62 protein-coding genes (1 of these 62 running past the window's edge) are annotated in these 47,776 nt (G+C 35.4%); 5 read left to right on the plus strand and 57 right to left on the minus strand.

Annotated elements, in window-relative coordinates; translation table 11 throughout:
- Window positions 1-203: the 5' end (the start) of an NAD(P)/FAD-dependent oxidoreductase gene (locus B1C82_RS01710; protein ID WP_086445880.1), read on the minus strand. 1,351 nt of this gene lie to the left of the window's left edge; the window shows 203 of its 1,554 coding nt (coding positions 1-203); it begins with the start codon at window positions 201-203; the stop codon falls past the left edge of the window.
- 187 nt (window positions 204-390) lie between these two features.
- Here B1C82_RS01710 and B1C82_RS01715 point away from each other — a divergent pair, with 187 nt between their 5' ends.
- Complete coding sequence (locus tag B1C82_RS01715) at window positions 391-621, plus strand: helix-turn-helix transcriptional regulator (RefSeq protein ID WP_086445881.1); 231 nt, start codon at window positions 391-393, stop codon at window positions 619-621.
- A 3-nt stretch (window positions 622-624) separates the two neighbouring features.
- Here B1C82_RS01715 and B1C82_RS01720 read toward each other — a convergent pair whose 3' ends face one another.
- The 6 genes from B1C82_RS01720 to B1C82_RS01745 form a co-directional block, all read right to left on the minus strand.
- Window positions 625-1,263, minus strand: a complete 639-nt coding sequence (locus tag B1C82_RS01720) for a hypothetical protein (RefSeq protein ID WP_234008475.1) — start codon at window positions 1,261-1,263, stop codon at window positions 625-627.
- A 47-nt stretch (window positions 1,264-1,310) separates the two neighbouring features.
- A complete protein-coding gene (locus tag B1C82_RS01725) occupies window positions 1,311-1,715 on the minus strand; it encodes a DoxX family protein (protein WP_086445883.1) in 405 nt (134 codons plus the stop codon).
- A gap of 144 nt (window positions 1,716-1,859) precedes the next feature.
- Window positions 1,860-2,246 (minus strand): iron chaperone, encoded by a 387-nt coding sequence (locus B1C82_RS01730; RefSeq protein WP_086445884.1) that lies wholly within the window; start codon window positions 2,244-2,246, stop codon window positions 1,860-1,862.
- Between the two features lie 86 nt (window positions 2,247-2,332).
- On the minus strand, window positions 2,333-2,722 hold the full coding sequence (locus tag B1C82_RS01735; RefSeq protein WP_086445885.1) for a DUF1801 domain-containing protein: 390 nt from the start codon (window positions 2,720-2,722) through the stop codon (window positions 2,333-2,335).
- A complete protein-coding gene (locus B1C82_RS01740) occupies window positions 2,719-3,168 on the minus strand; it encodes a GNAT family N-acetyltransferase (RefSeq protein WP_086445886.1) in 450 nt (149 codons plus the stop codon). The genes B1C82_RS01735 and B1C82_RS01740 overlap by 4 nt, the downstream gene beginning before the upstream one ends.
- Before the next feature lie 23 nt (window positions 3,169-3,191).
- Window positions 3,192-3,551 (minus strand): MmcQ/YjbR family DNA-binding protein, encoded by a 360-nt coding sequence (locus B1C82_RS01745; RefSeq protein ID WP_086445887.1) that lies wholly within the window; start codon window positions 3,549-3,551, stop codon window positions 3,192-3,194.
- A gap of 117 nt (window positions 3,552-3,668) precedes the next feature.
- Here B1C82_RS01745 and B1C82_RS01750 point away from each other — a divergent pair, with 117 nt between their 5' ends.
- Window positions 3,669-4,085, plus strand: a complete 417-nt coding sequence (locus tag B1C82_RS01750; protein WP_086445888.1) for an SRPBCC family protein — start codon at window positions 3,669-3,671, stop codon at window positions 4,083-4,085.
- 91 nt (window positions 4,086-4,176) lie between these two features.
- On the opposite strand, the gene B1C82_RS01755 is transcribed toward B1C82_RS01750, so the two are convergent.
- Window positions 4,177-4,557, minus strand: coding sequence for a VOC family protein (locus tag B1C82_RS01755; RefSeq protein ID WP_086445889.1), 381 nt, complete (start codon window positions 4,555-4,557; stop codon window positions 4,177-4,179).
- A gap of 135 nt (window positions 4,558-4,692) precedes the next feature.
- Here B1C82_RS01755 and B1C82_RS01760 point away from each other — a divergent pair, with 135 nt between their 5' ends.
- Window positions 4,693-5,295, plus strand: a complete 603-nt coding sequence (locus B1C82_RS01760; protein ID WP_086445890.1) for a dihydrofolate reductase family protein — start codon at window positions 4,693-4,695, stop codon at window positions 5,293-5,295.
- Window positions 5,296-5,299: 4 nt separating this feature from the next.
- On the opposite strand, the gene B1C82_RS01765 is transcribed toward B1C82_RS01760, so the two are convergent.
- The gene (locus B1C82_RS01765; protein ID WP_086445959.1) at window positions 5,300-5,716 is read right to left on the minus strand and encodes a MarR family winged helix-turn-helix transcriptional regulator; all 417 of its coding nucleotides are present in this window, start codon (window positions 5,714-5,716) and stop codon (window positions 5,300-5,302) included.
- Between the two features lie 185 nt (window positions 5,717-5,901).
- Between B1C82_RS01765 and B1C82_RS01770 the strand changes: the two genes are divergently transcribed.
- Both B1C82_RS01770 and B1C82_RS01775 read left to right on the plus strand, forming a co-directional pair.
- On the plus strand, window positions 5,902-6,678 hold the full coding sequence (locus tag B1C82_RS01770; RefSeq protein WP_234008486.1) for a methyltransferase family protein: 777 nt from the start codon (window positions 5,902-5,904) through the stop codon (window positions 6,676-6,678).
- Window positions 6,679-6,692: 14 nt separating this feature from the next.
- On the plus strand, window positions 6,693-7,457 hold the full coding sequence (locus B1C82_RS01775; protein WP_086445892.1) for a hypothetical protein: 765 nt from the start codon (window positions 6,693-6,695) through the stop codon (window positions 7,455-7,457).
- Window positions 7,458-7,624: 167 nt separating this feature from the next.
- Here the strand turns inward: B1C82_RS01775 and B1C82_RS01780 are convergent, their stop codons facing one another.
- The 48 genes from B1C82_RS01780 to B1C82_RS02020 form a co-directional block, all read right to left on the minus strand.
- Window positions 7,625-8,005, minus strand: a complete 381-nt coding sequence (locus B1C82_RS01780; RefSeq protein WP_199775832.1) for a hypothetical protein — start codon at window positions 8,003-8,005, stop codon at window positions 7,625-7,627.
- Between the two features lie 51 nt (window positions 8,006-8,056).
- A complete protein-coding gene (locus B1C82_RS01785) occupies window positions 8,057-8,623 on the minus strand; it encodes a dihydrofolate reductase family protein (RefSeq protein WP_086445893.1) in 567 nt (188 codons plus the stop codon).
- Window positions 8,624-8,873: 250 nt separating this feature from the next.
- The gene (locus tag B1C82_RS01790; protein ID WP_234008474.1) at window positions 8,874-9,359 is read right to left on the minus strand and encodes a VOC family protein; all 486 of its coding nucleotides are present in this window, start codon (window positions 9,357-9,359) and stop codon (window positions 8,874-8,876) included.
- Between the two features lie 355 nt (window positions 9,360-9,714).
- Window positions 9,715-10,557, minus strand: coding sequence for a rhomboid family protein (locus tag B1C82_RS01795; RefSeq protein WP_086445895.1), 843 nt, complete (start codon window positions 10,555-10,557; stop codon window positions 9,715-9,717).
- Between the two features lie 436 nt (window positions 10,558-10,993).
- On the minus strand, window positions 10,994-11,539 hold the full coding sequence (locus tag B1C82_RS01800; RefSeq protein ID WP_086445896.1) for a hypothetical protein: 546 nt from the start codon (window positions 11,537-11,539) through the stop codon (window positions 10,994-10,996).
- A gap of 179 nt (window positions 11,540-11,718) precedes the next feature.
- Window positions 11,719-12,516 (minus strand): hypothetical protein, encoded by a 798-nt coding sequence (locus B1C82_RS01805; protein WP_086445897.1) that lies wholly within the window; start codon window positions 12,514-12,516, stop codon window positions 11,719-11,721.
- Window positions 12,517-12,676: 160 nt separating this feature from the next.
- The gene (locus B1C82_RS01810; protein WP_086445898.1) at window positions 12,677-13,099 is read right to left on the minus strand and encodes a hypothetical protein; all 423 of its coding nucleotides are present in this window, start codon (window positions 13,097-13,099) and stop codon (window positions 12,677-12,679) included.
- A 100-nt stretch (window positions 13,100-13,199) separates the two neighbouring features.
- On the minus strand, window positions 13,200-13,961 hold the full coding sequence (locus B1C82_RS01815; RefSeq protein WP_086445899.1) for a hypothetical protein: 762 nt from the start codon (window positions 13,959-13,961) through the stop codon (window positions 13,200-13,202).
- A gap of 86 nt (window positions 13,962-14,047) precedes the next feature.
- On the minus strand, window positions 14,048-14,974 hold the full coding sequence (locus B1C82_RS01820; RefSeq protein ID WP_086445900.1) for a hypothetical protein: 927 nt from the start codon (window positions 14,972-14,974) through the stop codon (window positions 14,048-14,050).
- Window positions 14,975-15,017: 43 nt separating this feature from the next.
- The gene (locus B1C82_RS01825; protein ID WP_234008473.1) at window positions 15,018-15,863 is read right to left on the minus strand and encodes an SH3 domain-containing protein; all 846 of its coding nucleotides are present in this window, start codon (window positions 15,861-15,863) and stop codon (window positions 15,018-15,020) included.
- A 225-nt stretch (window positions 15,864-16,088) separates the two neighbouring features.
- Window positions 16,089-16,376, minus strand: a complete 288-nt coding sequence (locus B1C82_RS01830; RefSeq protein ID WP_086445901.1) for a hypothetical protein — start codon at window positions 16,374-16,376, stop codon at window positions 16,089-16,091.
- A 65-nt stretch (window positions 16,377-16,441) separates the two neighbouring features.
- Window positions 16,442-17,020 (minus strand): hypothetical protein, encoded by a 579-nt coding sequence (locus B1C82_RS01835; RefSeq protein ID WP_086445902.1) that lies wholly within the window; start codon window positions 17,018-17,020, stop codon window positions 16,442-16,444.
- 103 nt (window positions 17,021-17,123) lie between these two features.
- Window positions 17,124-17,939 (minus strand): CPBP family intramembrane glutamic endopeptidase, encoded by an 816-nt coding sequence (locus tag B1C82_RS01840; RefSeq protein WP_086445961.1) that lies wholly within the window; start codon window positions 17,937-17,939, stop codon window positions 17,124-17,126.
- Window positions 17,940-18,103: 164 nt separating this feature from the next.
- Window positions 18,104-18,826: a hypothetical protein gene (locus B1C82_RS01845; protein WP_086445903.1), complete on the minus strand. Its 723-nt coding sequence runs from the start codon at window positions 18,824-18,826 to the stop codon at window positions 18,104-18,106.
- 74 nt (window positions 18,827-18,900) lie between these two features.
- A complete protein-coding gene (locus tag B1C82_RS01850) occupies window positions 18,901-19,608 on the minus strand; it encodes a hypothetical protein (protein WP_086445904.1) in 708 nt (235 codons plus the stop codon).
- Between the two features lie 138 nt (window positions 19,609-19,746).
- Entirely contained in the window at window positions 19,747-20,322 is a 576-nt protein-coding gene (locus tag B1C82_RS01855) for a hypothetical protein (RefSeq protein ID WP_086445905.1), read from the minus strand.
- Between the two features lie 59 nt (window positions 20,323-20,381).
- A complete protein-coding gene (locus B1C82_RS01860; RefSeq protein WP_157894082.1) occupies window positions 20,382-21,146 on the minus strand; it encodes a hypothetical protein in 765 nt (254 codons plus the stop codon).
- A gap of 88 nt (window positions 21,147-21,234) precedes the next feature.
- Complete coding sequence (locus tag B1C82_RS01865; RefSeq protein WP_086445907.1) at window positions 21,235-21,978, minus strand: M90 family metallopeptidase; 744 nt, start codon at window positions 21,976-21,978, stop codon at window positions 21,235-21,237.
- Window positions 21,979-22,103: 125 nt separating this feature from the next.
- Window positions 22,104-22,823 (minus strand): hypothetical protein, encoded by a 720-nt coding sequence (locus B1C82_RS01870; RefSeq protein ID WP_086445908.1) that lies wholly within the window; start codon window positions 22,821-22,823, stop codon window positions 22,104-22,106.
- Between the two features lie 121 nt (window positions 22,824-22,944).
- Window positions 22,945-23,613 carry a YiiX family permuted papain-like enzyme gene (locus tag B1C82_RS01875; protein ID WP_411550351.1) on the minus strand — a complete coding sequence of 223 codons (669 nt, stop codon included), beginning with the start codon at window positions 23,611-23,613 and terminating at the stop codon, window positions 22,945-22,947.
- Window positions 23,614-23,694: 81 nt separating this feature from the next.
- On the minus strand, window positions 23,695-24,078 hold the full coding sequence (locus B1C82_RS01880; RefSeq protein WP_086445910.1) for a hypothetical protein: 384 nt from the start codon (window positions 24,076-24,078) through the stop codon (window positions 23,695-23,697).
- Window positions 24,079-24,480: 402 nt separating this feature from the next.
- On the minus strand, window positions 24,481-25,158 hold the full coding sequence (locus B1C82_RS01885) for a hypothetical protein (RefSeq protein WP_086445911.1): 678 nt from the start codon (window positions 25,156-25,158) through the stop codon (window positions 24,481-24,483).
- 99 nt (window positions 25,159-25,257) lie between these two features.
- Complete coding sequence (locus B1C82_RS01890) at window positions 25,258-25,596, minus strand: hypothetical protein (RefSeq protein ID WP_086445912.1); 339 nt, start codon at window positions 25,594-25,596, stop codon at window positions 25,258-25,260.
- 1,416 nt (window positions 25,597-27,012) lie between these two features.
- Window positions 27,013-27,315: an RNA recognition motif domain-containing protein gene (locus tag B1C82_RS01900; RefSeq protein ID WP_086445914.1), complete on the minus strand. Its 303-nt coding sequence runs from the start codon at window positions 27,313-27,315 to the stop codon at window positions 27,013-27,015.
- 238 nt (window positions 27,316-27,553) lie between these two features.
- Window positions 27,554-28,582, minus strand: a complete 1,029-nt coding sequence (locus tag B1C82_RS01905) for an SH3 domain-containing protein (RefSeq protein WP_157894083.1) — start codon at window positions 28,580-28,582, stop codon at window positions 27,554-27,556.
- A gap of 175 nt (window positions 28,583-28,757) precedes the next feature.
- Window positions 28,758-29,576 (minus strand): transposase, encoded by an 819-nt coding sequence (locus tag B1C82_RS01910; RefSeq protein WP_086445916.1) that lies wholly within the window; start codon window positions 29,574-29,576, stop codon window positions 28,758-28,760.
- A gap of 70 nt (window positions 29,577-29,646) precedes the next feature.
- Entirely contained in the window at window positions 29,647-30,126 is a 480-nt protein-coding gene (locus B1C82_RS01915; protein ID WP_086445917.1) for a L,D-transpeptidase family protein, read from the minus strand.
- Window positions 30,127-30,324: 198 nt separating this feature from the next.
- Window positions 30,325-31,014, minus strand: coding sequence for a hypothetical protein (locus B1C82_RS01920; RefSeq protein WP_086445918.1), 690 nt, complete (start codon window positions 31,012-31,014; stop codon window positions 30,325-30,327).
- A 390-nt stretch (window positions 31,015-31,404) separates the two neighbouring features.
- Window positions 31,405-31,917, minus strand: coding sequence for a hypothetical protein (locus B1C82_RS01925; protein ID WP_086445919.1), 513 nt, complete (start codon window positions 31,915-31,917; stop codon window positions 31,405-31,407).
- Between the two features lie 276 nt (window positions 31,918-32,193).
- Window positions 32,194-32,904, minus strand: coding sequence for a hypothetical protein (locus tag B1C82_RS01930; RefSeq protein ID WP_086445920.1), 711 nt, complete (start codon window positions 32,902-32,904; stop codon window positions 32,194-32,196).
- Window positions 32,905-33,068: 164 nt separating this feature from the next.
- Window positions 33,069-33,629 carry a class I SAM-dependent methyltransferase gene (locus B1C82_RS01935; protein ID WP_157894084.1) on the minus strand — a complete coding sequence of 187 codons (561 nt, stop codon included), beginning with the start codon at window positions 33,627-33,629 and terminating at the stop codon, window positions 33,069-33,071.
- Window positions 33,630-33,889: 260 nt separating this feature from the next.
- Window positions 33,890-34,309, minus strand: a complete 420-nt coding sequence (locus B1C82_RS01940; RefSeq protein ID WP_157894085.1) for a hypothetical protein — start codon at window positions 34,307-34,309, stop codon at window positions 33,890-33,892.
- A gap of 368 nt (window positions 34,310-34,677) precedes the next feature.
- Window positions 34,678-35,238, minus strand: a complete 561-nt coding sequence (locus B1C82_RS01945) for a hypothetical protein (RefSeq protein ID WP_157894086.1) — start codon at window positions 35,236-35,238, stop codon at window positions 34,678-34,680.
- Window positions 35,239-35,445: 207 nt separating this feature from the next.
- Window positions 35,446-36,018 (minus strand): hypothetical protein, encoded by a 573-nt coding sequence (locus B1C82_RS01950; RefSeq protein ID WP_086445924.1) that lies wholly within the window; start codon window positions 36,016-36,018, stop codon window positions 35,446-35,448.
- 174 nt (window positions 36,019-36,192) lie between these two features.
- The gene (locus B1C82_RS01955; protein ID WP_086445925.1) at window positions 36,193-36,756 is read right to left on the minus strand and encodes a hypothetical protein; all 564 of its coding nucleotides are present in this window, start codon (window positions 36,754-36,756) and stop codon (window positions 36,193-36,195) included.
- A 240-nt stretch (window positions 36,757-36,996) separates the two neighbouring features.
- A complete protein-coding gene (locus B1C82_RS01960; RefSeq protein ID WP_157894087.1) occupies window positions 36,997-37,671 on the minus strand; it encodes a hypothetical protein in 675 nt (224 codons plus the stop codon).
- A 196-nt stretch (window positions 37,672-37,867) separates the two neighbouring features.
- The gene (locus B1C82_RS01965) at window positions 37,868-38,359 is read right to left on the minus strand and encodes a hypothetical protein (protein ID WP_158666937.1); all 492 of its coding nucleotides are present in this window, start codon (window positions 38,357-38,359) and stop codon (window positions 37,868-37,870) included.
- A gap of 229 nt (window positions 38,360-38,588) precedes the next feature.
- Window positions 38,589-39,068, minus strand: coding sequence for a DUF4145 domain-containing protein (locus B1C82_RS01970; RefSeq protein ID WP_335900641.1), 480 nt, complete (start codon window positions 39,066-39,068; stop codon window positions 38,589-38,591).
- Between the two features lie 397 nt (window positions 39,069-39,465).
- Window positions 39,466-39,882: a type II toxin-antitoxin system VapC family toxin gene (locus B1C82_RS01975; protein ID WP_086445929.1), complete on the minus strand. Its 417-nt coding sequence runs from the start codon at window positions 39,880-39,882 to the stop codon at window positions 39,466-39,468.
- Entirely contained in the window at window positions 39,860-40,120 is a 261-nt protein-coding gene (locus B1C82_RS01980) for a ribbon-helix-helix protein, CopG family (RefSeq protein WP_086445930.1), read from the minus strand. The genes B1C82_RS01975 and B1C82_RS01980 overlap by 23 nt, the downstream gene beginning before the upstream one ends.
- 296 nt (window positions 40,121-40,416) lie before the next feature.
- On the minus strand, window positions 40,417-40,779 hold the full coding sequence (locus B1C82_RS01985; RefSeq protein WP_086445931.1) for a hypothetical protein: 363 nt from the start codon (window positions 40,777-40,779) through the stop codon (window positions 40,417-40,419).
- A gap of 305 nt (window positions 40,780-41,084) precedes the next feature.
- Window positions 41,085-41,471, minus strand: a complete 387-nt coding sequence (locus B1C82_RS20540; protein ID WP_157894088.1) for a hypothetical protein — start codon at window positions 41,469-41,471, stop codon at window positions 41,085-41,087.
- Between the two features lie 287 nt (window positions 41,472-41,758).
- Window positions 41,759-42,484, minus strand: coding sequence for a hypothetical protein (locus tag B1C82_RS01990; protein WP_086445932.1), 726 nt, complete (start codon window positions 42,482-42,484; stop codon window positions 41,759-41,761).
- Between the two features lie 841 nt (window positions 42,485-43,325).
- Complete coding sequence (locus B1C82_RS02000; RefSeq protein WP_106407690.1) at window positions 43,326-43,874, minus strand: SH3 domain-containing protein; 549 nt, start codon at window positions 43,872-43,874, stop codon at window positions 43,326-43,328.
- A 456-nt stretch (window positions 43,875-44,330) separates the two neighbouring features.
- On the minus strand, window positions 44,331-44,612 hold the full coding sequence (locus tag B1C82_RS02010; RefSeq protein ID WP_086445936.1) for a BrnT family toxin: 282 nt from the start codon (window positions 44,610-44,612) through the stop codon (window positions 44,331-44,333).
- A gap of 294 nt (window positions 44,613-44,906) precedes the next feature.
- Window positions 44,907-45,701 carry a hypothetical protein gene (locus tag B1C82_RS20495; RefSeq protein WP_106407688.1) on the minus strand — a complete coding sequence of 265 codons (795 nt, stop codon included), beginning with the start codon at window positions 45,699-45,701 and terminating at the stop codon, window positions 44,907-44,909.
- A gap of 190 nt (window positions 45,702-45,891) precedes the next feature.
- Window positions 45,892-46,341, minus strand: coding sequence for a hypothetical protein (locus B1C82_RS02015; protein WP_157894089.1), 450 nt, complete (start codon window positions 46,339-46,341; stop codon window positions 45,892-45,894).
- 527 nt (window positions 46,342-46,868) lie between these two features.
- Window positions 46,869-47,495 carry a hypothetical protein gene (locus B1C82_RS02020; protein ID WP_086445938.1) on the minus strand — a complete coding sequence of 209 codons (627 nt, stop codon included), beginning with the start codon at window positions 47,493-47,495 and terminating at the stop codon, window positions 46,869-46,871.
- Window positions 47,496-47,776: the final 281 nt, after the last annotated feature.

Genomic DNA, 47,776 nt, shown 5'->3' on the forward strand with positions numbered 1-47,776 from the left:
GCCACAAATTCTTCGTTGATATAAACTCTGATTTTGAGATTGACAAAAACAGTTTTTTGTCTGGCGTCAATTGAATGATTTAAGACCTCGATATGTTTAATATCCGATAGAGAGATCTTCTTGGATTTGGAAATATATTCTGTGAGCCGATCCGATTGTTCGGCGATCTCAGGCAAAAGCCTAAGTTCAAATTCTTGGGTCATAGTTCAGGACCAAAAGTTTTATATGTAATGGAGTTAAAAAAGAAAGGAAGATTGAGGCAAGAAATTTTAGTGAAGTTTAAGAATAAATGGGAAGAGAATAAGCGAAAATGAAGATTCCGCGGAAAGGTTAAAATTAGAATCGCAAAATTACTAGATTTATTACTAAGTTGGTAAACCAGGCAGATCCTTGAAACTAACGGACCGACAAAAGAAAAAATTCTTAAAGTCACTGAAACAAGCAAGGATCGAAGCAGGGTTCACTCAAGCAGAAGTCGCCCAACAGATCGGGGTCAGTCAAAGTCTCATTTCGAAATTAGAATCAGGAAGAATATCTTTAGAAGTAGAAATATTCTTAAAATTGTATCAATTGTATGAAAAACCTGCGGCGTATTTTTTCTCCGCATTCTCTCAAAAATAAAAACTATTTTTGGACTTCTCCTCTATTCTTTATAAACTTCTGGATAATCTCCAACTGAGAGTCGGAAACAAATAGATCAATTGCATCATTCGCGCTATACAATCTATATTGAATAGATTTTGCGGAAAGAATATCATTCTCCATTTCTTTTGTAAAAGTCAATTTACCAGAAAGAATATTAGAAGTTAAGGTAGAAGTCCTGGTGCTAGTCATAGGAACTCCGCCATACCCATATCCAAAACCGATCCCAGGTCCCATAGTATTCCCAGTGACCTGAGTACGAACAGTTACTTGATTGGCAGAATAATTCGAATCAGCAAGAAGCAATTTTGTAGATTTACGATCGATTTTTATATACGCCTCTGGCCCAAGAGCCGCAAGAGTTTCAGTACCTTGTAGTCTGATAATCAAAGTGATCTGGGAAATCACTCCATTCTTAATTTCTTTTGCGTATTGACCTCCATAAGAATAAACACTTTTGTTCGGGTTATCTACCTTTGCGTCATGGTCCATGTCCATTTTGACTACAATGATATCTCTAAAAGGGTCCTGAACAACTTGTATTGTGGTGCCGCAGCCCATGCAAAGGAATAAGAAATAGAATATTAAGGATTTATACTTCAAAATCGAAAGAACAGTCACAATGTAAACTTTCCAAAGAATGATTATCTACATTATGACTTACTATTTTATTTCTGCCAAGGAGTAACTTCTCTAAGTTTAGGAAATCTGAGATAGAGTCCTGCCCATAAGATGATTCCTAGATAGGTAGGGAATAAAATATGAGAACCAAGAGGGTTTAATACACGAACATGAGTAGCAACAGCTCCACCTAAATAGCCCGTGAGCAAGGTTGCTCCCAACACTGCAGTTCTAGGGAAAGCATATAACAAAGTACTGACGATTAAGACTGTTCCCAAGTAAGGCATTACTTCAGGTGGATAGCCAAGTTTTGCTCCTTCTGCCTGAGCTTCAGGGGGCATCTTATCTAAGAAAAATTTTAGTACTCCATCGAAAAGCAGAAAAAGTGTAACTAATCCACTGAGTACTCGACCGGTCCAAAGTTGGCCTTTCGAAACATTTTCAGATCCCATTCTATATTTCCTCCAAATGAGAGTGCAATTTTGAGACCCTCAGTGGAAAAGTTCAAGAACTATTACAGGAATTTTTAATGCAATCTTGTAACAATCAAACGTATGTCGCAAAGACGACCACTTGATACCGAAGGTTCTGGGAAATTATTTCTTTTTTATTTTTTTAGGGGTCTTCTTCTTATTTTCCCCCACTCTGAATTTTACGATCTTACGGACCAAATCGAAAGGTAAAGGTTGATCGATTGGAAATTGAACGGAACCTTTTGCATTTTTGTATTTATCAATTTCTTTTTTAAATTTGGCGATGCCACTCGCTCCGGGATAAAGACCGATATGGTTTTTATATGCTGCAAAATGTACCAGATTCCCATTCAAATAGAAAGTAGGCATTTGATAGCTGATCTTCTCGGTTGCTTCAGGAGTTTCTTCTTGGATCACTTTTCTGAGTTCTTGAAGAATGGATTGAACCTCCTTCGGAAAAGTTTTGATGTATTCGTCAATTGACTGAAATGTATTTTTTGCCGTATCCATATATGAACCTGAAAAATTTGATTAGTAGAAGGTCCGTTTAACGAAATTTAGTTTTTCTTAATCATCAATACTATGCAAGTGCAAAATTACTTTAATCTTTCTAAGACTCCCTTTCGTTTGACAATATTTTTGTAATCCCACTGAATTTTCTTAGATTTATTCATCCAACGTTTTAAGTCTTTTTTGCTTATTTGATCAGGGCTTGTATAACGGATTTCGGCCGCTTTAAAGGTTCCTTCCGGTTCTAAACCTTCTTCATCAAAGGATTGTCCACTCCAAAAGAGTAATCGGATACAATTTTTAAGTTTACTATATCCTACAATTGGATTCCCATCTAAGAACCAAACCGGGTGAGCGTGCCAAATTTTATTTTCCGCTTTAGGAAGATGAAGATCAATTTCTTGGGAAAGAATATTACAGATTTCTTTTTCAATTTTTGTTTGTGAATTATTGTATTTTTGAACTTCTTTATTCATGCAATTATACTATAAGTAAAAAATTCCCAGCTACTTTGTTTCGCCCCTACTCTATTATATAAGGCTTGGGCATTTAGATTATCCGGAGCAGTTACCCATTGAAGTCTTGCAGCTCCCCGAGATTTCGCATATTTCGCACAATGATCAATAAGTGATTCTCCAATTCCCTGCTTTCTAAATTCATTTAAAGTAAAAAGATCATTCATGATTGCAACTTTACTAATTATACTAGACGCAAAAGAAAAATAGACTGTAGCAAAACCTACTATTTGGTTATTTTTTCTATATCCGAATAAACATCCTAAGTCATTATCCTCTCCAAATTGAGAAAAAAATTTTCGATTCTTCTCATCATTGATAGATTCTATCTTATAGAACTCTTGATATTTCCGGATCAAAGGGAGAACTTCCTCTAGATTTTTTTGAGAGATAGTTTCAATGTTCATTTAATTCTTATAGATTGAATTTATTATTTTCTTTGAGATTTTTGATTTTGTCGGACCGCTTCTACAAGTCTTTTTGGAGCAACGCCACAATAAGAAACGACTAACATATCTTTGAATAAAGCTAAATCGGTTGATTTCATTTCCACGCAGGTCCACCCCTGTTGTCCCCATTTATTTTCTATAGGATAAACAGAACCCTTAGATGCTGCCGAAAAGAAGTCCTGGTCATTCAAATCGAATTTAAGAACAATCTTTTTATTATCCTGGTCCACAGTGGCAAAAATTTTCTTACTCACTCTGAATGAAATTTTTTCAAAATGAGGTTCCTCTTTTGCTTCAGGAAGAGCTAATGCAAGTTTTCGTACTTTGTCTAAGGATATCATGAGATAGTTTTTACATATTTGGTGAATTTTGGATTCTTATTCAATTTTTCTTTAAAACGACATTAAATGATTTCGAAAATGCTTTCCTACATAGAATAGTCTGTTAGATTCCCTAAAATGGACTCAAAACAAATTACGATTCAATCTACTGTTGCTGCAGATATCAAGAAAGCCTGGGACTACTACACCAATCCACAACATATTATCAAATGGAATTTTGCCACCGACGATTGGCAATGTCCTTGGGCAAAGAATGATATGAGACCTGGTGGTAAGTACAGCGCTAGAATGGAAGCCAAGGATGGAAGTTTCGGATTCGAGTTTGAAGCAATTTATGATACAGTTGTTGATCAGAAAAATTTTGCGTATACAATGGGAGATGGTAGAAAGGCCGCAGTTAACTTTGAGAATAAAGATAACAAAACTATTGTAACAGTAAGTTTTGATCCTGAATCTGAAAACCCAATTGAAATGCAAAGAGGCGGTTGGCAGGCGATACTTGATAATTTCAAGAAGTATACGGAGGCCAATTAATTACAGATTCGTTATCGAAAGATAAGAATATTCTCATTTCTCAAGGCAGCACGTATTAGATTGAATGCTTGCTGCCCCCTATGCGATTTAGCTATTGGCCCGCTGGTGGCTGCCAGAGTTCAACTTTGTTTCCTTCCGGATCCATGACCCAGCCAAATATCCCATACTCTGACTCTTCTACTTTCTCTAAAACATGACACCCTTCTTCTCGAAGTGCTTTTAATAGCCCGTGAAGATCATCCACTCGGTAATTAACCATGAAAGTAGAATTGCTCGGAGCAAAATAAGATCCGTCTCCGATTGACCAAGCAGTTGTACCATTTGCAGGATTGCCAGCTGCATCAACCCAACGAAAGGCTGCGCCACCCCAGGACTGGACATCTATTCCAAGATGAGTTTTATACCAGGAACCTAATTTAGCAGGATCCTTAGCACTGAAGAATATCCCACCGATACCTGTAACTCGTTTCATAGATGTCCTCCAAAACTATTGAGTTTTTCCGATGCTATACACGATGGTCTGAAATGGCAAATTAAATGCTATTGACGTGTATGAAATTTTTGCTCCAATAATTGTGTCGAAATATATCTTATAAGGATTTATCCCATGAGAAGAATTATCGTACTCGAATTTCTCACTCTGGATGGAGTAATACAAGGACCTGGTGGCCCAGAAGAAGATACTAGTGGCGGCTTTAAATACGGGGGATGGCAAGCTCCAATGTTTGATGACCTTACTGGAACGGTAATGCAAAAACAGATGAACCTTCCATTTGATCTACTGTTAGGTCGTAAGACCTTTGATATTTGGGAACCCTATTGGCCGAAACATTCTGACTTTTGGCCTCCTGTCATGTCAGCAACTAAGTATGGTGCCTCAAATACGAGGACATCTAGCGAATGGCAGCCTTCCATATTCATAAACGGAGATATTGTACAAAAAATTAATATGCTCAAAAAAGAAGAAGGGCCCGATTTGCATGTTTACGGAAGCGCAAATTTAGTCCAAACTCTTATGAAGAATGATTTGATAGATGAGTTTTGGCTAAAAATTTATCCGTTAACATTAGGCGAAGGGAAACGATTGTTTGTAGCAGGCACAATACCTGCTATGTTTGAGGTAACCGAGAGCCAAGTTTCTTCAAAAGGGGTCATTATCGCAAATTATAAACGTGCAGGAGACGTTAAGACAGGAAGTTTTGAAATTTGATTTCTTACTTCTTTAGTTGAGCTAATAACGAAATCAAATTTTTTCTGTCAGCTGCTGACATACCTCGATATAGGCGAGCATTCATCTTTCTTCCGGCGCGAATTATTTTTAAACGTGTATTTTTTCCGGACATCGTTAATCGCACCTGAGATTCTCTCGCATCAAGGGATGAGCGTTCCTGAATCGCGAGATTTAAATCGACTAATTTTTGTACCAGCGGAGTAACACTCGATTGATCTCTAAAAATCTGTTTTGCTATTTCTTTCATAGATTGTGGGCGATCATTTTTAAGGGTACAAAGAACAGCACCCATCGCAGGAGTTATACTCGTTAACCCAAAACGCAAATAATCTTTTTTCACTTCATCTAAAATTTGGTCTCGTAATGCAGTAACTAGAACTAACAGTCTATCTTGTTTCATACTACCCCCGTTCTCCCCTGCCTTCATAATATACTTCCCATAGATACTAAATATTACTTTGAATCCCAAGCAATATTATCAATACACAAAAGAATTTCTACAATTTATTATTTACAACAGCGATTCCAACTCTTCTACCTTAACTAAGAATTTTTAAAAAGCTTTGAATGCCAAGCATTTTGGGGGTGAACTTGTCTAAAGAAAATACATTCAGGCGAATTACTTATTTAATATTCGCGCTGATTTCATATGTAATCTATCTTTTTAGCATAGTAGTTTTTGTATTACGATTACTGGATGCTACTCAATTAATGGGACCTTTCGCATTTGAATTTCAAATAGGATCTTCAGAGTCGATTTGTTTAAACATTGGTTTAATAGCGATATTCGGGGTTCCTCATAGCGTAATGGCCAGGGCGGGTTTCAAAAAATATTGCCAGCGAATAATACCGTTACCAATTGAGAGAAGTTTTTACGTTTTTATAGCAAGTATTACTTTGATCGCGCTTTCATGCCTATGGCAGCCGATCTATTCTGAAATTTGGAATATTCAAAATAGTTTCTGGAAGTACGCAGTCCATTCTATTTTCATAATAGGATCTCTCTTGGCTGTCGTCTCCACTTTTTTAATAGATCATTTTGAACTTTTTGGATTACGACAGGCCTGGAATTTTTTTGCGAGAACCCAATCACGCGCTTCAGAATTTTATATACCATCGCTCTATAAACTAGTCCGACATCCGATGATGCTCGGAATGATCTTAGTACTATGGAGCACTCCATCTATGAATTTAGGTCATTTAATTCTCTCCCTTGGGATGACAATTTATATTATTATAGGAACATTCTTTGAAGAACGAGATCTGATCCGCAATTTTAGTGATAAGTATCTGCAGTATAAGCAAGCAGTCCCAATGCTTATACCTTTCTTTATGCTTAAACAAAAGATTACAAAAAATTAAATCGTAGGAAAAATATGAAAGTTGATAATATTATAATGTCCCAAAGATTTTGTGGCCCACCAAAGACGGGTAACGGCGGTTTTACTGCAGGCATTTTGGTTGAAGCTGCAAAAACAAACAGGGCAGAAATTCGTTTACTAAACCCAACTCCCGTCGAAAAATCTATTATTCTCGAATCCGAAAATGGACAACGAGCTGCGATCTACGATGACTCAAAAAAAATACTCGCGACTCTTCAATCAATCTCAGTAGAAGATTTTCCGAAATATAAATTGCCAGTAGTTCCCGATCTGGAGGAAGCAAAAAGAATCTCAGCCTTTTATCCGGGATTTACGACTCATCCATTCCCAACCTGCTTTGTGTGCGGTCCTAAGCGAGAGGTAAAGGATGGAATGCGAATCTTTGTCGGACCTGCTCCTGAGCAAATCGGGTTTGAGAATCTTATGGTAGGATATTGGATGCCAGATGATACAGTCGAGTCGGAGAATGGAATTGTTAGAGATGCAGCGGTTTGGGGGGCTTTGGATTGTCCAGGTGGTTTTGCAGCTGTATTAGGTGAGCCTCAATTAATTGTACTAAGCAAAATACGCGGCCAGATTTTAGAGCATCCAAAAATTGGAGAAGACTATATAGTAATCAGCTGGCGTTTACAAAAGATGTCAAGAGCCTTCAAGGTTATGACAGCTATATTCAAATCTGATTCTAAAAAATTGGCCGCAATCGCGGAGGCATTGTGGTTGGCACCGCGAAATTGGGACAGCACGAATCAGCAGTGGTAGTTAGGAAAGGTTTAATTCAAATGGATCTAATCTAAGATTATATTAATTTTTTGATTAGATCCATTTCTTGAAATTGACAAGGCAACGGTGCCGATCGTTAGCATTGATCTTGCAAAAAAATCTGTTGCCGAAGGCTTTATTTACTATTTTAAAACTTAATTTAGGATTTAGTCATTATTGCTTTTAAGTGGCAGCATACTTAGATACGTACATGGAATTAATCCGCCAAAGCCCCCAATAAATACAGCCAATAGGCCAGAGATAAGTCCAATTAATATATAACCTATATGAGTATGCAGACTTTTCTTTTTAAGAATTGTAAATGATAGCAATAAACAGCCTATCACAGCAATAAAATTTCCAATCTTGGCACCTAACTGAAAACTCTCTTCGGGTTGGAATATAAAGCCCAGAAAACCGAGGATCCCGATAGTTAATCCGGAGACTAATCCAGAAGTTATTACGATTACTAATAACCATACAACATAAAATAATAGGGCTTCTTTCCAGTTACGTTGATAAGCGAAATCACTTAAATTTTTAAACATTAATTTTTCCTATTGATATATTTTTGAGCAGAAAGTTCTGTCAATCGCCAGTTAGTGGAGCGTTGTTGTTTCGCTAGTCGGCTCATAATAAAGAATGACTGCACCGCAGCTAAACATTTTGGTCCTTATGAGTTTCAGCGTAATTTTTTCGCTAATGTTTTTAAATAATGGCAAACCACTTCCCGCGATAACAGGGTGAACACAAAGTTGATATTCGTCTATTAAATTAAGTTTCGTCAAAGCCACAATCAAGCTAGGGCTGCATACAAAAGCATCTTTACCCGAATGTTGTTTAAGACCCAAAACTTCTTTTTCTAGGTCTTGGCTTGCTAATTTTGCACTTTTCCAATCTACATTCTTTAGTGTACGAGAAAAAACAATCTTCAGAGTATTGTCAATTGCGGCTGCAAAGTCATCCATTGCTTTATCTCCAGTTGGATTTTCCAGCACAGTTCGCCAAAATTCCATAAGCTGGTAGGTAATCCTACCATATAAAGCGACATCAGCACTTCTTAATAAATCCGCGTAATGTTTATGTATTTCTTCATCAGCAATACCTGAGGTATGGTCACAAAACCCATCAATCGTCATATTGATTGCCGCAATTAATTTTCTCATACGATTCCTTTTATTTTCGTTTTTGGATTACTGATTGTTCTCTTACAGTCTTTACAAATCATCGGACAAGCAATCACAAACTTGCAAGGGCAATACGGTGATCAAACTGCAGTTGTTCGCCGCTTTGCGGAAATACCAACAATGAGCGACGTGCAATTGAATTTCATAAGATAGATATTGTTGCTTCTATTTCAATCATAGAAAATTCCAATAACTAACAGGAATTTGGCAGGAACATTGCTGAGTATTTTTACTTTAACTCTGAGAGTATTAGCTTCTTCTGCTTGAAAGTGTTCATTATTGCTTTTCTGCTTATTGCAGGGTCGCTATTATGAATAAGGTCAAAATACTCAGTCGGAACCACTTGCCAAGATAACCCATACTTGTCTTTACACCAACCACAAGGTCCCTCCTCACCGCCGTTAGCTGTTAAGGCATCCCAATAGTAGTCGACTTCTGCTTGGTCTTTGCAATTAATAACAAGAGATATTGCTTCATTAAATTTAAATAATGGCCCAGCGGCTAATATACTAAACTCAACACCTGCTAATTCCATTACAGCCGTGTCGAATTCTCCAGATAAATCATCTGAGTCGGGGTTGCCGTCTTTAGGTATTTCGGTAAATAAGCGATAGTCTTTCAGTTTACCATCTTTAAATATCGACAGATAGTATTCAGCCACAGCTTTTGCGTCTTTTTCTACCCACAAACAAGGAGTGATTTTTTGTTGTATCATATTTCTTCCAGGTTCTATTTCATTCGGTCTTTGATTTAATGCCTAACCATAAAAAATAGAAACAATTTTTCATTCTTTCTTGTTTGCAATGTTCTAATTCCGGACGGGGGAAATTGTACTTAACAATCTCCTATTAAACAACTTAATCCATGCTGATTTTTTGAATTTGCTTCCCCATCTAATCGAATGTATTGAAGAACTACCTCTTCAGTTGGGGAAAAAGCATAAGACACCTTTAGGTTCCACAAATTTGAGGCGGCTAGTCGCCATAAAACAAATAAGAATGATCAACGATTTCATGAGGCTATGTGAAATTATCGACAATAAGGCTCGGCTTATATTTTATAATTAAGGATTAAATATTTTTTGAAATTTCTTCTAAACGACGCTTGTCCCTTTCTGATAAACTTTCCTGGCCATTTTTGTGTACCTTATCTAGTATTTCATCCAGATCCAATACAATGGCTTCTTTCTTTTCTGCAATCCTACGTTCTTTAATATTTTTTACCATCCGAACAATATCAAAGCCATTAAAACCTTTTTTATATAAATAATGCCCAATTAATAAAATATTAAATGAAATTAATCCTAAAGCTAGTAAGTATCTTTGTTTCACAGTTGCATAACTAATAAAAGTGATCAGTATAATACCGACTATCGCGCCGCCCAAATGAGCATCATGACCGATATTCCCTTTTTTTATTTGCATACCGATATAGGATATAGCAAGGAAGAGATAGGCATATATCCAGTCCGGTATTTCAATTGGTAGTGGTATATGAAAAACAAGTGAGAAAGGTGAAGAGGACAAAATGCATGCAAAAATTAATCCTGAAATCCCTCCAGAAGCCCCCACTGCTCGGTAATCCGGATTTCTCTGATTATTCAACAATCCGAATATTGATCCGCCAAATACTGAGCCGAAATAAATCAGGAGAAGTTTTACAAACCCTTGTTCTTTTTCAAAATCGAATGCGAAAAGTGCAAAAGAAGCCATATTAAAAATTAAATGAGGCCAATCTGCGTGAATAAAAGCCGAGCTTATAACTCTATAATACTGCTTACGAAAAAATACCCCTTCAGTACTGAGAAGATATTTATCTAAGAAACTGCTTGCTGCAATACCCTTGTAAGACCAATAGAGAGTGGTTACAAAAATCAAAATAGAGAAAACTGGTATTTTTTCGTGCATATTCATCTTATATCTTAAATAAACTCTTATTAGGTATTCTATTTCTTATATCCAATTAAAGGAAATAACAGACAATTTATAAAATGTCGGGCGACCAGCACTGCTTAAGAGTTTTTCAAGAATTGCGTTACTGCCGTTAGCTGATATTTGACAATTCAATAGTTAATCAATTATATTCAAGCTTTCTGTCTCTACTAAATATCTGCCACTGTTTACAGGTAAATGAAATGTCACCAAATAATATTTTAGTATTTTCAAGTCCTGAAAAAACGGTGATTAAGCTCAATAAACTGAAGTCAGATATTCATCATATAAAGTTATCTTAATATGTATGATATTTTTCTCCATAAGGCGTTTCAGTTTTTTAAATGAATTTATCGTTTTTATCTTTTCTTGCTAAATGTTCACACTATGTCCAACTCTTGGTGCGATCTTTAGTCTATTAAAATAATATCTCACCATCAAGAGAAAATCGATATAGACGATCATCCCAGCACTTAGCGTAAATTATATTATCTTCTATTTTAAAAACATCAGTCCCATCGCAGGTTGTAAATATATCACTACCCGAATGCTGCCAAATAATTTTCCCAGTAATATCGATCCGAGTAATTTCCAATTCTCCATGAACAATAAATCCATCTGAAATTTCGTAAATCCCAAAGCAGCTTGCACCATCCACTTGCGACCGCCATTGTAATTCAAGGTTTGGGATTGTTAAAGAGAAGACTGAGTCCCCCAGACACAAATACAATAGATCATTTTTGACCAAATAACATTTCTCATGCAATCCGGAGATCCCTGAATTTGCTAAGAGTGTACTATAACTAGAGGAAAATATTCCGAATTTAGTCGAAGCAATGTCATGATTCACGTCAATAATTCGATTGTATGAATACAAATTATCGACTGAAGCGATTCCAAAAGTAGAATCATTAATGATTTTTATCTTCCCTCGCTTAGTTTGTATTTCGAGTTCTTCTATCATACATTTCGATCAAATATTTTATTCTTAAATAATTCAGTATATCTTGTTAGTAAGAAATTTGGCTTTTTTAATTTATTGATGAATGGATTACTACGTTTTAACGTAAAATTCACGATATCAAGAGTTAGTCAACACTCGTGCAAACAATCTTAGCGATAAAGAAGCATGAACGTTTTACTCTAATTTGTATTTTTCTTATCCAACAAAAAGAGCTGTTCGATTTCTTTTTTATCTATTATCTCTACACCGATTGATGGACGACGAATATCTACTCTTAGTACAGCCTCCCGATCTAAAGCTTCACTAAACTGTCCGTCTTTATTGCTATCATATAAGACAGTTATGAAAAGAGTGTTTGATTCAAGAGAATATTCAAAGCTTGTAAAACTTGAATCCAGCGGTATTAACCTAATGTATTTTTTATTAAGGTCAGTTAAGAATAAATCGTCGCGATTCTCAAACTTCTTATCTTTAGACGACTCAATCTGAATCAAAGAAAAATTCACTTTCTCTGGATTATCATTCTCGTATTTGGTTTTTAACTGGTGGTTAGATAAATAAACCGCTTTAACAAACTCTCCCCCATTTTCAAGAAATCTACAGCTATTCGTCTTGAGTTTGCAGACCTTTATATATTTTGAGTCAATTTCGACTTTGGTAAAGTAATTATCATATGCGTATGTAGGTATTTCAAGTAGCGAGTTACTGGGATTTCGATCAGAACTACTACCAAACCCGCTATCATATGATGGCGATTTGATCCCAAAAACTATAAGATATTCCCCTGAATGCTCAAGTACTAAAGGTTTACTATAAGTGAATACACTCTGGGTCGAGTGATTAGATACTTCATGAATGATTTTAATATCCGACTCGTTTCGCAAAAATCGACCTTTGTTTTGTGTAAACACCATACAGTTAATATTTACCAAGATTCCAAAAATCGAGAAAATTCTATAAGCCATAAAGTGATTCATTATTGGCAAACCCTCCATTCTATATCTCAAAGAATAAACTTAAAAGTATCGTCTACCATCTAAGGTGGACCAAAATTGCGATGGAACGAGTTTGCCTAAGCGAGTGTTGTGACAGAAGCGAATATGTTAAGCACGCTTCGATACCACAGTATATTCCCAATCAATAATAGCTACGATTATAAACAATCACCGCATGAGATATATGAAATCCGCTGAACAATATACTTGGCACTAATAAATGCCACTTGGAATAGAGAATATTGAAATAATATTTATTCGCAATAAAAGAAATTCCTATCAACCAAATTATCGGAGTATAAGCAGGTGCAATGAATCCAATTAAGCTCAAACTCCAGTTACCACTTGGAAGAAAAATAAGGATAACCCAGGATAAGTAATACAAACAGCTGCCAATTCCATATGTTATTAAGCCGATTTTGACTTTATCAAATGCCAAATCGTATTTCAAAAAAAGTGGTAAGATAAAAATTATGGTGCGAAAAATATTCTCTCCAAACAACACATATACTGGAATATTATTATTGAATTCGGAAGGTTGATATGCTGCTGGTAATTTCTCCATAAGTAGCACATTCCATATCAAAATAGGAATTAACAGTATATAGCAGTTGGTTAGGATTAAACGCATAAGAACATTCAGTCAGTATAAGTTTTGAATTTCATTATTTTCGGTTATGAGCGGCTGTCTGCAAATCATCAATAAGGAAGTAATTGTTTACTTCTTTAACTTCACTGCCCATATCAGTATCCTGGGTCGGAGTTCCGGTAAAAAACATAACGGGAACTAACTTTGATTTTAAAACTTTGTGCGGAATTTCATCTGTATTTTCTTCAATAATATGATGCTTTATAGTTGCATTTATTAGAATTTCATTACCTTTCCTCGAAATTATTATATCACTAATATCCCACGGGTAACCCCAATAAAGATTTTTTTTCTTTTTAATGACGGGATTAACATTAAATAGAATTTTATGCTTCATGGTTTTGGTATTTAAACAAGCGAGTTTATAATCGCTATAGTCTTCATCCCCATCGAATTCGAATATGTAGATTAGGTTCTCTTTCTGAAGATCCAAATACCAGAAATAATGAAATCCGTCTAACAATTCCGGATCAATAAAGCAGAAATCTAACCTATTCTCCAAATTATAATAGCATACACTTTTATTATCCTTATTCAAAGCCTTCCTAACTAGAAAGATATTTCGAAATCTTTCAAGATTGAAAGAATAGACTACGACCTTTCGTCCATATCTCTTATAAATTTCTTCAGGTATTTTCTCAACTAAAACAGCCGATTGCAAATTAGAAAACTTTCTATCCCCGGATCCAAATATTTTACTCTCTCCTGCATATAAATAGATACTTAGCAGGAGGTAAATGGTCACACTTAAAAAGACGAGATGGTTTAGTTTACCCATAATTAGAATATCCTCGGAGTTTCGCCAAATGGACAAAGCCTAACAATGTATGCAAGCTGCGCGAAGTAGCGACAGTTAGCCGACGTTTACTTAAAATATTGTCTTAATCCTGCTTTATATATTTCTGCGCTCCCGAAGTGACCTTTGCGAACTTCATCTATTTTCACTGAATGAACACTTCTATTACTATAGTCAAATACGACAGGGATCTTCATTTCTTCAAAAGTTTCAGTATCCTCAATCGTTATAAAATAAGAATCGTTGTTAATTTGATCTATTCTCAATATTCTTCCGAATAGATCTTCATACTTCCTTCCAATTATTATTGCTAAAAAATCGTAGTATACTATCGAAATTTCATCTCTTTCTTTCCAAGAGTCATGCCCATCGTCTAAATGCACTATATTTTCGGATAAACAAGTATATCTTGGTGATATCTTCCCATAATTATAATACTTTGGACACATACCTTTAAATTTATTCAGAAACTCGTCATTATATATAAATTTTATATTGTTCGGGGTATTAACAAAGAAAGAAGTAAGCAATGCTATTTGATTATTATAGCTTATAGTTAATAAAGTGCCCATCTTCAAATATTGAACTCTAGTAATCTTAACCTCTCCATTATATGGAATGTGAAACGTTGACTCCTTTGTACAATTTAGATTCTTATCATATTCGTAACAGGGTTTTAAGCCATTCACTTTTGAAACGACAACTGATTCACCAATTTGATATTTTCTTCTATTCTTAAATTTTTCAATGGTATTAGGTAATTTGATTCTACCAACCGTACGATTAAAAATTGCTGAAACTTGGCCCGAAAAAGTGGGGAGATGTTTTTCGACCAACAGAATATTTCCTTTTTCAATTTTCTCAGTCTTATCTGAAAAAATCTTAGGAATTATGAAGTTTATCGTTTCATAAGTATAATATTCTTCATATTCGCTGCTGAATAAGGATTGATGGGGTAAAATCAGAAATATTGTGAATAATAAGGTTTTCTTCATTTTTTAATATTTCACCTAACTACCAAGAAGGTATTCCTATTTTTTAACACCCAGTAGTTTCATGGACTGAAACGGGAACTACAAAGAAATCATTTTCCTTTTCTGAAGAAAGATATAAATGTTGCTCAGATACATTATAATGATTCTTTAAATCAAATATGAAATCTAATTCTCCGTCTCCATCTATATCACCTACTAAAATGAGCGTCGGTATTTCAAATCGTTCTTCCTGAGTATCGATGATCATTTCATCATCATTTTTTCTTAGCACCAATTTATAATTTCTTATCTTGTCTGAATCGACACGAAGCCCACTCGATTTGAGAACATAGTTGTCCTTTCCAAAAGAAAATTTGTATTGTTTTCCTAATTCAATAGAAGAAGGAATGCTCTTCTTATTTACTGCAAAATTTCCATCTTTAAATGGAATTCCTTTAACAAGGACAATCGGGGTGCCTTTTGCGGATACTTGATACCCAGTTTTTACATTCTCATTCTCATCTATGATGGCATCGTAAGCTCTTTTCACATTGATTTGTATAAGTTCGCGAGAATAAAAAATATTTCGATTGTAAATCGCAATCCAATCTTTTTGATCATTCGGATCAAATGGCAATTCGCCACCATGATATAAAAATGGAGATGAAAACACAACTCTGGGTATACATTTTACTAGTCCAGAAAATATCCAACCATCTGATATTTTTAGCCAATTCCCTTCGATTAATTTACTTCTTATCTCTATCTTCGATATTTCTGAAGTGTCATTTTCTTCTATGTGAATCAAAGAAGACTCTACTATCTTACGAACTATTTTCCCTTTTTGACTTGGGACAGACCGAACTAAAACATCAGGATAGATTGTAAAACATGAATCCTTTGGTTCCAAACTTTTAAGGTCTTGCGTAAAGAAATAGTAAGAAATAGATTTTTTACTTTTCGAGTTTTCATAGTTATCGATCGTTCTTTCTGTTAATGCAAAATATTATTACAATAATCTTTTCAGCGACTTATTCAATTTATCGAATGAAAAGTAAAAACAGACAACTTTTTAAACCCGGTTACCAACAGTTAAGGCGTTCCGACGCTTGGACACTATAACTAAAATTCTTTCTTAATAATATCGATATGGAAGTGTGACTGAAGTATTATCTGCGTACGTGAACGCAATTGATCCAAATTTAAGAATAGCTCCTGTAGGACAGCCCTTACTTTTATCTATAGAAATATCGTTTTCCGTTCGAAAAAAGAATAATGACTTGTGTACGCGATAATTGATTTCTTTCGATTTCAGATTACATTCCGCGACAATTTCAACGTCCTCTTTGTCAATCTTAACTACAGTGAAAAATAGAGTAACTAATAATGAAATTGTTAATATGATGATCTTTCTTTTATTCATTTTTTCCTCAAATAATTTTTCAGTTATAGAGTCTAACGAACAAGGCTTGATTCATATTGTTGCAATCAGTCTTTTTCGTTCAATAGTGAGTGAATCTTATTTAGCAAAGAAATTCCAAGTTTTGTTCTCCTCTCGCCTTCCCTAAAGCGAATAAAATTGAAAAAGGCACTTTTTAATTCAAATCTTTTCAATTCTTCATCCAATATTTTCTGAATCTTTGCTTTGTTAGAATGATAGCAAGAAATCTTAGATTGAGTATCACGAAAATAAGATTCATACAGATCAAATGACCTTTGTAATAATATTCTGAGATCTACCATTGTTAATTCTTCAAAAGCACAATAGAATCTGCGAAAGGGAATTTGAATTGAAAAATCATCCTCCCAATCGGATAGCTCAATTGCATTTGGTACAATATCCGAATTCAATTTAATATTTACTTCAGAGTATAAAAGAAGATCTATTAGCTGTTGATACTTTCCTGCAAAAGCATCTAACAGCTCTATTGTAATTGAATAGCATGCTTTTATATTAAGATCAAAAATTCTCTCTCTAGGACCGGCTAAAAATCGCAAGAATAGATTGTTGTCCGATAGATTTACCGAAAAAAATTCCCCATTTTCTATTTCTATTCTATTATTCATATAAAATATTTTAGTCAAACTTTCGGCTAAGACGTAAGACATTCCTATAATAGCAACAACGCAGAAGTACCGACAGTAGTGGAAAGATTCTTTTTGAGTCTACTTAGATCGTTTGCCGATCTAGTTGAGACAAATTTTTCCAATTATTGAGCAGAAGAACGCCAATGGCAAATAAAACTATTAAGAAACCAGTAATATTCATTATGCTTGTATCGACAAAGTCCGATGTAAACACAATGTCTATTGTGCCATGAAATATAGCGACGATGAGTATACTTCCTCGTGTAGAATTAAAAAGCCAAGTCAAAAGTATTGCACCAGTCAATAAGGACATTAACCAGCCAATAATGCCGAAGATCCCCATTTCAACATAACCGGGTCGATAGAAAAAAAGAGGAATATGCCAAACAGCCCAACCTATGGTTAAAATCATCGTTGAAGTAAGTGCTTGAAAACGCTTTTGTAATTTCGGTAAAGCATAACCCCTCCAACCGATTTCTTCTCCGAAACCGAAGGTAAAAATATTATAAAGAGAGAATAAAACGAAATTGAAATTTGGAAACTCTCTACTTATTCCGATTCCTACCAAGTTCACCTCGGATGAGATGATATACTTTGCAAGAACGGCCAGTGCGAGAAGAATAAACGGGCTGAGGATAGCAACAATATACCAGATAAAATTAAATTTCCATATGAACATTTTCGAGAATAAGCTTTTTACACCAGCAAATCCTTGATCAACCATACTAACAATGAATGCGGCAGAGACTGGTCCAATTGCACCAAACGCATGGTGAAAAGGAAATATTGGCAAAAAATTGATTCCAAATTTTGGCAAATATAAAGGGAGCCAAATCGTCCATGAGATAAAATAGCTTAAGAAGAAGAACAAAAATATTGATTTAATATAATCTTTCATACATAGATTTAGATAAATACTATAAAGAATAAAGTCGAACAAAATTTCGGCTAACGACCAAGCGGTTTCGACGTTTGTTATGTATCACATCTCATTTCAGGCAAAGGGAAGCTCAATTTAGATATTTTGTAACGTCTACACTTAATTCTTCTAACGCAAAGTGCTTATACAGATAATCTAAATAATCTAATTGTAAATAGTATCATCCATAACATTAATAATAAACCTCCCGGTACTGCGAGCAATGTTGCTATACTCTCAACACCGAAATTTAAGTTTATCAGTAGAATATAGACTAACATAACGATACTTCCAACTATTCCTATCCATGCATTTAATTTTCCAAATATTCCACTTTTCAGCATCGCTATTGACATTAATACGTTTGCTATTGTTGGAATGGAAAACCCTAAAAATACTGCCGGGCTCCCATGTCTCCCCTGCGCAAGCAGTGCTTCGCCAGCTACCGAATATAATAGTCTTTGTGACTCATTCGTAGTATCAAAATATTTCTCACTTAATTCTAACATAGATAACGCGACATTAGCTGATACCAAAATACTACTTCCAAATGTAAAAAGAATAAAAGCAAATAAACTCAATGCATACTCTTTCTCTCTTTGTACAACAAATAAGGTGAAGTACGATGGAAGTAATAAAATTTGAACAATCACATTCAATAAATCGAGATTGTATAAACCTAAAAATACATTTGAATGCAATTCATGAAATCTTTCTATCGCCGTTTGAGGGAATTTTAATAAACTCCCTCCGATAGTTATTCCGGCAACAACATCTATTGATATTCCAAGCAATGCAATTATTGTAAAAATAGCCCCAAATAAGAATACACTATTGGAATGATGCCTAACTAATTCTTTTTCCATATAACCCAATAGATCTTCATTCTTTATGATACAATTGCGCCTTGTCTTGCGCAGGAAGGCTAAAATTCTGCTTTTTATTTACCTACTTCATCAAGAAAGCTGAACACTTTAGATAACTTACAAAAAGGTAAACTTGCAAAAAAGAGAAATTTATTTTCGTTATTCGCCGTTCCATATAAACACACCATACCAAACGGAGCACCAACTGAATGAATTGTTCCGGCTATTAAATCATACGAAAAAGCAAATGGATACCATACCATATTAACATTTTTACGATTACTAAAATATATACTACTAATACTAATATGCGAATTTATATCATCCACTGTGATATCCTGTAGTCTGTAATATTTGAACTTAATTTCTTTATCCACAAGTGTCGGAATTTCTATATTTATATGAGCATATTCATATCTATTTTTATTCCAAATATTTTGATTTATCTCTTTAAATACTGCCATTCTACTTTTGATTAAAGGATCACATTCTGAAAAAATAATACCTGTCGGCCAAGGATAATCTCCCAATTCAACTTTTCCTGGAGGAACTCTAATAACTCCGCAAACATTGTTAATTAGTTTCAAATCCTTTTCAATATCTGCTTCAACGATTAACGTATTCTTCGCAGATTGCTTTAACGAAATCAAATTGATAATTCGGTAATTGATTTCAGGTTGAATGATCGACTTTTTGACGGTACGCGTCATACCAAAATTATAGCAAGAAACTAAGGAAACAGCGACAAACATGATTAATATAAGTTGTGTTGAAAATCTCATAATTAGGTCATTTATCTACTGTGTATAACGTCCAAGACTTGGCAATGTTTGCGATAAAACGAATTAGCAAATGCGAAACAAAAGTTGTGAAATGATCTCGAAACGACGCGGACGTGCAAGCAATTAGGCGACGTTGGTTTATTTAAAAGAGTTAAAATGCCATTGAGCACATGAATTATCTTTAGCATTAAGATCGTAAGTGGGTTCACAAACTGGTGATCCGGAAATTGCTTTTTCAATTAATTCCTTATTTTCCTTTATATATGCATTTTTCGATCTATACGCTTTGAATATTAATTTACCGTTCAGAAAATAGATTATCGCATAATTTTCCATCAGGTTCTTATATAATGCTATCTTATTAGATTTCGAATAAATAGTTGGATGCCCATGAATCATATAATACCTATTTGTATACGATTCTAAAATATTCTTATCGACTTCATTTTCATTGATACCATAAGAAAGCAATAATGGCTTATTTAATTCCAATTCTAATTTTACAACCTTGTCATCCAAATCAAGTGTATACTGAAGAACTCTCGATCCTTTAGTACATGTTAATACATCTTTCATGTCTTCAGAACAATTCTCATACTTTATTAAATATGTTCTTGGAGCATTAAGTCCCGCGGAGTTCAGCGGTCCAAAATCCGGATGAACCTGGGAGAAAATCGCAATGGGGAAACAAAATAAAAATATAAATAACTTCATCTGCCTATCCTTTTATGGAAAATGTAATCAATCAAAGCTGTACGCTGCAAAGTGGATATTTATTTTATATAACCACCAAAAATCCAGACTCTGCTAGTATATTTATCTGAGACGGAGCAAGAAGCATACCAATCGAGATCTTGTTGAGCGAAATACCAATAATCTTCTATGTTATTAATTCTCTCTTTCTCCATAGACCTAGCATATAAGAGCAATTCTTGACCTTTAGGAAAATAAGGGATTTCGCGATAGCCATCGTCAGGACCTTGAGAACAATTGTAACTTTTAGATTTTATCGAAGGCTTTTCTCTTATCATTATATTAGTTGTAGCAACCACTTTACGAGGTTCAATAATCATCGATTCAGTATCTTTAATCTTGATAATTGTTCCGACTGGTTTTGGGTTTCCATAATAAGTAGATTGTCCACATCTTAACGATTCTGAATAGAAAGGATCTGGAGATTCTGGAATTAATTTACATAATTTCTTTTCAACAAACTTCTCAACAGGACATGAAGGATTTCTCTTTGCATTTAAAGTCAAAATTCCATTTACTAAAGTATACTTTCCCGAATTAATTATTCCGCATCCTTCACCTACAAATTCTTCGGTATAGCTCCCATCTTCCTTAAATACCATAAGATTTCCGTATGTGAAAAGCCTGCCGTAATTGGACCAATCATTCTTAATTAGCTTATCTTTCGTCAAAATACTGAACGCAATATTTGGCTCTTCCTTTGGTATACTTTTATTCCTAAGACTAATTTCGTCTTTTGCACAATTACATAAGCACAAAATGATAATTAGCATAAGTTTTCTCATGCGTTTTTAATTCCTCATCTTTGAGAATATCAACCAAGATGTTCTGATGTCCTCAACGGCTCAAGCTCGAGCATGCAAGCACCGACAGTTATGCGTTGGTCAAAAGTTTCTCAGGGTATTCTTTATAAAAGTTGTTTAATACACCGAATACTTGGGGTTTCTTAGTTAATAAATCATCTGGCTTTTCAAAATATAGTTCTGAAAGGTAAGCGAAAAGTTCAGTCTCATCCCCAATATAGCCCAATGAATCAAAGACTTCCCTCTTTATTTCTGGGAAATTATTAATTAATAATTTTATCCAACTTTGATAGAAACTTTCACTTTCTAATCGAGGAATTCCATTAAAATTCCCGGAAGATAAATCAATAACATGTGTAAATTCATGAGTAACTACACAATCACCATCTTCCGGATTTTTGAACCCTCTTTCAACTGCCCGCCAGGATAATCCAACCATACCTTGATCTCCGGTAACACCATCGACAAAGCTTGAAAATTCTTCTGTTTTAAAGGCTGAAGGAAATACGACAATCGTATGTATTGAATCGAAATGATGCAAACCGATATTTTTTATCAATCTTACGGCTAAACAGGAAATGGTATATTCATGCGACTTACTAATTTGAAAACCATTAGCACCAATAAATTTTTTGGATATTACGAAATGCTGAATAAGAGCGTTAATTCTCTTTCTTTCAACATTATTTAACCTATTATAATAATCTATTTCCTTATCTAGAAAAGTTACCCAAATTTTTGGAAGATTAATAAAATAGACGTAAGGACGAAGCAATACTCTTCTAATGAATCCGAGAAAATAATTTGATTTCATATAGTATTTTACAAGTTGCGTCTAACAATCAATCCTTGGCGTCATTCGCAACAACATAAATTTGCTCATGCAAGTGCAGTCACAGACTCAGAAACACCGACAGTTAAATAAAGTGCTCAAATCGATCAGTTTGGTTCCGATCGAAAATAAAGTTTCTGCCACTCGCGAATAAGAAGTAGAACAAAAATTAAATATCCAATTACTAAGAACAAATTAAGAAACGAATATAGAGAAGAATTTGAATATTCCGGGTAAACTAATAACCTAATTAATTCAATCAAAACACTCAAAGCAGCTACGATAGCAATAATTTTAATCACAGATTTATTAAAGAAGAGAATCCTCAATTTATCAAAAAAAGCATCAAAGCTCCGCGACCCAATCACAACAACTAATCCTATGATGTAAAGAAATTCTGCTGTATTTCGAAAGATAACCAAAATAGGATCTCTTAAAATAGAGTACATTGCATCTACATTCTTTACGGACTCCATTCTACCAATAACAGAAGAATTAAGAATATATACTGATGGAAGAAAAATAAATAATCCAAAGATAAATTGATATTTCATATTGAGCCAAAAGAAATTTGAGAGCGAAATATCACCTTTATATTGACCGACTGAAGTCAAATCATAAAATATTCTAAACAATAAATATATATTATATATTATTAATGCTGCAAACGCCATAAAAATGATCGCAAAGAGAAATTTATAAATAGCGCTATCTTTTGTTAGTTCAAGAAGAGGCACTATAGACAATAGGACCGTTAAGGAAATACACAATTTCCATACTAATATATTCCGTATAATTTGATTAAGTAAATCAACAAATAACTTCATTAAATTTCCTTTGATTAATAAATATCATTTTGCCAAAATTAAAGTTGAGAGCATTTCGTCCAGTGGCCAACGCTTGGCAACGCTCCGTAATTTCATAGGACTTGCTGCAAAATTGCCAACCCTATTTGTGATTAATCACCGTTACTAATTCCGGCGACTCGAACATATCAATAGGTGAAATAACAGGTTCAGAGTATGGAATGCTATTTCCATACCTCTTTTTCATTAATTGCTGTACAACTGGATACGAAAGATCGAAATCTTTTAAAGTTTTTAATTCTCCTAATTTTATCCCGGCATATTTGTCATATAACTTCCAGATAAGTTCAGTACAATATATTAAGTTATCATCCCAGCCAAAGTAGATGTCATAGTGTTTACCTAATAGTGAATTCCCGTATTTTTTCATTTGTGCTAACTTCTCTTCGGTAAGAATATTCTCTCTATTTTTTATTCTTTTAATCACATAATGCCCTTTTTGGCTGCGTTTAATGAAAGAAGATAAAGGAGAGATTTTTACTGGCTCGACTGCCTCCAAAACTTTGAATTCATTTTTATATTTAAAAATTATACCAGCATGAGTGTATCGAGATTTTGTCGCTAATTTGATCGCTCTAGCTTGTTCTGAATTAGATTCATGAAATATGATATCGCCTTCCATTAGCTTTTGAGATAATTCATCATTTGCCCACATAGCAGGCGACAAAATAAAGAACAACAGAATTGAAAATATAAGTATAAGTTTATTCATTATTAACCTTTTATAAAGACGTTTTAGGAAATTTCGCATAGTGATCTCAAAGCAATAAGAAACATCGACAGTTTGCCCTGGCGTTTTCTATTTTCTATTACAATTCTCTTCAAATTATTTTTAAAGTACAATTGATCCGTAAATTCCCATTGCTATAGCAAGAATGATTAATTTAATTTGGTATGCTAATATTAATATTCCAACAATTAGCAAGATAAAATGTAATTTGAAAGGAGGTTTTTTATAATTAGAATCACCCTCAGAATATTTAATTCTTATGGACTCGGACTTATATAATGACAGAAATATATAAGAAAGAAATGTTAAGAAAAAGAACTTTACTAACGAAAGAATGATATTTGATTCTGCTTTACCAAATCCTGAATCTTCCATTAGCGTGCAGATTAACGCAAATGGACTGTAAACTATTATTGAAGAAAAGAAAGATTTAGTAAAACTTTTCTTTTCAGCTTCGATTTCCTGTTCTAAATCATTATTATTCATTCTTTGCTCGGTTAAATAGATTTTAAACGTGTGGCATTTCTATCGATTGAATAACGATCAAGTTGTTCCGACGATCGCGTTTGGTACGAGTTTGTATGAGAAAGCGCAGTTGCAATTAAAATAAACAATTACTTACTTTATCAAGATAACGACATTGTGAAGGAAAATACGGAAACTTAAATTCGGTTTTAATCTCATTCCAATAGATCTGCGCTACTTGTTTCTTATTAACAGCAAACCCCGCTGGATCATTTGCTTTACAATATTTTTCAAGTAAAGACTTATTAAATTGTACAACCGAAAAGCGGCAGAATTAATAGAATGATCTTTTTTATCATAAAAGATTATACGATGTCCGCCTAACCACAAAGGTATTACTACATTATGCGAAAAACATTATTATTAATGCCAAACTCCGCAATTAAAGAACTCTATTTCTAATATAGTCATTTCTATTTCTTCAATATTTCTTTTTAAGTGCTTAATATAGAAAGAACCATCTGGATAGAATATCCATAACGCAATTATCTTTCCTTTATTAATTAATTTACACTGAGTTTCAGAACATGAAACTGGATTCAATATCTCAATTTGATCTTTGCTTGATCCTTTATATGCGTTAAAAACTATGCCGTATTCTAAAAATTCTGATTTTAAGGTTAGCGATTCGTCTGCTTTACAAGTATAAGATTTTTCAATATACTTACTCACAATTCTGCGATTATATGAATTAATATACATTGAGCCATATTTATTTGGCAATTCCGTGATAGAACGGGCTTTATCGGAAGGATAAATACGAATAATATTATCGCCTCGAATTAGTTCTATCATATCTACTGAATAATAATTTTTAAGTGCTTCAATGATATCTTCTTTTCTATATTTTTCTATACAGGATGCTTTTTGCTTACAGTAAAATACTTTGGTAATAATATCATAAGGAAGCAAATCATCCCCACTCTCCTCCATTAGCACATATCCAAGTCCCTTAACAAAAGTACCGCTCAGATCCCGCGCTAAAAGGTCGTTAAACACAATGAAAGTTAATAGAACAATATATATTAATTTAAATGCCATCTAGTAACGCTTTCCCATAAAGACCAATACTTGACTACATTGTGCGATATTGAACTCGAAGCGATGTGGAAGCCCGTAAGTTAGGCGCCGAAGCATATATTATTGAGATGATTCCCGCTCTTCTTCGATTGGTTCTGATAGAGCCTTACTTGCTTTCACTATATCAAGTGTACCTGCTATCATAAATGAAGCCAATACGGATGCGCAAAAGTAGATTAAAACGGCTAAAATAAGTTCCTTTTGAATCTTCAAAAGAATTTCTTCATCTATTATCTGGTCTGCATCTGTTAAATAATCGTAGTCATCATAAAATGATTTTGCCTGTCTAAATTCCCAATTCTTTATAAAGCCGTCATTTATTTGCATGTACTTTGCATAACTATCAATATCTGAGGAGCCAGATAAAAAGAAAAATACGTAAAAAATAAATATTTTCATTAACGAGTATAAACTAATTTCTTTCTAAAATTGAATTAAAAAAACTATATTTCGAATTTAATGAGTTTTTTTTACTGAAATTCTATTTTAGTACGCTGGCGCCTAACGACCATGGCTTGACGACATTGGCGCGCTGAATGTAATGAAGACAAACACGAAAATTGCTTTTGCAATTCGAATAACTTAGCCAATGTGCTGGAGGTTAAGCGAGAGTGCCGAGCGGTGCGGAGGCACCGATAATTAACCGCCGTGCCATTTTCAATAAACTTATTGATCTGTTATATATGAAATCTCTGTATTAATAATTTCGAAAAAGGATTTCTTGAACCTTTTGTCTGAACTACTATTTTCTATTATCTCTTTAATCCAAGGCGAATTTTTGACTTCAGAAAATCTATATCAGAGCAAATTGAATTTAGCTAATTCATGAAACCCAAGTCCTTCATCAATAGGATAGCCAAATTTAGATAGATAGGTACTTTCAAATTTAAGGCCATAAATATTCATACCATCTGAATCAAGAAAAAGATACGTGTCACTTTGGGTATGAAGAAGAAAGCCTTTATACATAAACTTATATTCTCTTGCTAATTTAAGTTCAATCAGTTGCGCAGACAAGACAGTCTACCACTCTTAAATTTAATGGAGATATATTTCAAGAAATTCGGGGTCCGAAATCGATAATCGACCATTCGTATTATTTCCTTTTTAGGTTTTTAAGACCACTCAAACTTCAGTTACTTCTTTTTACAAAGATCGAAGTAGAAATTTTTGAATTTACACATTCTATCTAAAAATCAACTCGTTCGGACAAGTTTAGAGAGACATCCGTCTTAGAAATAGAATATTTTTTGCCGTAATACTTATCCATTTCACTAAGATTTTCAATAGATGTCGTCTAACGTATAAGCTATTCCGACGTTTTGCGAGTGCGGAGGTACCGACAGTTAGGCGTAGTGTGGATAGGACGTAGGCAGATGATTCAAAGACTGATAGAAAGTTTTTGAAATTATGGATTTAGATGCTTAAGCGCATTGCGAACATATTGTTCCTTTTCTGGCAAAGGGACCTTATTATTTTTTTTTCTTCATTGCGAATCTTACGTTTTTCGAGTTTTTCCTGTCTAATTTCCTTCTTTTTAATTTCGCGTTGCCTTTTCACAAAGGACAAGTTACCTTTTTGGGCCATACAGCTCTCCTGTTAAATGAAAATCGACTTTTGCTCTAGGATTTGTATAGGGCTTAAAAAAAGAAGATAGAAAGGATATAAAGGCTTCGTTAGAAAAGTGATCGACTTAACCAGAAAAAAGCCAGAGTTTTTTGGATTAATAATCCTCTTGCTGCCATTTTTCTAGCACTTTAGATAGCACGCGATAGACAAGAGGACTATTGATTTTAATTACAAATGATAGTATGCTTACCAGCGATCGCGCTGAAACTTCTTATTTCCATTTCTGTTGCGGTCAGATCTTGATTTATCTTCAGCAACTGAAACTACGATATTGCGACCGTCTAAATCTTTACCGTTGAGCTCTGAAACAGCTGCATTCGCAGAATTTTGATCCGCAAAGGTAACAAAGCCGAACCCTCTTGATCTTCCAGTTTCACGATCTACTACTATATTGGCTTCTTGAACAGCGCCATGGGTTTCAAACGCTTGGCGTAAGGTTAGATCAGTGGTTGACCAGCTAAGGCCACCTACAAACAATTTAGATGACATGAATTTTATCCTCGTTCCATACAGAGGCTACGAATAGTCCATATGAAAATTTTATTTAGATCAGTACGGGCTTGCAGTTAAAACAGAACGAGTAAAGAGCTTTAATGACACTATATTTTTTGAATCAAAATCCGACAAGGAACATTTAACTCAAGTTAAAAAAAGCGGATCATCATAAAGAGGCTATCTCCGAGCGGAGCGGAAGCACTGACAATTAGGCGTAGTCGATTATTTTTGATTACTTCTTGAATGGTTTCGTTTTTCTAGCGGCTTTGAATTTAGTAATAAATTTCTCAGGGATTCCTTGATTCTCGTAAGTCTCAAATACTGGATCATTATAGGGATCTTTGATAATTACAAAAACTTCAGATATAAATTTTGGAGGAATACAGTTCTCAGTATTGTTTTTTGAAATACACTGTTCTATTACCTTTTCTGAACAATCACCTAATTTTTTGTGGATATAAATTTCATTATCAGCGTCAGATATTCTGATTTTATTGTAATCTATACTACCTGATTCAATAAAACAATAAGGAGTTGTGTCAGTAGCTGAAGCGTATAAAGTAATAGATTTTTGAACACCAATTATGGACACCGCTGGCTCCGGCATTGCACAACATCCATAGCAATATTGAATATTACCTTCGATCAACCGCCCCTGTTCGAATATCCCCGACACATGAAAGTTCTTCTCATCGGGAATTATTAATTCGCCTGCCTTATTCTTTTTATAAATAGTATGTGTAGAATAGTCTGATGAAAATCCTGCATCAAATAACTCACCTTCTGGATACGCTATTAATTTTTTGAATAAAAAATTATCATCTCCTGTATAGTATTCATTATTCTCTTTCACTAACATGGATTGTATTTTGTTCTTACTAGAAATTTGCCTAAATGGCTGAATCGCGAATGCTTCATATGAACTTGAGCTATATTCATTAAACCTTCGAGTAAAAGTTGTGCTGCTATTCGAATATAAAACATGACCCGAGAAAATATATCCTGCCCTATCGTTTACATAAACCTCTAACCATTTACCTTTATATCCTGATATCTCAACTTGTTCCCCGACGAATTTAAGAATATTGCCCGTTGTGCCACGGGGTAAATTAGTAATGCGTTCAAATTGTTGCCCGGGGCCATTTCTTAATATTAAGCCGCTTGGAGCCGTTACCTTAAAATAGCCTTGTATCTTATTCTTTTCCTGAAAACTAAGACATCCGCAGAATATCAAATAGATTATTAATATTATTTTCTTCACTATAGTACCCAATTCAATGATCGATTACACATAACGACCAAGGTGTTCCTACGTTTCACGAGTGCGAAAGCACTTGGCACGAGCTTGCCACTGAAAGTGCAGTGACAAAGCGAAATATAGCGTAACCCGAGCGAGTGGTCGCTAAGCAATCTCGAAGCACCGATGTTATGCGCCGTTAATTAAACTCATCCGGAAAAGTCCGACGTGCAATTCGTTTAATGAGTTCATTATTTTTATAGTCTATCTGAGTAGCTCTTCGAAAATATAAAACAGATTTGATTTTATCACCTTTAATTTTCCAATAAATAGCTAAATTATATAAGGCACTCTGACATTTGATGGTTTCAGAATCTAATTTTCCCCACTTTGAGTAAGCAAATTCTAAATTACACGTAAATTTTTCCAAACAATCTAAGGTTTCGAGTAGCTCTGTTCTTATTTCAGGATTTTCATCGTCCGCTAGTAATTCAATAGAGGTCTTTAATTTCTTAGGAACTAAACGTTGTTTTATATCCTCTGCTTTCCCTTCAATTGTATTACATTTCTCACAAGCGGTTAACATCAGCTTTAATGTGTTTTTGGATAGATCAACAAGTCGGACAGAGAACATATTAGTAATATTATATTTTTCTGAGATTTCATTACTTTTCGTAATTATCATTAAAAAATCAATATTGAATACTTCGATAAATCTTTTGCCTTTACCACTTGCGAATGCCTTCCAAACCTGATTCAAAGAATATTTTGCAAAGTCCTTAGAAAGATCGTTCACTTTTAAATATTCCACTTCCCCCAAAGTTTTATAGATCTTTTCTTGATCTTCTAAACTTTCGATTCCGGAAAATAGTAATCCGATTCTATTTCTTTCATCATAAAATGTTCTTAATCTAAGCTCTTCTGGATCATTTGATGACTCTGGTAAGTAAACAGTCAATTCCTTAGAGAATAGATTTATCGTACATAAATATAATAGTGCTATAAAGATCTTATTCATATTTAATTAATGGCGTTTAACGACCAAGCCTTGGCAACGTTCCGGATCGAACAGCAAATATTTAAATTGATCATGGTTCAATTGTGATTTTTGAACCAACCGGAACGATTTCTATCAACTTATCCATTTGTTCATTAGTAATTGCAATACATCCATGAGTCCAGTCCCAAAATGTATGTAAGTTCCCTACCCAATTCCATTTTGTCTGCATTCCATGAATTAGGATTCCACCACCGGGGTTTACTCCATTTTCCTTTGCCTTTTTTATCTGATCAATCTTTGGATAAGAAATATGGAAAGCTTTATAGTATTCCCAATCATTTATAAGATAATCTAGCTTATATTCTCCTTCAGGGGTTTTGCCATCACCTTCTTGCAACTTATTCCCATCAGGATTGAATCCAAGTGAAATATTCAGTTCCAGGATATTTACACCATTTTGAACTACAATAAGCTTTCTTTCACTTTTCTTTACGGTTACAGAAGTAATTTCTTTAGATGATAAAGAAAATGAAGCTGTTAGAATTATTAGAGCTAAAAGTTTTTTCATTATTAAATAATATCTTTCCAGAATGTTCGCCTAACGACCAAGGTTTTCCGATGTTTCGCGAGTGCGTAAGCACTTGGCGCAAGGCTTTCCATGCAAGAAGAGTGACGAAGCGAAATGTGGCAAAGCCCGAGCAAGAGTTGCAAAGCAAGCCCGCAGCGCTGCGGAAGCACCGACAGTTAGGCGATGGTTTTGAATTTACTAAAGCTCATCACAATATGCTTCATAATTATAAAGCCTTTTTGAAAGAATATGAGCGATTGTCTCTTCATTTATTTCACACTGAAATTCTCTCTTAAGAGTTGGACCAACACATTTCGGAGGAAGTACATGCTTTCCGAAATTAGTAATTGTGTGCTTTAGAATTATATTTCGCGAATCAATTTTAAGAACTTTTGTTTCACATTGATAACAAACAGCACTAGTTTGACAAGTTGCTATTGTTTGGGCATTGTTATTAGTTATAATATTAACAGAATCTAACTTTCCGTGGAATTCTTTCAAATCTATCGAAAAATTGAATGGCATTAATGAAATAAGTTCACTAATTCCTTTTTCTTTGTAACTGTCTAATAAGTCTTTATATTTCTCCGTTGAATCAGTAAGAAAATACCCCAAGGTATACCCTTCCAGATTCTCTGCCTTTATTTTATACCACGGAGAAGAATACTTATAAAATATATCTCCAGTATTGATAGGATCCCCATCAATTATCACTTCACTATGGTTCGCAAGTTTAGTTAAAATATTTGAATTAACATCATGGCTTTCGTAGAGAAAAATCCCAGGTTCATAATTGACAATGACTGCGTTTCCGTTTCCTCTTTTTTCCTTAGCGCACGACAAAATGTTCATAAACAAAAAGACTAAAGTTAATATAAATTTTCTCATACTATTTACCAGTGGTGATCTTCAAAACTTTCGCTTAACGTCTAACGCTTGGCGACGTTTCGCGAGTCAGTAAGAACTTGGCACGAGACTTGCCTTTGCGAGATGAGTGACAAAGCGGAATTTGGCGAAGCCCAAGCAAGGGTCGTGAAACGACCCCGCAGCGCAGCGACAATTTTTAGTTATCTGCTTGTGCCGCGCCTCAAATGTATAACCAAGCGAAGCCAAGGAAGAAATCGCCTTCATCTATTCTCCTCAAAGTATTAAAATTGCGAATCTGAAAGTTTAAGTTCGAGATAAATTATTCATCCAAACTCCGTAAACAAAAACTTATCATTTCTAAGCTACTATGGCGCAGGGACTGACATAAAGGATTCTTTGAAGAAGGTAATTTTATGGACATTTTTTTTTCCTAAAAATCATTTCATCGTACGTGCCATTACTATATGAATAAAATTTCTTTGAATCTTCTTCATATACAAGGTCATTTACAAAATTATCACCAAATGAATAATCCATTGGGACGTAAAGGAAAAGCGAATGAATTGCTTTTCCTTTTCTCCAATCTTTTTCAATAAAATTCTGAATCCAAAATTTTACTTTTATTTTTTCATTTCTTTTATCAAGGAATTCTACCGTTTCAAAATATTCCTTTCCGCAGAAATTTATACTTACTTTAACTTTTCCCTCAGCGATTTTATTACCAGTCGCCTCCCACAACCCTACTAAAAAATGCTCATTTTTAAAGCGGAAGTTATTTTTTTCCGAATCAATTTCTCCCATCTTTTTTATTTCAATGCCGCCTAAATTACCCTCAGCACCTGGTTGATTTGCTTTCATTTTGCAGAAATATATAGACCAACCGATAATCAATAGAACAAAGATTATAATTACTATTCTTTTCATTGATTACTCATTATTAGATCCGTATTTACGCAATAAGGCTCTCCTTTTCTCCAAGTAAAGATTATTTACTCGACCTACAATATTCATTTATTATTTTCCTGCAAATTGAATATCTTTCTAAAAAATCTTTTAACTTTAAGTAAAATTAAATTTCTTTATCTTAATCAATACTCAAAGCCTGCCATGGACGGCAGGCACTATAATGAAGGGTGCGGCATAGCGATCTCGAATCGAAGCGGAAGCACCGATAGTTAGGCGAAGTAGTCCGATCGTTAGCTATGGTATGTTGATAAACTCTCCAAAAACCCAGCCTACATTTGGATAACACCCATTATATGCGTTTGAAGACACAGCAATTAAATACCAATAATTTTCCCACTGGGCAATTTTCACTTTTTGAGTTTGGCGCCCAATTATAACGATATCATTTCCAGTTGGAATATATTCACTTTCAACCTGTTGATGACCTTCATCGATAAAGCTACATTTGAAAGAAAGAGAATTCTGATTTGGGGTATCACGAAATTTAACATTAGACGTTGTTTGAGAATTAATAAGTCCAATAGTGACTAACTCTATCCCTTTATAATTTCGCTTTTGCCCCGATCCTAACTTACTATTATAATTCCAATAAAACAAATTCTCTCCACAATTTAAGCGCTGAGTATAATATAAAGATTGATCTGACTTTTCTAAAAAGCACTTCTTATTCTTAACTGGCTTATTTTCTGGAGTACACCCAGGATTCTTCTCAGGTTCTAAAAACAGGTGATTACTTTTAATTTCATAAGAGCCGTTATAACCCCCGCATCCTTCTCCAGCATATAGTTCAGTATATGTTTGATTTTCCTTGAACTCCATTACCCAGCCCTCGCCTGTTACAATGTCTGGTCCCCAAGCTGTTGTTATGAGCAAATCTTTATCAATAGCATTGCTTGAGCATGAAAACAACAAAATGGACATACTTAAAAGGTACAAAAGTTTCATTATCGTTTTAATTAATTCCTTATTACTTTCAATTTTGGACCATTACGTCTAATGACCAAGCTGCTCCGACGTTTCGCGAGTGCATAAGCACTTGGCGCGAGGCAATCCCGCAGCGATGCGTCAGAGCCGACAGTTATGCGCTGCTTTTTTTACAAATATTTGATTTATTTTTTTGAAATAATTACAACATGATTATCAAAACTTTGATCATTATTCTGATAATCAATATTGAAAATTTTTTGAATCTTCAGATTATTCATTAAGAGTAATTGAGAAATATCTGTAATAGAATGATAAAAAAAATAAAGTTCTCTTCCATCTTTTCCTATTTTAATACCTGAATCGTTCGGATTTCCTTCGACAATACTTAAATATAGAATCCCGCCATTTTTCAACGAATCAAATAGTTTTGGAAAAAGGTTTTTGATATCTATAAATGGTATGTAAGGCAAACAAAATCCCATAATAATTCCATTAAGATATTCATGTTGAGTTTTGAAATGTCTTAAATCTGAAACATTAAAAATGCATTCTGGATTATTCTTTTTAGCTAGAATAATCATTTTATCTGAAATATCTATACCACTTATATTAAGATCATTTCTTTTTCTAAATAAATAATTGGTAATATTCCCAGGCCCACAACCTAAATCTAAAACATTTCCGTTTAGAGGAATTTGATCGGAAAAATAATTGTAAGTTTCATTATACAGAGGAAAATCCATAAATTTCTCCTCATATAGGCTTGCAATTTCGTTCCAAGTATTGAAAGTTTCTTTAAATTTTTCCATATATATTAAATCAAAATATTTAATTTTTGTAACTAGTATAAAATTTCAAAATAGTTGCGCATAACGACCAAGCCTAGCCGACGTTTGCGATGGCCCGAGTTTGCACAGGCAAACGAAGTGATAGACGTAAATGTGCCGAAGGCCGAGTGAGTGGTCGCGTTAGCGATCCACGAACGAAACGGAAGCACCGACAGTTAGCCGCCGGTCTTATCTAGTAAAATCAGTTTTTCATCAACCCTATCGATAAACGAGCGATATTCAAATGGAATGTTATCCCTTACAACATCAAATAGCCAATATCGACGCTGATCTTCAAAATTGGCTTCGATATAAAACCCACCTTGATCTATTTCATCTGGATGGCCAAATTTAGAGTTGAAGTCCTGAATTAAACAGCGAGGAAAATGGACTAGTAAATCTTTAGTAATAATATATTTTTCTTGCGGTTGAATTTTATATTCCCCGTTAAAAGGATGACCGACTGATGAAACCTGATCCAAATAATTTCTAGAAAGAATACCCCCTTCCAATTTAAATATATTTACGCAGCGAAATATACATTCTCCAGCATATTTACCGAATATTAAAGAATTTCCTTCCGACTCTAAGTTCATCTCTCTTCTACAAGAAATTGTTAAAAGTATAAGCAGGATGATTTGGATATTAAATCTTACTACGAGATACATATATTAAGACTGGCGTCTAACGACCAAGGTGTTCCGACGTTTTGCGAGTGCGCAGCACTTGGCATGAGTCTTGCCCTGCAAGACGAGTGACAAAGCGAAATGTGGCGGAGCCCGAGCGAGTGAGTCGCAAAGCGTCTCCGAGCTTAGCGGAAGCACCGATAGTTAGGCGCAACTTTTTTCGCAAACAATTTAAGAATTTCCTAATTTTAACGCTCGGTTTGTTCGTCTTCGCATCCACTCCCAATCCAACGTATTGGAAGTTTATAGTTCCACATAAAGAAGACTACGCTTCGCAATTACCATATTTTCCACCAGGGTTTTGAAAAAGCATACTTGTTATAGCTACCGCCTGTCAAAGTTTGCGTATCGAGGTCATACGCAAATAATACCCATTCACCAGCATCGTCAATCGGGTCATATGAAAGCCCTGTCACTACATTATTCTCAACTCTTAAATCCTTTAAATCATCCCAAGATATTCTTTCTGTGTCCCAGTGAGTCCCGTTCGGTTCAATTATTGTCAACTTTAGCTCATCTTGCAAGACTAACCGATTATTACTGGCTTCAAAAATATCACTAAAGCTACCCCCAAAAACTGAAATTGCTTTCGAATGGTTTGGATCCATTAGATAGCAAGTTCCACAAGCAATTATTAATAGCTCTTGAATCATTTCAAATTCTATTACACGTTTTAACTTAGTCCAACCCGGCTTAAAGTTTGCAACCCAGTCAGTCCCGTCTGAATTGTAAAATCGAACAGGAAATCCTTCTGAATAGAATAATTGTCCGTCTTCTGTTATAGGAATGTACATTGGACCGTAAACCGGCAATGATTCTAAAATTTCGTATCGTTTCACTGAAATCTCTTTCACTCTTTTAAATATCGTTATAAAAATGGCGCCTAACGACCAAGGTTTGACGACGTTTCACGAGTGCGCAAGCACTTGGCGCGAGGCTTGCCATGCAAGACGAGTGACAAAGCGAAATGTGGCGTAGCCCGAGCGAGTGGTCACGTTAGTGATCCACGAGCGGAGCGGAAGCACCGTAAGTTATGCGAAGGTTGGCTAACGACTAAAAGTCAATTTTAATTTCTCAAATACAGAAACAGCGTCTTTCACTATAACCACTTTTCGATCTATAAAATCATTATCACGACCTTTCAACTCTTTATTCGTTTGAAGATCATAGATTGATTTTAGTTCTCTAATTATTTTAAAACTTTCATTAAAATAGAAACGTTTTTCTACCCTAACATTCCCATAAAAAGTTGAAAGATTCGAAAATACGAAAGCTATTTTACTGTTATCGTAGAAATAGTATTCAGTTGTATGAACCCAATCTCCTGATGGTGTGCTTTCTTCTAATAATATTGAAGATACATTCTCATGATCTTTAAATATTCGAATGAAGCTTAAGATATCTTCTTTCTTTGAGTTTTTATCAAGCGTTTCCCAATTAGATAGATCTTTCGTATTTTCATTCCAATATCTAACATATTGAATCGAATTATCTGAGTTAGCTTTTTGAAATTCTTGCGCACTTTTGTAAATTTCTCTGATTTGCAGAATTTCATTAGATTCTGAGTATGCAGAGATAGCAATGAATAATATGAACAGTAAAGATGTCTTTTTAACCATTTTCGATATTAGAATATTATTTTGCCAACTTTCGCATAACGACCAAGGTGTTTCGCGAGTGCGAAGCACTTGGCGCGAGGCTTGCTTTGCAAGGCGAGTGACAAAGCGAAATGTGGCGTAGCCCGAGCGAGTGGTCGTGTTAGCGATCCACGAGCGGAGCGGAAGCACCGATAGTTAGGCGAAGGTATTCTCATCAATTTCAGAGAAACCATCCTCCAATATTTTGCTCATTCCTTTTCTTTCTTTCTTAAATCTTTCGGACTTCACTTTTTGGCTATGTCTATTCTTATCTGATTGAAAATGTATGTTGTTCTCAACTAGAAATGAGCCAGGCTGAACCATTAACCCATTATATATACAATCATCAAATCCACAATTGTGCTTTGAATACTCTCCAAAATTACGATGTCTTATGCGTTTTTCTTTTAATATCCTCTCTTGATTTGCAATCACATTTGCCCAAATCTCTCGTTCATCGGCAACTGTGAGCATCTTTCCCAAAGTAGTAACGCGAACAAACGTATCCGGATCTTTTATTTGCAGAAAATCGAAGGTCTTCTTGAATATTTTATGAGCATGTTCCCTTATTTCAATTTTCTCTTCTATACTAAGTTTTTCATTTTCTGAAATAGATCGATAAAGACCAAGCGTATTAAAATCAGTATATTTCTTATAATTATCTATATAGAAAATATATTCTGCTAATTTTAAGGAATTGAATTTTTTTCCTATTTTCATCTTTAGATTTCCATGATTTTTTTATGAAAAATATTGAGAATACTTTCGGATAACGACCAAGGTGTTCCGACGTTTTGGGTTTGGCACGAGCTTGCCACTGCAAGCGCAGTGACAATGCAAAATGTGGCGTAGCCCGAGCGAGAGTCGCGTTAGCGATCCACGAGCGGAGCGGAAGCACCGACAGTTATGCGCAGTAAGCGCGCTACTCTATATATAATAATTTTGCTTTATATAGAATTACTAACGCCAAAAGTGCCACCACTTCTTCTCTTCTTTCCATTCAAGAACACTTTCGATGATTGAGTTTCCACTATCTGAATCCGTACTGACTTTAATACCTATTGCTGATTTTCTTTCAATATCACTTCGACAGTCTATATAAGTCCATTTCCCCTTATCTTCATCGAATCCAGTAAAAACTATCTTTTCGAACAAGATCCAATTCAAAGTTCGCGTTAACACTCTATCGATACCAGGAAATACTTTCTCCCTTGATTTGCCATCATTCTTTAGATATTTAAGTTCAGGAAAATAACTATCATCACAAAGGGCGCCATAACCAAGGCCCAAATCTTCTAAGAAATTGTAGCCTGCACAATAATAATCATAAAACATGATTAGAATCATAGGTAGCCTTTCTGAGCCCTTTATTGCCTCTTCAAGCAGCTTAGTAATTTTTAATTTTTCAAATGACCCTTGATCAATATATCTTGTCAGAATGCTTTGAATTTCGTATTTAACTGACTTTTTACGATAATCTAAGGACATTAAGTCTAAATAATCATCTTGTGAAAGTAAACGTTCTAAGCCTTCGCTTTTGAATACCCAATCTTCAAATTCATGAATAGCAATGGATACATATAGCAAATCGTATATTTGCTCATTCAATTCCGAAAGAAAATTCTCGCTTTTCATTGAAGATTACTATTAAGAAAAATGCTGCGCGTTTATTGCGTATAACGACCAAGGTGTTCCGACGTTCGCAACGGCGCGAGTTTGCCATGCAAGTGCAGTGACAATGCAAAATGTGGCGAAGCCCGAGCGAGTGGTCGCGTTAGCGATCCACGAACGAAGCGGAAGCACCGATAGTTAGACGCCGTAACAGACTTTTCTAATATTCTTCGTATACATTATTATAGTCATAATATGCGGAAGTATAACCATATTTCTTACTACAGCCCAAGGTCACTCTCTCAAGATCATCCATGCCATTAGGAAATTCAAGATAGTTAATACAAACACAACTCTTTTCTTTATCGAGCATAGAAATGAAGCCACTATAATTTGCAGATTTGCTAATGCACTCGGAAATCCTCATATCAGGTTGATAGCTTACTATTTTTCTTTCAAATTCTTCTAAAAATTTATGAAGCGAACCCGTTCGAATTTTAGCAGTAGATTCCGGATATGTTAATTGGCACATTTCTTTACATTGATTTTCACTTCTTTCTTTTCCATATAAAGTTAAATTCACATAAACTAGATAATTTGTTTTGTTAATACATACTTTATTATTAAAAGGAGACAATTCTCCTTTTTTACAAGTGAGCCACCCTTCCTTTGTAGGATCAAAATTTGAGAGTGTTGCAAATCTATTGCTCACATTGATAGATCCCGCACAACTGAAAAGAAAGATGATAAAGTGTATATTTAAAAGTTTCATTCTGTTATGGCGTCTAACGTCCAAGGTTTGACGACGTTCCGCGAGTCCGTAAGGACTTGGTATGAGGCTTGCTGTGCAAGACGATTGACAAAGCGGAATGTGCCGCCGCCCGAGTGAGTGGTCGCGAGCGATCCACGAACGAAGCGGAAGCACCGTAAGTTAGACGCCGTCATTTTTTTCTCTTTAAATTAGTCGCCTTTTTTGGGATTACATAAATTGCATCAAGTATATGTTCTAAAATTTCTATGGCTAACTTAAGTTTGTCTTTATCAGGCTTTTTCAATCTGTGAAGAGCTGTGTTTCCCAAAAAACGGTGCTGATGAAGAATATTAGCTTGCTTCTCAGTGAGCAAATTTTCCTGTGTTAACCCATTAATTTTGCCTTCAAGATTTCCTTTTTGCTTTGTTACGATTTGGCCATTCTTGTCCTTTTCTTCAACAGGGCCCTTCTTAATCTTTTGGTCAGCACAAACCCCCTCTATCATAGCACGAAGACCAGCTGCACAAAGAATTAAATTTTCTTTATTATAGCTTTCAAGCGTCTCCGCATATAATTCCTCAATCTGGCGAGGTAGACTAAAGAAATATTTTGATTCTAAATTTCCCTCTTCTCTCTCGGGATAAACCGTAATAGTTTCTATACTCTCAATGGAACCATCTGCATTATAAGTAAAATCATCTTAATTAGTAGAAATCTTCAGAAAGGAAACATCTTCACAACCGTTACATTCCAAGATAAAGTATATTTTTTCCCATCCTATATCTGGACCCTCTGCATACCCGGTAGCCTTATGTTCTCCTTTAACGGTGTGCTTAGTTGTATTTCCACATCGCAAGCAATGAATTCTTTTAATTTCTGACATTTTCTCTCTCAAAGGAAAATTAAATGATGGCGTCTAACGACCGAGGTGCTCCGACGTTCGCAACGGCACGAGTTTGCGCATGCAAACGAAGTGACGGACGCGAATGTGGCAAAGCCCGAGCGAGCGGTCGTGTAAGCGATCCGCGAGCGGAGCGGAAGCACCGACAGTTATACGCTGGGCTGGCTTAATTCTTATATAAATTTGCGAGATATTTGCCTTTGAGAGTTTTGTATATGGAGAAGTCGGAATCTATACTAATAATATTATAGATACCTTCCCTTTCTGCTATGCACATTAAAGATGCGTCAGCTAAATCCATTGGCAAATCTGAATACTTTTGCATCCTACTCTTTATATATTTTAGGTCTTCTAATGTTATATCTAAAATTTGCAGACTTCCACGCTCTATCCATTCCAAAAAGTCAGATTGGGCATTTATAGAAAAAGAAAGTAAATAGATTACCTCTGTAACCACAGGCCAGGTAGTAAACAATGATCCTTTAAATCCTTTTAGGAATTTAAATACTGATTTATGATAATTGTCTGATGAATTGAATAATGCAATGATAGGGCCAGAATCAACGAGAGCGGCGTTTTTCATTCTTGTCCTTTAGTATGTTTTTCAATGCACTTTTCCTATTTTGAGATAATTCCTGATTGTTGGCGGAATGCTTACCAAATAGATCTTCACCCAATTCAAAGGGTGTTTTATTTGAGCTATGATTTTTAATATATTCAAGAATCGATTCTTTTACAATCTCAGAGCGACTTTTACCCTTGGATTTTGCAAATGAATCTAATTGTCTTTCTAAATCGGGTGGTATTCTTAAACTGATCACAAATTCATTGTATCACTATTTTGTATTACAATCAAGAGTATTATCCAATTTTTCGGAAAAAATCAATTTTGCCAGCCTTGCGTATAACGATCCAAGGCTTGACGACGTTGGCGAACCCTGAGCCTCCAAAGAGGCGTTAGGGTCAGGCGCGGGTTTTGACACCGCAAAAGCCGTGACTGGAGCCAATGTGCCGAAGGCCGAGCGAGGGTTGCGAAGCAAGCCCGAAGCGAAGCGTCAGAGCCGACAGTTAGGCGTAGTTTGGCGCTAATAAAGTAAGATAGATTATTATAGAATCACTATAATTTAGCCCGAACAAATCTATAAAAATCTGAGGGAGGAGGAATATCATGCCAATTAAAACTTTCGAGAGTCGCTAATGCACGAACCCGAAGTATCATCCACATAGGATCAGAAATCAGAGCCTCGCTAGTCGAATGCTGAGCACTAATATCGCCGCTATTCTGATCTAGTATCGAATTAATTTCTTCTAATAATTTAATTTGTTCCTTATTCAAAGTGTTATCAAGGTCACTTTTAACGGCTTGATATGCATTATCAAAATCAAGAGCAAGTTCATCAGCTATACAAACAAAATCTGGAAAAAGCCTACTCTGAGTTTCCGCCGATTGAGCGAGTGCTTGGAGAGCGTATTTTAACAAGATTAATTTTTCCGTAATAGGCAGATTAGTCATTGGGATAATTTATTTGGCTTATAAAGATCAAGCCGATAGTAAATTTAAAAATTATTTGAGCTTAACTTATTCGCTTTTATAATTTAATTTTCGCCAAATTACGCCTAACGACCAAGGTGCTCCGACGTTCGCAACGGCACGAACTTGCGCAAGCAAGTGCAGTGACGGACGCGAATGTGCCGAAGGCCGAGCGAGAGTTGCGAAGCAATCTCGAAGCGAAGCGTCAGAGCCGACAGTTAGGCGCTGGCCCTATCTTATTAAAGTGAATCGGATTAAAACACATCGTCACAGGAACATTCAGCGAGGCTTGTAGAAATAATGGAAGGTACTCGACATATCTCAGCAAGTCTTGCTCCATCTCCTGCTAATTCATAACAGTGCGCCTTGTCTCTTATCGATTCAGAAGATTTCGCAATTTTCAAAGCAGCTACTAACTGGATCCAAAAGGGATGAGCAAGCCACGCGAAACATACCAATCTGCGAACAGGTGCTATTTCTAGTTCATCGTGAAGATTTCTGTATCTACTATTGCTCACCTTTTTTACTATAAAATTATCCAGATTGGATTTACTAGTAAGCGATCGACATGAATCAGAATAAATTGAGTCAGTAATAACAGTAAGAACCACGAAAATAAGTAATAATATTTTCTTTCTCATAACACACCAATTATTAAGATGAAACGTTAGGAAAAACAAGTAATTATTTATAATAATATAATATTATCAATAATTTAATGCATATTCTGATCTGAAATCCCATTGATAAAAGCGATATTTTAGGACTTGCGCCTAACGACCAAGGTGTTCCGACGTTCTGCGTTTGGCACGAGCTTGCCATTGCAAGCGCAGTGACAATGCAAAAATGTGGCGCAGCCCGAGCGAGGGTTGCGTTAGCAATCCCGAAGCGTAGCGGAAGCACCGACAGTTAGGCGTAGTTGGTTAGTTCAGGATTCATCCCGCATTTTTCGAAAGAGAGCTTTTGACTCTCGAGCCCATTCTCCAAATTTGCTAACAGATTTTTTAATATTTTCTCCGTATGGGTTTAACAGATCAATAATACCTTCATTTATCGTATAATCAAGTTTTTCAATTTTTCCTATAAAAATAGTAAGAGGTTCGAAGACTTCATTCTGGAAGCCAAAATTAGCATTTCTATAGTCATAAATATCAGTGAAGCGCTCATATTTTTTCCCACATAAATCTGCCACTTTCACTATCGCATTCGATACTTGTTTTCGATAGTTTGCTAAATCTTTTAAATATTCCTGCAATTTACCGCTTCTCAATGAATCTCGCCAGGAATTTGCCAGAACACAGCCTGTATCGTATACATATTCTGCCTCTTCTAAGGCAGAATATATCTCATCAATAGCCTTACGCTTTTCAGGATCCGGTATATGGATTTTTACTTTTTTAACAGTGGCGGGTTGAACAACTAGCCTCGTTGATTTATTATAAAGGAAGACAGATATTCCAATAACTATTAAACCTAAAAAGATAATTGTTATTCGAGTTAGTGGATGCGTTAACCAGGTCGGTGGAGACTCGATAAAAGAAGCAATCCATTGTTCAGGAACAATGCCGGTAAGTAAAAGTATTGCGCCAATTATTGCTTGGAAAATCGATCTGACCAAAGCACCAGCCATGTGAGACAACAACCATTTAATCATATCATTTCTTCAACGAAAACTATTTTTAACCAATTACGCCTAACGACCAAGGTGTTCCGACGTTTGCGATGGCGCGAGCTTGCTCTGCAAGCGAAGTGACAGAAGCAAATGTGGCGTAGCCCGAGCAAGGGGCGCGAAGCGACCCCGCAGCGCTGCGGAAGCACCGATAGTTAGCCGACGTTACCTTCAAGTAGTAGCGACGACAAATCCTATGAATATAACAGGCAAAGCTATAAGAAAGTCTGCAATTGCAGATAACGAAAGCGAATATAACCAAGAAAAATACTTCGACGATGTATCATTATTCAATTCATTTCTAAATGAATTTATAAACACTACCAAAGACCAACCAATTCCCTTCATTAAAATGAATATAAAAATCGCCAAAGAAAAAGAATCGAACTTCTCAATACTTAAGCAATATTGAAACGTTGGAACGAATAGATAATCGGTTAAAGTGAGAAAAAAACTGAAAAAATATGTAAACGGGCTTTCAAATTTAGAATCAGTAAGCCTGCGCGAAATCAGCCAAAAGTTTATAAGAAATTTTAATAATAGATATAGCCACAAGGATACTGCCTCATCGATAAGAAAAGTATGCGCTAACAATAAAAAATGGTATATCATCTAAGAATTCTTGGTTCAAACATATTTCATTAGTAATGTCGGCTAACGACCAAGGTGTTCCGACGTTTGCGATGGCGCGAGACTTGCTCTGCAAGACGAGTGACTGAAGCAAATGTGCCGAAGGCCAAGCGAGAGTTGCGAAGCAATCTCGAAGCGAAGCGTCAGAGCCGATAGTTAGACGGCGTCCAATTATCCAACTAATTAAATCAACTAATTATTTCGAAAAACATTGCTCTCTATATTGTTTCGAGTCTGTTCTAACATCATTACTATTCTGAAAATATTTTTTTCTATCTTCTGAATCGGGTGTCCAACCATACATTAGCATACTCGACGGACCGCCTCCTTCACACTCTTCACCACAATCGCAATCAGGATGATTAGGCATCTTCGAACAATTAGACTTAGCTATACTGGCTTTACAAATTTTATAACAACAAGATTGAGCACTCTCAAAAGAAATATAAAGTTTATTTTTAAACTCGAAAGGCTTTAAAAATGCGCCAAAAACAAAACCTATCTTATTCTGAAAATTAACTTTCACCCACTGCGAATTTTGGCCTGCGACATTCTCTCTTTTGGGCTCATATTGCAAAATAATTAGTTCATCTTCATTGTTGAATATATGAATAACTTTTGATTTTATCGAGGGCTTTTCCCTTAAATTAACATTCGTACCATTTATCAGAAATTTTTCTTCTGCAAATAATGAGAAAGTAGAAATTAAACCTATAAAACAAAGAGAAAAGAATACTTTGCACATAAATATAATCTTAATTGGATGCCGTCTAACGACCAAGGTTTGACGACGTTCCGCGAGTCTGACGGACTTGGCGCGAGGCTTGCTTAGCAAGACGAGTGACAATGCAAAATGTGCCGAAGGCCAAGCGAGAGTCGCGGAGCGATCTCGAAGCGATGCGTCAGAACCGATAGTTAGGCGACGGCTCTGCAGCTAATACAACAAAATTAAGCCACGGATGGCGTTAGTAATTATTTAGGAGCATAATGCTCCGTATATAAATCCAGAACCTTTTTTATCATCGTCTGATAAGGCACACCAGATCTTTTAGATTCCTTTTTAAAGAACGAAATACTCTTTTTACTTAAGACTATAGTTATTCTGGAATTGTCCTCTTTCAAAACGAGCTTACTCGGAGGAGGTAGAAAATCATCAACTACTATAGAAGATTTGATAGAAGATGATATAGATACTGGCGCATCAGTGTATTTTATTTTCTTTTTCATAAACTTTCTTACCTTGTCTCCAATAACCTGCCCCAAAGATTCGGATCTTGTTATTTCTAACAGTAAATCTTACTGTCGAAACATGCGAATCAATGAGACCAAAGCAATAATATCTCTTTTCAGATTCAGAAGAATGAGTAACATCTAAAGTAATAACCCTGTTTGGGTCCAAGAATGCCCGTTGAGCCTCAAAGAAATCAATTCCATGTTTCCGCAGATTTTCTTCGTTCTTTGCAGGGTCCCATTCAAACTCCATCTACATAGAGAATAGGCGCTGGCTATATCTTTGTCAATACATATAATTATACATATTTTTATGTGTATTTAAAAATTAAGAACTTGTAGATAAGGCGGGCACGGAAGCCCGCAAAACTTAAAAACAATGTCGTGCAGAGCTGTTCGCCTAACGACCAAGGTGTTCCGACGTTTGCGAGGGCACGAGTTTGCTCTACAAGGCGAGTGACAGAAGCAAATGTGGCGAAGCCCAAGCAAGGGTCGCAAAGCGATCCCGCAGCGACGCGGAAGCACCGATAGTTATGCGACGTCGCAATTAAAATAAACAATTAATTACTTTATCAAGATAACGACAGTTTGAAGGAAAATACGGATACTTTAATTCAGATTTAATCTCTTTCCAGTAGGTTTGCGCTACTTGTTTCCTATTAACAGCATATCCCACTGAATCATTAGCTTTACAATCCTTTTCAAGTAAGGACTTGTTAAATTTCATATCCGATAAGTATTTATCACCATTATAATCTTTTTGGTACGTAAGTTTTTTAATTTGGTATTCCGATTGAAAATCAGACTTCGGCAAAAACCCGGCAAATTTTCCATATGAATCTTGAACTCCAATATACAAGGGAGTAAGGACAATACCAGCATCTGAATTTTTAACTTCGCCAATCTTAATTAGTAAAGGTTGTTCGTATTGTTTACCCTTGAGTTCTAAAGATCCAGCCCACCCTGGCCATATTTCCATAGAATAAAATAATTCTTCGTTGAGATAATACTTCGTACCTTCTGGAACTTCTGTAAAAACATTACATACAATAGATTGAGGACTCAAAATTTTCTTAAATGACTCTTCTATCAGAGTGTCCTTTTTATCAATCCAACATTCGTGATTTGCAATTTTCACGAGATGATCTTTGTCTACTTTTTCAATTTTAAGTATATCTCCGAAATTAAAGCTCTTTTTATCTGTTCGATAGTTGTTTTGATTGGGTTTACAAGAGACATTTTCTTTAACTATGATCGCGATCCTCATCTCGAAAGATTCAGTTAGTTCCTCTTTATGGCAACCCATTAGTAACATAATAAATAGAATGATCTTTTTTATCATAAAATATTTTGCGATGTCCGCATAACGACCAAGGTTTGACGACGTTCCGCGAGTCCGAAGGACTTGGCACGAGGCTTGCTTCGCAAGACGAGTGCCAAAGCGGAATGTGCCGAAGGCCAAGCGAGAGTCGCGTAGCGATCTCGAAGCGCAGCGGAAGCACCGATAGTTAGACGCCGTAATTATTACTTAACTATTTCAAATCAAAAAAGCAGAAATCATCATTGCTTACTGCCTTTGAGAATCGCGAGAAGCCTGGAATCGGGTTTAGATCTTTAACTTGCAAATTAAATTTCATATGATCATCCTTTAACAATATTTCTCCCACACAAACAAGTTTAAGATCAAGTTTTCCATATTCTTTAAGTTTATCGGATAAGCCACATTCGTTAATACAAATTTGCTTAGGTTGCTTTCTTTCATAAAGGCAAGCACCCAGACATTCTCCCCCTTCGATAATTGCACAAGGCGCTTCAAAATTTATAACATTTGTCTCAATTGACCATTTCCCTTTTTCAATTGATAACCTTTCCGATACTCCGTAAACAGGGAAAATGTCAGATTTCATTATTGTATGATCTTTAAGAAACTTTAAACCGTGAGACTCTTGAGTATCATCAAAGCATTCTGAACCTTGACCCAAACAACCTCCTCTGAAATTAATCGGGAAATTTTGTTTACTAAGCTTCGAACAAGAAGCTGCCTTCTTAGTTTCAGTAAGGGAGGGCTCTCTATTTAAATTGACCCTACAAGCAAGAATTGAACAGCTAAAGAAAAGAACACAAATTTTTATTATATAATACTGCATATTATAATTATGGCGTCTAACGACCAAGGTGTTCCGACGTTTTGCGCGTCCGAAGGACTTGGCGCGAGACTTGCCCTGCAAGACGAGTGACAAAGCAAAATGTGGCGTAGCCCGAGCGAGTGAGTCGCGAAGCGATCTCCGAGCGTAGCGGAAGCACCGAAAGTAAGACGCAGTCGCAAGTTTTACTCAGATTTTTCAATTTTAGGCACTAATTCATTCATCGTGTAATGAACGAATTGTGTACCTAATTCAGTAAGCTCATATCCTTCTTTATCATCGAAAGCGGACTTCATATAAGGAGACCTTTGAGTCTTTTCCTTTGCTTTTTTAACGAAATTTCCATCATAATCTATTATCCGTTCTTATCTTATGACATGGCCAATACTTAGATCATGAACAACTAACTTAAATAAATCTGCTTCGGCTGAATCTTCACGGACTTGCTCTCCATACAGCGATTGCCACATTTTAAAACGGGTTATTCCTTTATTTTGATAAATTAGTGAGATTAAATCAAGATGCAACTCACTAAATCTACTCACCCAATCAATAAATAATGAGATAACCGTATCAGGAGTAATCTGACTAGCAGCGGCATTGGTAAGTAAATTCCTTAAATAAAATCTTTTCTTTTCCGATTCACCTGCCGACCAATCACGATAAACCTTTTTAATTAGATTCAGATATCCATCGCTAGCGATCCTGTCTTCAATAACTGGATCATGAAGATCCAATTTATTAAATACTTCAGTTAGTGTGATCGCTATCTTTTCAACTTCTTCGGCTTGAATTTTAAGCCATGTTTCTAACAGTTTATTAATTCGAGCTTGTTCTGTTTCAGACCAAGCTCCCGCGCCGGCACTGAAGGCACTCCCAACAACAGGAACACCTCCCAAAAGATTCAGTATAACTCTAATGAAAGCAGGTCCCTTCCCGCTACTTATTGCTTTTTCAAGATCATTTTTTACATTATCTGATTCGTCGGTCATTTGGAATTTCCTTTGCGATTGCGTCTAGCGACCAAGGCTTGACGACGTTTCGCGAGTGCGTAAGCACTTGGCGCGAGAATCGCTCTGCAATTCGAGTGACAAAGCGAAATGTGCCAGAGGCCGAGCGAGAGTTGCGAAGCAATCTCGAAGCGAAGCGTCAGAGCCGATAGTTAAGCGAAGTAAAGCCCGAACTAAAGAGATCTTACTTTTATATTATTTCTTAGTTAAGAAATCGAAAATTTTAGTAAAATCTTTTCCAGAAAGATTTTCATTCACACTGA

Source organism: Leptospira venezuelensis (assembly GCF_002150035.1).
GTDB lineage: Bacteria > Spirochaetota > Leptospiria > Leptospirales > Leptospiraceae > Leptospira_B > Leptospira_B venezuelensis.

Bases quoted from the DNA above. Each gene is read 5' to 3' on its own strand.
- B1C82_RS01820 (WP_086445900.1), bottom strand. From the start codon at position 14,974: ATGAAGAAAACCTTATTATTCACAATATTTCTGATTTTACCCCATCAA.
- B1C82_RS01805 (WP_086445897.1), bottom strand. From the start codon at position 12,516: ATGAATCACTTTATGGCTTATAGAATTTTCTCGATTTTTGGAATCTTG.
- B1C82_RS01850 (WP_086445904.1), bottom strand. From the start codon at position 19,608: ATGAGATTTTCAACACAACTTATATTAATCATGTTTGTCGCTGTTTCC.
- B1C82_RS01950 (WP_086445924.1), bottom strand. From the start codon at position 36,018: ATGGTTAAAAAGACATCTTTACTGTTCATATTATTCATTGCTATCTCT.
- B1C82_RS01925 (WP_086445919.1), bottom strand. From the start codon at position 31,917: ATGAAAAGAATAGTAATTATAATCTTTGTTCTATTGATTATCGGTTGG.
- B1C82_RS01755 (WP_086445889.1), bottom strand. From the start codon at position 4,557: ATGAAACGAGTTACAGGTATCGGTGGGATATTCTTCAGTGCTAAGGAT.
- B1C82_RS01900 (WP_086445914.1), bottom strand. From the start codon at position 27,315: ATGTCATCTAAATTGTTTGTAGGTGGCCTTAGCTGGTCAACCACTGAT.
- B1C82_RS01890 (WP_086445912.1), bottom strand. From the start codon at position 25,596: ATGAAAATATTTATTTTTTACGTATTTTTCTTTTTATCTGGCTCCTCA.
- B1C82_RS01955 (WP_086445925.1), bottom strand. From the start codon at position 36,756: ATGAAAATAGGAAAAAAATTCAATTCCTTAAAATTAGCAGAATATATT.
- B1C82_RS01740 (WP_086445886.1), bottom strand. From the start codon at position 3,168: ATGAACATTGAAACTATCTCTCAAAAAAATCTAGAGGAAGTTCTCCCT.
- B1C82_RS01930 (WP_086445920.1), bottom strand. From the start codon at position 32,904: ATGAAACTTTTGTACCTTTTAAGTATGTCCATTTTGTTGTTTTCATGC.
- B1C82_RS01785 (WP_086445893.1), bottom strand. From the start codon at position 8,623: ATGAGAAAATTAATTGCGGCAATCAATATGACGATTGATGGGTTTTGT.
- B1C82_RS01765 (WP_086445959.1), bottom strand. From the start codon at position 5,716: ATGAAACAAGATAGACTGTTAGTTCTAGTTACTGCATTACGAGACCAA.
- B1C82_RS01870 (WP_086445908.1), bottom strand. From the start codon at position 22,823: ATGAAGTTATTTGTTGATTTACTTAATCAAATTATACGGAATATATTA.
- B1C82_RS01830 (WP_086445901.1), bottom strand. From the start codon at position 16,376: ATGAATAAAAGAAAGATCATCATATTAACAATTTCATTATTAGTTACT.
- B1C82_RS01915 (WP_086445917.1), bottom strand. From the start codon at position 30,126: ATGAAAAAACTTTTAGCTCTAATAATTCTAACAGCTTCATTTTCTTTA.
- B1C82_RS01920 (WP_086445918.1), bottom strand. From the start codon at position 31,014: ATGAGAAAATTTATATTAACTTTAGTCTTTTTGTTTATGAACATTTTG.
- B1C82_RS01960 (WP_157894087.1), bottom strand. From the start codon at position 37,671: ATGAAAAGCGAGAATTTTCTTTCGGAATTGAATGAGCAAATATACGAT.
- B1C82_RS01990 (WP_086445932.1), bottom strand. From the start codon at position 42,484: ATGATTAAATGGTTGTTGTCTCACATGGCTGGTGCTTTGGTCAGATCG.
- B1C82_RS01910 (WP_086445916.1), bottom strand. From the start codon at position 29,576: ATGAATAAGATCTTTATAGCACTATTATATTTATGTACGATAAATCTA.
- B1C82_RS01780 (WP_199775832.1), bottom strand. From the start codon at position 8,005: ATGTTTAAAAATTTAAGTGATTTCGCTTATCAACGTAACTGGAAAGAA.
- B1C82_RS20540 (WP_157894088.1), bottom strand. From the start codon at position 41,471: ATGAGAAAGAAAATATTATTACTTATTTTCGTGGTTCTTACTGTTATT.
- B1C82_RS01840 (WP_086445961.1), bottom strand. From the start codon at position 17,939: ATGAAAGATTATATTAAATCAATATTTTTGTTCTTCTTCTTAAGCTAT.
- B1C82_RS01880 (WP_086445910.1), bottom strand. From the start codon at position 24,078: ATGAATAATAATGATTTAGAACAGGAAATCGAAGCTGAAAAGAAAAGT.
- B1C82_RS01800 (WP_086445896.1), bottom strand. From the start codon at position 11,539: ATGATAGAAGAACTCGAAATACAAACTAAGCGAGGGAAGATAAAAATC.
- B1C82_RS01885 (WP_086445911.1), bottom strand. From the start codon at position 25,158: ATGGCATTTAAATTAATATATATTGTTCTATTAACTTTCATTGTGTTT.
- B1C82_RS01810 (WP_086445898.1), bottom strand. From the start codon at position 13,099: ATGGAGAAATTACCAGCAGCATATCAACCTTCCGAATTCAATAATAAT.
- B1C82_RS01790 (WP_234008474.1), bottom strand. From the start codon at position 9,359: ATGATACAACAAAAAATCACTCCTTGTTTGTGGGTAGAAAAAGACGCA.
- B1C82_RS02010 (WP_086445936.1), bottom strand. From the start codon at position 44,612: ATGGAGTTTGAATGGGACCCTGCAAAGAACGAAGAAAATCTGCGGAAA.
- B1C82_RS01855 (WP_086445905.1), bottom strand. From the start codon at position 20,322: ATGAAGTTATTTATATTTTTATTTTGTTTCCCCATTGCGATTTTCTCC.
- B1C82_RS02000 (WP_106407690.1), bottom strand. From the start codon at position 43,874: ATGTGCAAAGTATTCTTTTCTCTTTGTTTTATAGGTTTAATTTCTACT.
- B1C82_RS01940 (WP_157894085.1), bottom strand. From the start codon at position 34,309: ATGAACTTAGAGTCGGAAGGAAATTCTTTAATATTCGGTAAATATGCT.
- B1C82_RS01845 (WP_086445903.1), bottom strand. From the start codon at position 18,826: ATGGAAAAAGAATTAGTTAGGCATCATTCCAATAGTGTATTCTTATTT.
- B1C82_RS01860 (WP_157894082.1), bottom strand. From the start codon at position 21,146: ATGAGAAAACTTATGCTAATTATCATTTTGTGCTTATGTAATTGTGCA.
- B1C82_RS01750 (WP_086445888.1), top strand. From the start codon at position 3,669: ATGGACTCAAAACAAATTACGATTCAATCTACTGTTGCTGCAGATATC.
- B1C82_RS01975 (WP_086445929.1), bottom strand. From the start codon at position 39,882: ATGAAAAACGCCGCTCTCGTTGATTCTGGCCCTATCATTGCATTATTC.
- B1C82_RS01745 (WP_086445887.1), bottom strand. From the start codon at position 3,551: ATGATATCCTTAGACAAAGTACGAAAACTTGCATTAGCTCTTCCTGAA.
- B1C82_RS01875 (WP_411550351.1), bottom strand. From the start codon at position 23,613: ATGCGAAATTTCCTAAAACGTCTTTATAAAAGGTTAATAATGAATAAA.
- B1C82_RS01935 (WP_157894084.1), bottom strand. From the start codon at position 33,629: ATGGATTTTCCTCTGTATAATGAAACTTACAATTATTTTTCCGATCAA.
- B1C82_RS01815 (WP_086445899.1), bottom strand. From the start codon at position 13,961: ATGGGTAAACTAAACCATCTCGTCTTTTTAAGTGTGACCATTTACCTC.
- B1C82_RS01735 (WP_086445885.1), bottom strand. From the start codon at position 2,722: ATGAATAAAGAAGTTCAAAAATACAATAATTCACAAACAAAAATTGAA.
- B1C82_RS20495 (WP_106407688.1), bottom strand. From the start codon at position 45,701: ATGATAAAAAAGATCATTCTATTTATTATGTTACTAATGGGTTGCCAT.
- B1C82_RS01760 (WP_086445890.1), top strand. From the start codon at position 4,693: ATGAGAAGAATTATCGTACTCGAATTTCTCACTCTGGATGGAGTAATA.
- B1C82_RS01775 (WP_086445892.1), top strand. From the start codon at position 6,693: ATGAAAGTTGATAATATTATAATGTCCCAAAGATTTTGTGGCCCACCA.
- B1C82_RS01835 (WP_086445902.1), bottom strand. From the start codon at position 17,020: ATGAATAATAGAATAGAAATAGAAAATGGGGAATTTTTTTCGGTAAAT.
- B1C82_RS01730 (WP_086445884.1), bottom strand. From the start codon at position 2,246: ATGGATACGGCAAAAAATACATTTCAGTCAATTGACGAATACATCAAA.
- B1C82_RS01725 (WP_086445883.1), bottom strand. From the start codon at position 1,715: ATGGGATCTGAAAATGTTTCGAAAGGCCAACTTTGGACCGGTCGAGTA.
- B1C82_RS01795 (WP_086445895.1), bottom strand. From the start codon at position 10,557: ATGAATATGCACGAAAAAATACCAGTTTTCTCTATTTTGATTTTTGTA.
- B1C82_RS01865 (WP_086445907.1), bottom strand. From the start codon at position 21,978: ATGAAATCAAATTATTTTCTCGGATTCATTAGAAGAGTATTGCTTCGT.
- B1C82_RS02020 (WP_086445938.1), bottom strand. From the start codon at position 47,495: ATGACCGACGAATCAGATAATGTAAAAAATGATCTTGAAAAAGCAATA.